Here is a 55,989-nt window from a genome sequence, read left to right on the forward strand (position 1 = left end):
TGCGCAGGCCGGGGATTATACCATTTCCTGCTCTGCAGTTTCTGCGGGAGAAACGTTGAAAACAGATCTTAAGGCGACGATTACGGGAAATTACTCCCTGGATGTTTCCACGCCCAGCGGCAGGCTGAGCACCGAGGCGTATCCCAACAAGCAAAAGGAAATTACGCTGAAGCTGACCAATAACGGCAATACGGATTTGAAAAATGTCAACCTTACAGCAACCACGCCGGACGGATGGAGCATGAGCTTCAGCCAGCCTGCGGTAGAGGTCATCGAAGCGGGCGCTTCCGTTGAAGTTACGGCCAGACTGACACCCGGAAAGGATGCGCTGTCCGGTGACTATGTGGTGACAGTAAAGGCGGCCGGCTCCGAAACCTCAGATACAGCGGAATTCCGTATTTCCGTCAAGACGGAAACGGTATGGGGGATCGTGGGAGTTCTCCTGATTGTCTGTGTATTCGCGGGCCTGGGCTGGGTATTCCATAAGTATGGGAGACGATGATTATGGAAGATACAATCATTAAAATAGAAGGGCTGACCAAGCGCTACGGCAGTATTACCGCGGTGGACAGTCTGTTTCTGGATATCCGGCGGGGCGAGGTATTCGGCCTGCTGGGGCCCAACGGCGCGGGGAAAACAACCACAACCCTGATGCTTCTGGGGCTGACGGAGCCTACGGCCGGAACTGCCTTCATCGGAGGCTTCGACTGTACCCGGAACTCCCTGCAGGTAAAAAAAATTACCGGTTATCTGCCGGACAATGTAGGCTTTTATCCGGATATGACGGGCCGCCAGAATCTTCGTTTCACCGGCCGCCTGAACGGCCTGGACGGGGAAGCGCTGGAAAAGCGGATTGAGGAGATGCTAAAAAAAGTGGGCATGTGGGAAGCCGCAGACCGGAAGGCGGGCACCTATTCCAGAGGAATGAAGCAGCGGCTGGGGATTGCGGATGTGCTGATGAAGGATCCACAGGTAATCATTATGGACGAACCCACATTGGGAATTGACCCGGAGGGTATGCGGGAGCTTCTGGGGCTGATTCACAGGCTGGCAAAAGAGGATAAGAGAACCATCCTGATTTCCTCCCATCAGCTGCACCAGATTCAGCAGATCTGTGACCGGGTGGGCATTTTTGTCAAAGGGAAACTGATTGCCTGCGGCTCCATAAACGATCTGGCGGTACAGCTGCGCAGCGCAGGCAATTATGTGCTGGAGCTTGAGGCATGGCCCAACGACAGGGCACTGGAACGCCTGCTGGCCGGTATGGAGGGCGTTAAACGGATTACCCGGGAAAACGGAATGCTTCTTGTGCATTCGGACAGGGACTGCCACACTGCAGTGATCACGGCGCTGCTTACCAATGGCTATGATATGCGCAGGCTGCGCCAGCGCGGCGGTGATCTGGATGAAATCTACAGTAAATACTTTGAAATGGCAGGTGAACAGTATGAAGGCTATACAGATAAAAGAAAGACTTTCAGGGACGGCATCAGGAGCGCTGTCAAAGCTAAAATCGGAAAGAGATAACAGCTCCATGCACGGCCTGCTGGTGCTGTTTCGCAAGGAACTGACGGATCATCTGAAAAGCGCCCGGTTTCTTTTGATGCTGGCTCTTCTGACGCTGACGAGCATGGCAAGCCTTTACGGCGCGCTGGGCAGTGTCCGTGATGCCGCGACGGAGAGCAGCGAATTTATTTTTTTAACGCTGTTTACCACAGGAGGAAAATCCATTCCCTCCATCTCCACCTTCCTGGCCTTTTTGGGGCCGCTGGCAGGTATCGTCTTGGGTTTTGACTGTGTGAACAGGGAACGTTCGCTGGGAACGCTGAACCGCCTGACGTCACAGCCCATTTACAGGGATGCAATCATTAATGGGAAATTTATGGCAGGCTTTGCGGCCGTTTTTATGATGGTGTTTTCCCTGGGGATACTGGTGAGCGCCATCGGACTGCTTGCCATCGGGCTTCCTCCGTCGGTTGAGGAAGTGCTTCGTATTACGGCGTTTTTGCTTTTTACGGTATTTTATATTTCCTTCTGGCTGGGGCTGTCCATTCTGTTTTCCGTTTTGTGGAGACATGCGGCGACAGCGGCCCTGGCGGGAATCTCCATCTGGATTTTCCTGTCCTTTTTCATGAGTATGGTGGCGGGAGCGGTTGCCGATCTGGTCTATCCTACGGAGGGCATAGAAGGCATGTTCCATATGATGGATAATTATAACCTTCAGCTGGGACTGAACAGGATTTCCCCTTATTATCTGTTCGGGGAGGCGGCGGCCACCATTTTAAATCCCAACATCAGGAGCATAGGCGTAATCACCAATTCCCAGCTTTCAGGCGCCATTGCGGGATATCTGCCCTTTGGGCAGAGCCTGCTTCTCGTCTGGCCCCATCTGGTGTGTATGGTGGCGCTGACGGCGGTATGTTTTGCACTGTCTTATATTGGGTTTATGAGGCAGGAGATCAGGGCATAGGACAGATGTATATAAAAATAAAGAGAGGCCTCCGCAGTCACGGGAGCCTCTTTTTTAACGCCCGGCTGAACATGGGGGATTATCCGGCCGCAGGGGGAGCCGCCATATTCATATTTCACGGGAAGAAGAGTTAAGCTGGGAATCATGGAATAATCCTGCGTCAGAACCCTTTCCATGCATTTTCCGCCAGCTGCTTAATGAGATGGCAGACAGGGGAAACGAACAGCCTGCCGTCCTCATTTCATTTCCGAATTTGCGGATACTGTCAAAGGAATCAGCCATTCTGGCCAAATAAACACAGTTTTTTGCACTTAAAGGCGGAAAATAATTGTGACCCTTGTGATTTGAAAGGGTCTATGTTATATTTACTGAGAGATAAACTTTGATAAAGTACAGTATTAACAGGGACCGGAGCCTGGATCAGACTGCAACGCTGTACCGGAGCAGACAGAAGGAACGGATTTTAATTGAGGGTATCCTACAAAGGAGTATAGCACCATGAACGTTTCCAAGAGAAAAAATTCCAAATTAATGCTGGCTGGGATTACGGGGATCTGCGCTTTGGCAGTCCTGCTTACCATAGCCGGCATTTTGTCTGTACGGCGGATGCAGAATACCGCAACCATGATTTATGAGCATCCCTACACAGTGTCCAATGAAGCACGGGCCATGCGGTCAAGGCTTTTGGACATGAAGGGTTTCATAGCCACCCTGCTGGCAGACACCAGGGAGGATCCCGAACAGCTCGCCAGCAAACTGGAAGAGCGCTATGAAATGCAGGAAGAATCCATAGGCATTATCACGCAGAAGTACCTGGGACCGGAGGAGGATACGGCTGCCTTAAAGGAGGCCATGCAGGCTCTGGAAGATGCGCAGGAGGAAGCCGCGGCCGATGTTTCCGGAATGACTGAAGAGGAAATCCTCCAATATGTGGATGAGAAGCTGCATCCTAAATATGATGCTGTAAATGACTGCCTGATTACTATTATTGCGTTTGCGGATAAAAAGGTGCAGGGACTGGAAAAGGTATCGGCGGATACCGCCAGTATGACTGTGGCATCCCTGGCACTGCTGACCATTGTGCTGCCTGCTTTTTTCCTGGGCCTGATGCTGCGGGAAAGAAGGGGGATACAGGAGATCAGGTACCGGGAGCGTCTGTTTGACATACTTTCCACCAATGTGGACGATATCTTTTTTATTTATAATAAGGAAAAGGATAACCTGGAATATATCAGCTCCAACCTCTGTCGGATCACCGGCATTGAAAAAGAAGCCTTTGATCTGGCCCCTGATTATATGGAGCAGCTGATCCTGGAAGAAGATAAGCCTGCCTACAAAGAATTCCAGCGCCAGGCAGGTTCCGGGACTTCCAGGGTAGTGGATCTGCGAATCAGCTTTGTCCCCGGGGAAATCAAATGGATGCGGCTGCAGCTGTATCCGGAAAGCGTAAAGGGCAAGGTAGTGCGCTATGTTATTTCCCTGTCGGATCAGACGGAAAGCATGAAAATCCAGCAGGCGCTGAAGGATGCCCTGCTCAATGCGCAGAATGCCAATGCGGCCAAGCAGAATTTCCTTTCCCGCATGAGCCACGAAATCCGTACACCCATGAATGCGATCATCGGCATGACCACCATTGCAGGCGCCTATATTGAAGACCGCGGCCGCGTGGAGGACTGTCTGGAAAAAATCGGTTATTCCTCCAAGCATCTGATGTCACTGATTAACGATGTGCTGGATATGTCCAAAATAGATGAAGGAAAAATGACCATTGCCCATGAGGTATTTAACCTGGAAAATGTAGCGGAGTCCATCACCTCCATCATCTATCCCCAGGCGGCGGCCAAAGGGCTGAAATTCACCATGCCCCTGGTGGATCTTACCGAAACAGTCCTGAAGGGAGATTCCCTGCGGCTGAACCAAATCCTGCTGAACCTGCTGTCCAATGCGCTTAAGTTCACGCCGGAGGGCGGAAAAATCAGCCTGGAAATCAGACAGCTTCGGAAAAAAGACGGAAAGGTGCGGCTGCGCTTTACGGTGAGTGACGACGGCGTGGGTATGAGCAGTGAGTTTATGGACCGGCTGTTCCTTCCTTTTGAGCAGGAAAGCGCTGTGACCGGGCAGAAATACGGCGGAACCGGCCTGGGAATGTCCATTACCAAAAACCTGGTGACCCTGATGGGCGGAACCATCACCGTGCACAGCCAACAGGGAGAAGGCAGCTCCTTCATGGTGGAACTGGATTTTGATATTGCTGAGAGCGAAGAAAAAAAGACGGCAATCGGCGAACAGGAGCTGGCTGCGCTGAAGGTGCTCATAGCGGATGATGACAAAGACAGCTGCATCCATACCTCGCTTCTTCTGAAGAATCTGGGGATCGTGTCAGACTGGGTGCTTAACGGAACGGATTGTGTGGAAAAGGTGCGTATTTCCCACAGGACCGGGGAGGACTATGACGTCTGCCTGATTGACTGGAAGATGCCGGATATCGACGGTGTGGAGACAACACGCCGGATTAGGGAGTTTGTAGGCCCGGATACGCTGATTATCATCATCACTGCCTATGACTGGTCCTCCATTGAGAAGGATGCCAGGGCGGCAGGGGCGAACGCCTTTTTATCCAAGCCAATCTTTGAGTCCATGCTTTATAATGTGCTGCTTTCAGCCACCGGGATTGACAAAACGGTGAGATTCCAGCTTTCCCAGATGGAAATAAAGCATCCGGAGCTGGAAGGACGCTGCATCCTGCTGGCGGAGGACAATCTGCTCAATCAGGAAATCGCTGTGGAATTGTTGAGAATGAGCGGAATTGAAGTGGAATGCGCCTGAAACGGCAAGGAAGCGGTGGACAAGTTCCTGATGGAACCGTTAAAATATGACGCCATCCTTATGGATGTGCAGATGCCGCTGATGAATGGCTATCAGGCCACGGAGCTGATCCGCCGGGCAGAATGTCCCAGGAGCGCTACGATCCCTATCATTGCAATGACGGCGGATGCGTTCCATGAGGATATGGTCAAGGCTGCCGCATCGGGAATGAATGCCCATATGGCCAAGCCGATAGACCCGGAGCAGCTTTACCATCTGCTTAAGGAAAAGATTTTGAAAGAGTAGGAACGGCCGTATATTTGATAAAAATAAGCCCCCCGGAGAGTTTCCGGAGGGCCTTTTTATGATTAGGGCAATGCCGTTCCCTATTCCTGGGGGCCGGCAGTATGGTGCATGGAAAGGGGTTTTACATTAAAGTTGGAACGATACTCCGTCTCCTGCCAGAAGATATCCTCCGCTACCAGACATTCCGGGTTTAATGTAACACCGTCAAGCATCAGCTCCTTGAACTTTTTGTAGCCGGCGCGGTCAATGAGGTGGCCGCCGTGGAGATATTCGGGCTTGTAGTTCATTACCCAGGCGGAGAACTTCTGCCAGTTTCCAAGAACGCTTAATACCACATCCTCAGTGGCCCAGTTGAGGAACATTTTTCCTGTACGGGGTGTCTGACGGCCGGTGCGTCCTCCCAGGATCACGCGGTAGAACTTGGTTTCCTGACGTGTCCAGGCGCTTGCAGGACAGGCTCGTACGCATTCTCCGCAGCCCACGCAGCAGCAGGTGTCCTTTTCTATTTTCCCGGTATCCTCGTTGAGCTTGAGAACCCGGGTGGCTCCCTTTTCACAGGCCCGGACGCAGGCGCCGCAGCCGATGCAGCGTTCCGGGTGATAGGTCATGCGGGCGGTGCCGATGATGCCGAAATCGCATATATGCGCCTTATTGCAGTCATTGGGACAGCCTGCGATATTGATTTTGATATGATAATGGCTGGGGAAAATGAGCGGTTCAATTTTCCTGGCCAGCTCAAAGGTGTTGCAGTTGCCGCATATACAGTGGTAATTGCCCACGCAGGCGGTGATGTTACGGGCGCCGATGGTGGGATAGCCTCCCTCCGGATCCCACTCCTGGGGCTGTCCGGCAACCGTGTCCATATCCACGTCACACAGAGAGGTATCCACCTCTTTTATGTAATCCTCCAGATAGGCGTTGACCGCAGGAATATTCTCGTACCGGATTCCCGTAATATCAAAGGTCTGGCGGGTGCCGAAATGGAAATTGCCGTCACCCCAGGTGTTGGCGATGTGTTCCACCGTGCTGAGGTACTTCGCATTGATCATCCCGCCGGGCACACGCATCTGCAGCATGAATTCCCCCGGAACCTTTGACTGGCGGAAACAGTTCAGCCGTACCTTTTTAATGTCTATATCTTGATTCATCGTTTTCCACTCCTTCCTCAGTCCACCAGATTGCGGGCAACCGTATAAGGGAACACCGGGCCGTCCAGGCACACATAAACCTCATCGATCCGGCAATGGCCGCATTTGCCTACCGCACAGGACATTTTACGCTCAAAACTCATCCAGATGTTTTCCGGCGCCACGTCGTTTTTCAAAAGCTCAAGCCCCGTAAATTTCATCATCGGAGGCGGCCCGACCACAATCACGGCGTAATTTCCGTCAAAGGAAGCAAAAGGTATTTCCTTTACGAATTCGGTTACAAGACCGGTGCGCCAGCCTTCCTTTTCGCCGGTATCCAGCGTATAAATTGTATGGAACGTTTTCCTCCACTCTTCCAGGTCATTGTGAAAAACAATGCCGGATTCATCCTTAAAGCCGCTGATCAGATGGATGTCCGGAACGAAGCCGGGCGTCTGCGCGCACATGCGCAGCAGGGAACGGACAGGGGCGATGCCGGTGCCGCCGGTAATGACAACGAGATGCTTCCCGGCAAATTCCTCCACAGGCCAGCCTTTTCCGTAAGGGCCGCGCAGGAAGAGCGTGTCTCCTGCTGTTTTATGAAAAATGGAATCGGTCACCTTGCCTACCGAACGTATTGTGAATTCCAGCCAGTCATCCCCCTGGGCGGAAACGGATATGGGAGCCTCGCCGATTTTAGGGATGGAAAGCTGCATAAACTGTCCGTGCGAGGGTTTGGCATCCGACTGTACCCGGAAGGTCCACTCATGCTCGCTTTCCCTTGTTACGCCCAGAATTGTGCAGGGCTTGGGCTGAACGGGATTTATCATCATAATGTCACACTCCTTTCCGGGCCATGTCGGCCTTGATTTCTTCCACGGCGGCATTCATCTTATTTACCGTTGCGGAGATGGAAATAAACTCCGGACAGCGGTTCGTGCAGCGGCCGCAGCCAACACACATATGGCTTTCTTTAAAACGGGCCTTATAATCATAAAATTTATGTAAAACCTTGAAACGCATCCGGTCGCCCGGGGTAGAACGCAGCTCCCGCTGTCCCGCCATCTGATCAAAGCCCTCTATCTGGCAGGAAGCGCTGACGCGGCGGCGTTCGCCGACCTCCGGATTATCTCCGTAAATTACGTCCCGCGTGGTAAAACAGGTGCAGGTGGAGCAGGCTACCGTGCAGCTGCCGCAGGAGATGCAGCGGGAATCGAATTCCTTCCACATAGGATGCTTTTTCAACGCCTTGCGCACCTCAATGTCGCTTAAATCAGGCGGCGTCACCTTTAATTCATTTTCCTCCACAAAGGCAGGCGTATAGTCTTCCTGGGGCATTCCGTCAAAATAAGGGGCAAAGCTTTCATCCTCCACACCCACGACAACGCCCTCCGGTGAGAAGCGCAGGGCAATGGCGTAATCATCCGTCCGGTTCGTGCCCATGGAAACACAGAAGCAGGTATCGTCACCGCCGCCGCATTCCATCAGGGCGAAGGTCACCAGCTCCCTCATCCGGGTATAGTAAAAATCATCATAGCCGCCGTTGCCCGCATATATCCTGGCCTGGATCTTCTGCGCATTGATATCGCAGGGCCTTGCCAGAAGAAGAATCGGTTTTGCGGCCACCTTGCTTGCCCGGTATTCATCCTCTGTAAAATAGAAGATAGTCTGTTGAATCGGAGTAAGAACCTCCTTGGCGGGGTAGTCTGATTTCACATCCCATACGATGTCGGAAAAACGTTCCACCTCGGCGTATCGAACAATATCGGTATCCGAATAACGTCCCTGCTTGGGAAAACGTCTGGGTGCGAAGACGCGGTAATCCTTCCGGAGCTTCTCCAGAACCGCGTCAGCCTGTGTGATATTGAGCGAGTAACCCATGCTGCTGACCTCCTTAATTCCCGCAGACAACGATCCGGATAGATGTGATAACATCTGGCCGGAACCTGCTGTGAGGGTCCATTGCCTCGCAGCTTGCTGCGTATCATGTTTGATGGACTTTTTTGTAGCGGTACTGATTTAATTTTAACACCCTTCTCTTATGATAGATAATGATTAATAATTATCGAATCATAAATTAAACTTATGAGTTGAACACGCCGGACATGCAGAAACTTTTTCCGTAACTGTCCGGACATCTGAATTGTTACACTTTTTCCCTTTTATACGTGCATAAGTGACAATTTTTCTTTCTTTTGTGATATAATCTTTAAATGTATATAAAAAGAAAGCTTGCGTTGAATTGCTGCGGCTAAGAACGGAAAAATACGGGACAGAGGAGGAAAGGCAGTATGGCAGAGAACGTTTTTCTGGAGAACAAAAGAAAGCTCAGCCTGACTGAATACATGAATTATAATACCAACGACAGGGGAAATCTGGGGGATCAGCTCCCGGTGGCCGTATACAGGCTTATGGAATATTCCATACGCGAACAGCTGGCGGAACAGCTGGGGGAAGAGGAGCAGGTGCGTATTTTCCGAAAGGCCGGTTTTAAGGCCGGCGCCTATTTCGCGGAGAACATACTGGATATATCCCTGCCGCTCAACGCATTCATAGCGTCGCTGCAGTCCAAGATGGAAGAGATGAAAATCGGCGTCCTGCGGATAGAAAAATTCGATGAAGAAACAGGAAGGATCATGCTTACCGTATCGGAGGACGCGGACTGCTCCGGCCTTCCGCTGCTGGGGGAAACGGTATGTAATTATGATGAAGGCTTTATCGCCGGTATTTTATCCTCTTATACGGGAAAAGAGTATTCTGCCGTGGAGGTTGATTGCTGGGCGACAGGGGATCGTGTATGCCGGTTCCGTGTGGAACCGGAAGAGAAGAGGTAGGAGATGGAAAAGGATAATTGTGAGCTGCTGTTTGAATACCTGAGAAGTATTCTGTATGATCAGCAGATCCATGCGCTTGATGTCAAGGAGCTGGACGAGCCTTATCAAAAGCTTGGGAAGGGGCTTGCATTCCTGCAGCAGGCGGTGGAGGAAATGCTCGCGTATACGGAAGACCTTTCCCGGGGCAATCTGTCCGGGGCTTATCCGTCCCGGGACAATTTCCTGTGCGTTAATCTGAAAAATCTCCATGCCAACCTGAATCATCTGACCTGGCAGGCAAAGCAGGTGGCGAGCGGGGATTACTCTCAGCATGTTTCCTATTTGGGAGAATTTTCGGAGGCCTTCAATACCATGACGGCCCAGCTGAAGGAGCGGGAGACACAGCTGAAGGAGGAAGCCCAGAAGGTCCAGAAGCGGGCGCAGGTCATTGAGGAATATAATGATCTGCTTGTGGAGATGACGCGCAGAAGGAAAGAATGGATTGTGGTGGTGGATGCACAAAACAGGGATATTGTTTACTGCAACAAGAGAAAGGATGAAAAGCGGATCGATCCTGAGTTCTGTGAAAAATGCCGGCACAGGCTTTCCTTCAGAAATGATATTTTGAACTGGCAGGACAGCGAACAGTATAAGGTATGGGAGGCGGGAGATGAGGAGCAGGGATATTACCGCATCACAACCTTCCATATAGAATGGCGGGGACAGAATGCCTATGCCCATATCGTGGTGGATATTACCGATGAAAAGCAGGCGGCCAACCGCCTGAACAGCAAAGCGTATATGGACCCGGGCACCGGCATCCATAACAGGCTGTTTTTTGATGAATATATGGAAAGCGTGCTGGAGGAGGGCAGGGAAGTGACTCTCTGCTATCTGGATCTGGACGGCCTGAAATATGTAAATGACCATTACGGACATAACCAGGGGGATAATTATATCCGCAGCTTTGTTTCCCTTATGAAAAGTTCGGTCCGCTCCACGGATATTTTCGCCAGGATCGGCGGGGATGAATTCTGTGTGGTGATACCGGAGGTGGAGAAGGAAACGGCGGAGAAGAAGTTTGCGGAGCTTCTGGAGCTTTTTGTGGCGGAAAACAAAGAGGAGTATCCGGTGAGCTTCAGCTACGGCGTAGTGGAAATCAGGAGAATTGGAAAACGGATGACGCTGGAGGAGATTATCAAAACGGCGGATGCGCAGATGTATGAATGCAAAAGGCGGAACAAGGAGCGGTATCCCAGGGGCTGAGAAGCCGCCCTTCCGGCAGTGGATATATTTTTTATTCCCAGGTTCTTTTTAATACGTAAGAATAATAATAAAAGAAAGTAAAAACAGAAAAAACTTATGAAACGGAAAGCAGACACTTCATTTTACAGAAAATTTTTAACTATCTATGTGGCTCTTGTACTGCAGAATGTGGTAACTCTGAGCGTTAACCTGGCAGACAATATGATGCTTGGCTCCTACAGCGAAACGGCGCTGTCCGGCGTGGCGGCGGTGAACCAGATCCAGTTTATTTACCAGCAGCTGCTTATGGCCCTGGGAGACGGGCTTGTTATTTTCTGCAGCCAGTACTGGGGAAAGCGGCAGACGGAACCAATGAAAAAGATTTCGGCAACGGCCATGCATGCGGGCCTGCTGATCGCGATACTGCTGTTTGCGCTTGTCAGTATTTTCCCGCGCCAGGCGGTGGGGATTTTTACGACAGAGGAGAGCATCATCCGTGAGGGCGTAAGCTATCTTTCCATTATCCGCTTTACCTATCTCTTTTTTGCTGTCACCCAGATTCTGCTGGCCACGCTGCGCAGCGTGGAGGTGGTGAAAATCGCCTTCTACCTTTCGGTGATGACGTTTTTTGTCAACTGCGGAATCAATTACGTGCTGATATACGGCCATTTCGGTGCGCCGGAAATGGGGGCCGCGGGTGCGGCGATAGGGACGCTGGCGGCGCGTATGACGGAGCTTGTAGTACTGATTATCTACATTATCAAAAAGGAAAAGCAGCTGCATCTGAGCATTCGCAGCTATCTGCAGCATGACCGTGTCCTTTCCGGGGATTACTTCAGAGTGACGGCGCCCATGCTGGTGGTGCAGGGGCTGTGGGGCGTGAATACCGCGCTGCAGACCGTCATCCTGGGCCATATGACTGCGGCGGCCATTGCAGCAAACAGCGTTGCCTCCACTATTTTTATGATGGTCAAGTCCATGGCTGTGGGTGCGGCCTCCACCGCTTCCATCATCATCGGGAATACGATAGGTACGGGGGATATCGCTCTGGTAAAAAAATATTCCGGAAGGCTGCAGCGTATTTTTGTGGTTATCGGCCTGGTGTCAGGGCTTCTTCTGTTCCTTATCCGGGTGCCCATTCTGCAGCTGTATGATCTGTCCGCCTCCACCAAGGAGATGGCCAATACCTTCCTTATCATACTGAGCGTTGTGGTCATCGGCATGTCCTACCAGATGCCGACCAACAACGGCATTATCCGCGGAGGCGGGAACGCCATGTTTGTTGTGAAGATGGATCTGATCAGCATATGGGGAATCGTGATACCGCTGTCATTTGTCATGGCCTTTGTGGTGAAGGCTTCGCCGGCGGTAGTGGTCTGCTGCCTGAATGCGGATCAGATCTTCAAATGCATTCCGGCGTTTCTGGAATCCCATTATGGGAACTGGATTCGGAAGCTGACAAGGGAATAGCGGGGATCCGGCAGGGCCGTGAAAACATTATAAACATTATTAATAAGGAAAAGAGAGGGATTATTTCATGAAAGAAACAGAATATGCAAGGGCAATGAAGGATCAGGCCTGGGTGAAAAACAGCGATATCGCCGCGCAGGCCTGTGCGCCGGGTGTGGAGCGTAAGGTGCTTGCGTTCACGGACGGGCTGATGTGCGTGGAGAATCATTTTATGGAAGGGGCCAGGGGCGCTGTGCATCACCATCCCCATACCCAGATAACCTACGTGGTATCCGGGCAGTTTGAGTTTCAGATAGCAGGTGAGAAAAGAATTGTGAATCCGGGTGACAGCATGCTGAAAAAGGATGGTGTGGAGCATGGGTGCGTCTGTCTGAAGGAGGGAATTCTGCTGGATATTTTCACTCCGATGCGGGAGGAGTTTTTGTAATAAAGTGTCGTTGACAACGGCTGAGCGGTGTGATATGCTGGTTGGCAATATATAAGAACCGGTTAACTGTCAGGAAGGGAGAGTTGATATGGCATTTTATTACGAGGAACCATCCAGAACGTTCAGTGAATACCTTTTAGTTCCGGGGTATTCATCCACCAGGTGCATTCCGTCTGAGGTCAGTCTGAAGACCCCGCTGGTCAGATTCGCCAGGGGCGAGGAACCTGCGTTGTCCATCCAGATACCCATGGTGTCCGCGATCATGCAGTCTGTTTCGGATGACAGGCTGGCGGTGGCGCTGGCGCAGGAGGGCGGCCTGTCCTTTATTTATGGTTCACAGTCCATTGAGGATCAGTCGGAGATGATCCGGAGGGTGAAGCGCTACCGTGCCGGCTTTGTGGTGAGCGACTCCAACGTATCACCGGATATGACGCTTCAGGATGTGCTTCGGATCACTGAACAGACCGGCCATTCCACCATTGCCGTTACGGAAGACGGCAAAGCGGGTGGCAGGCTGCTGGGCATTGTGACGAATAAGGATTATCGTGTCAGCCGCATGGAGCCGGATATGAAGGTAAGCGAATTTATGACGAAGTTCGAAGACCTGATTTATGCGGACGAGGATACAACGCTCAAGGAAGCCAACGATATCATCTGGGATCATAAGATCAACTGTCTCCCTCTGGTGAATAAGAAGCAGGAACTGGTTTATCTGGTATTCCGCAAGGACTATGACAGGCATAAGAAGAACGAGCATGAATCCATCGATGCCTCCAAGCGTTATCTGGTGGGCGCGGGCATCAATACCAGGGACTATGCGGAAAGGGTTCCGGCGCTTCTGGAAGCCGGCGCGGATGTGCTCTGTATCGACAGCTCGGAAGGCTTTACGGAATGGCAGAAGATCACCCTGGATTATATTAAGAAGAATTACGGGGACAAGGTGAAGGTGGGTGCAGGCAATGTGGTGGACGCCGAAGGCTTCCGCTTCCTGGCTGATGCCGGAGCCGACTTTGTAAAAATCGGAATCGGCGGCGGGGCCATCTGCATTACCCGTGAACAGAAGGGTATCGGCAGAGGCCAGGCGACAGCCGTAATTGAAGTGGCGAAGGCGAGGGACGAGTATTATAAGGAAACCGGTATTTACGTTCCCATCTGCTCCGACGGCGGCATTGTACATGATTATCACGTTACGCTGGCGCTGGCCATGGGCGCGGATTTCGTTATGTTGGGCAGATATTTTGCGAGATTTGATGAAAGCCCCACCAAGAAGGTGAATATCAACGGCAGCTACATGAAGGAATACTGGGGGGAAGGAAGCGCCCGGGCCAGGAACTGGCAGCGCTATGATATGGGCGGAGACAAGAAGCTTTCCTTTGAAGAAGGCGTGGACTCCTTCGTGCCCTATGCCGGGAGCCTGAAGGATAATGTAAATCTTACGCTGAGCAAGGTGCGTTCCACCATGTGCAACTGCGGTGCATTGACCATCCCTGAGCTTCAGGCAAAGGCCAAAATCACCCTTGTTTCCTCCACAAGCATTGTGGAAGGCGGAGCCCATGATGTTATGCTGAGGGATAAACGTTAATATTGGGTAACTGTGGGTGTAACGAATAGTTACCATATTTGATAAAAAAGGAGAGGAGCCGCCGGCGCCTCTTCTTTTTTATCAGTTGCGGTGTTTTGGACAGGACCGGCGGAAGGGAAAGGTTTTTTAATCGTTGTCATTCTTTTATGCTATGATATAATTAACTGAGCATAAGTGATAGCATTTATTTTGTTGGGAAAAACATGGCATAATTATTAAAGCGGTCAGAAAAGCGGCAGGGCAGGGAGCTTTCGGCACAGGCGCAGCTGCCCAGGGGACTGATTAAAAGATTTCGGATCAACGGGGAAGGATGAAAGCAGGAGAGCAGATATGAGCGGACAGAAGATAAGGATAGTGAAAAAGAACGATGAATTTTCCATGGAATATCAGGTGGGCGATATTTTTGAAATAGACAGTACCTGGTATGGCGGAGTGAATGTGACCAGCAGGACGGGCATTCCCCTTTCCCTGGACAAGGAGGAGTATGAGCCATGGGATGAGGAAGCCGCCGGGGAACGTGAGGTTGACCGGTATTCCTATGAGCTGGGCGTAATGGATGTTTTCTGTGAGATGACGGCGGCGGGAGTGAAGAAGCTGGCCATGAGCCATCCCTGTGACACCAGGCAGGAACGCAACAGCTATCTGCCGGAAGTAAAGAAGCTTTGTAAAAAATACGGGGTAAAATATTACCCGGAAGACGAGGCCTTTATCACGGAGTTATTCCCTGCGCAGGCCAACCGGGGCAAATATAATTTCCTTTTTTACTATACTGACGATGTGCTGGAGGAATATCTGCGGCTGAAGGAGGAACAGCGGAGGCTGCAGGAAACCGGCGGGTATACAAAGCAGAAAAGCTATGAGACAGCCTGTGCGTTCGGGCGGCTGCTTTCCTATTCTCAGGAGGGGATAGAGCGGCTGATTCAAAAGGCGGCGGAAGCGGACAGGAAGGAATAGGAGAGGCGGGTGAAAAGACTTGCTGTATGAAAAAATAAGAACCCGCCTGGCCCGGGGCGCATGTATCCTCCTGACAGTGTTTCTGTGCTGTCCGCTTTCCCTGCAGGCTGCGGGAACGGAAAAAGAAAATGAGGATCCGGCACAGCCGGCGCAGGAATACCAGGCGTACAGGCAGCGGTTTGACGCGATTGACAAGCTGGGGGATATTCCGGCGCAGGGGTTTAGGATCATTGATACCCAGGCGTTTCCGGTAACGCTGGAGCCTTATGGGGAAGTGATTTTCATTCCGGCGCTAGATACGGAATATAACCGGTTTGCCCTGTTCCTGACGGACGGGGAGGACCGGGTGGTATACAAAACCGACAGACTGGAAACCAACAACCGGAACCGGGGCATGCTGGAGCAGCCCAATAAAGGCATGGCTGCGGTTTCCTTCCAGGATTTGAACGGGGACGGCTACACGGATATTGTGCTGATTACCTCCTGCATCAATGAAAACAGCTCCCGCCCGGAGAAAACCTATAAGGTAGGGGATGTTTTGTTCGGAAGCAGGGACGGCTTCTACCAGGACTGGCGGATTTCCGATAAAATCAACCGCTTCAGCATGAATAAAAGCATCCGGTTCATCACCTCCTTTGTGCGGGACGGCAATTCCACGGAATTCCTGTATACGGCCATGACGCAAAAGGAGCTGCTGGATCATGGCTTCCGGATTATAGAAGAACAGTGCTACTGGCGGAATTTTGAAAAAATGGGCAGGCTTCAGGTGGTGCCGGGAACCTATACCATGGCGGATTATAATGTATTTATGATTTATCTGGTGAATGAGCAGGGTTACATCGTCTGGAGCTTCCAGCCCATGGGGGAATATGATAATCTGTATGCGCTCAAGGGCCTTGTCTGCAAGGATGTGGACGGGGACGGCCTGAAGGACATCATCGTGCTGGGCCGCTACAGCTATGAAAGCGAACAGGCGGAGGCGGTGATTGGAACGGAGTTTGAGATCTATTACCAGAGAACGGGAGGTTTTTCCGCCGATACGGAGTATAAGAAGCTGTACCGGATTGGGGAAAACGTCACGACGGAGGAGCTGGTGCTAAGGGCGCGCGCCTATTGGGGCTGGTCCGTGTAAACAGGGGCCGGAAGGGGCCGGAGCCTGCCGGGAAACAATTGTTTGGGAAAGGAGCATCATTGTACCGATGATAAAAATACTGATAGTGGATGACGAAAAGCCCATCTGCGATTTGATAGATCTGAATCTTTCCGCCTCAGGCTACCAGTGCCGGACTGTCCAGGACGGCCTGGAGGCGCTTAAGCTGATAGAGGAGGAGAACTTTGACCTGATTTTGCTTGATATCATGCTGCCGGGTGCTGATGGCTACGACATCATGGAATACATCCGGCCCATGGGCATTCCGGTCATTTTCATCACCGCAAAGCATGAGGTGCGCGACCGGGTGAAGGGGCTGAAGCTGGGGGCGGACGATTATCTGGTGAAGCCCTTCGACGTGGTGGAGCTTGTGGCCAGGGTGGAAGCGGTGCTGCGCCGCTATAACAAAACGGAGAGGCTGCTCAGCGCGGGCGATGTGGTGGTGGATGTGGAAGCGCGCCGGGTGACCAGGGCGGGAGTGCCCGTGGAGCTGACGAACAAGGAATTCGGCCTGCTGGTGCTTTTTATGAAAAATAAAAATGTAGCGCTGTTCCGGGAGACCCTGTATGAAAAGGTCTGGGAGGGCGAGTACTACGGGGACAGCCGGACGCTGGACCTGCATGTACAGCGCCTGAGAAGGAAGCTGGGATGGGAGCATAGTCTGGTAGCGGTATACAAGGTGGGATACCGCTTAGAGGTGCCGCAATGAAATTTTCAATCAAGCTGCTGCTGTGTACGATGATCGTCATGGCGATTGCCTTCGGATTCAGCGGATTTTATTTTGTCAATTATGTGTTTGAGACCGCGCTGGACCGGGAGGTGGGGCAGGCGCTGGATGAAAACAGCATCCTCCGGTTCGCCTTTGAGACGGCCGCGCTTAACGTGCCCGCAAAATACGATGTGCTTCAGGATCATACCATAGAGCAGATCGCCTCCAACATGGAGACCGGCGGCCATGACAGCAGCCGTCTGCTGCGCCTGTCCGACGAGGAAAAAAACGTGCTCTATATCAGCAGCGGCTTTGAAGCGGACAACGGCCTGCTGGGCCAGACGGATGAAAATACCAAAACCTACAGGGTGATCAGGCAGGAGGACAGCTATTATATCCAGACCGGGATAACGGTGAATGCGCTGGACAGGATCCTGTATCTGGAAACGCTGAAGGATGTGTCTGAGGTTTTCCGGGAAAGGCAGCTGGGCTTTTCCGTGTACCGCCGGGTGACGATACTGATGCTGGTATTCGGTACGGTGCTGATGCTGGTGATTTCCTCCTGGCTGACCAAGCCCATCCGCCTGCTTACCAGGGCGACGAAGCGGATGGCGGCGGGAGATTATGGTTATCGGGCAAGGCAGATCAGCAATGACGAGCTGGGACAGCTGACTACGGATTTTAACCATATGGCAAATGTGCTGGAGGAAAATATCAATAAGCTGGAGGAGGAAATCCAGGCCAGGGAGGATTTCGTGGCTGCCTTTGCCCATGAGCTGAAGACTCCGCTGACGGCTATCATAGGCTATGCGGACATGCTGCGTTCCCGTAAGCTGGATGAGGAAAAAAGCTTCCTGTCCGCCAATTATATATATACGGAAGGAAAGCGGCTGGAGGCCATGTCCCTGCGGCTTCTGGATATCATTGTCACCAAGAAGGAGGAAGTGCAGTTCCAGCTGGTGCCTGCCGCTTCCCTTTTCGATTATCTGAAGGATATGTTTGCATCCCATACGGAGATGGAATTTCATTTTCAATATGAGTCGGGTATGGTGAGGGCCGAGGCCAACCTGATCAAGTCGGTGCTGGTGAATCTGCTGGATAACGCCTGCAAGGCTTCGGAGCCGGGAAGCCCTATTGAGGTGAGGGGGAAGCTCACGGAGAGAGGCTACCGTTTTGAGGTAAAGGACATGGGCGTGGGGATCCCCAGGGAAGAACAGAAAAATATCACCAAAGCCTTTTACATGGTGGATAAGTCACGCTCCAGAAGCAAGAACGGGGCCGGCCTGGGCCTGGCCTTGTGTGCGGAAATCCTTCTCCTTCATGGGAGCAAGCTGGAAATAGAAAGTGAACCGGGGAAAGGCTCCTGTATCAGCTTTGTCCTCCCGGATAAAGGAGGAATGGAATGAAAAAAAACATGAGGAACATTGCCTTTCTTCTGTTTGTGTGCCTGGTCATGGCTTTTTCCATCTGGGGGCCGGAGGCCATTGCGGAATACCGTGACAGGGAGATTCTGGGCGTGACCCATGCCCAGACAGTGGAAACGGCAGGCGAAGGCTACCGCTATACCTTAAGCAGCAACGAGCGGCTTTATATTCTGGCGAAATGCCTGAACAGCCAGTCCTTCCCGGAAAGCGATCAGAACGCCATGACCCGGAAGGACGAGGACGGCCTGGAATATCAGGAGCCGGAAGGAAGCTATGCCTTTGTAGTCAATCACAGAGGGCCTTCCGGAAAGGAAATTACGGATGCGGAAATCATAGAATCCTGTAATGAAGGACTGCAGATATTGAAGGATTTGGGGATACTTCCGGATTCCGTCAGAAAGGTGGAAGCCTCTGCCTACGACGCGGTGCTGTATTCCGCCATTGACGTGCCGGAGCCGCAGAACAACGTGGCGGTCTGGAAGGTGAGCCTGTCAACCAGCCAGAAAAATGCCAGAAAAGAAAACCGCCTCATTGATGCCTATATTGACGCGGATGATGGCAGAATTTATGAATTTTACGCCAGATCCTCCATGCGCTGGGAGGAAATGGACCCCGATGAAATCATTGCCCGGTGGAGCGAGTACATGGGCCTTGAGGCGCCGGAGGTTTATGAGGATCAAAATCCCCTGCTGGAAACCACCCCCTACTTTAAAAAGTATGTGTTTGCAGGCATGGGAAACGAAAAAACGATAGTCACAATCGGCTTCTATGAGGGGATTAACGAATTTTTCCTGAAGGTATCCAAATGATGAGACTTTGATGCAGATATGAGGCGGAGCCGGTGCAGTTTCGGGGGAAGGGCTGAACCGGCTCCGGTAATGTCTGTACAATAAATTACTTTACCCGGAAGGCCTTCGGCGAACGAAAATATACAAGAACAAGCGCCGCCGCAATATATATCACCGTAAAGCCGAGTACGCCCAGCGTAAACAGGCTTCCGGTCACTTTGATTTCCAGGCAGAGGAAACAGAGAGCATACATAATGATATTGATGACGGAAAAAAACGGGTTTTTTATCTGCAGGCTCTCCGAATAAGGCTGGAAAATGTAGTACAGGCACAGGTGATGGGCGGTAAAAAGGACGGAAAGCAGCAGGATGGCCAGACAGAACAGCAGCATATCCGCCGTAAAAATGCTGACGCCGCACAGCAGGCGGAAAATAACGGCGCAAGGGCACAGGGCGCCGGCTATGACCGCGTCATAAAGGGATACATACATCAGCCGCACCCGGAAATTCTTCAGTATGGTATCCGGCCTGCGGTAAAAGGAATAATGGAGCATATCCTTGTCGCAGTTATAGAACATGGCCCGGCAGGCTTTGTCCGCTACCGTGAGAAAATACATGATATAGACGAAGGAGGGCAGCAGGGAGGTCATGTTTTGCCCAAGCTTCACTGCCGCGGGCCGGTTCAGAAGCAGGAAGACAACGGAGAGCGCAAAGATGGCAGCCACTGCGATCAGGCGGTAGTACACCGGGCGCAGGAGCTGTCGTCTGTGTCTGGCAAAAAACAGGCTGTTAAAATAGGCATAGCCCCGCAGCGCCGATGTATGCTGTTTTACGGACAGGGAAAGCTCCGCGTCCTTTTCCCGGACCTCCACCTCTTTGAAGGAAGAAGCGGAAGAGGATTTCATTATGGTTGTCAGCAGAAAATTAATATCAATGGAATGAATCAGTTTTTGCTCATAACCTTTATAGCCAGTAATAATGTAATACAGACTGAAGCCGCCGCAGGCCAGCCAGAATACCATACTGACCGGATGCAGCAAAAATGACGCCGGCAGGGAAATCCCTGACAAAGGAAGCAGGTAAGCCCCGGCCAGTCCGATACCGATAATGGCCCAGCTGCATGCCATATTCCGGTAGTACACCTTGCCGGTCCTGTCAAAAACAAACAACTGGAACGCTTCTCCCATACCGCGGGCAGCCGCCAGCAGAATCCACAGAAACAGCCCCTGTACCGCCGTCCCTCCACAAAGTAAGGAAAAGAGGATAAGAAAAGGCAGGTAATAGAGGAAAAAAGGGACATATTTCAGACAGAGGGCCGCATGCGTATAGCTGCGTACATCGCCCTTCATATATTTCAGCAAGGTGATTTTATCCCTGGTTACGGTGAAGATCTGGCTGTCTCCCAGAGAACCGATAATACAGTTTAAAAAGAAAAGGATATGCGCCATCAGGGAAAAGGTCTGTCCTTTCCATACGGGTACTTTTCCGGACAGCAGCTGCGCTGGCAGCAGGACAAAAAACAGAAGATACAGCGGCTTGCCTGTAATGTCAACAAGCTGGCGAACCAGGAAGGCGCCGGCAGCCAGTATTTTTTTCGCGGAATAATTGGCGTACACCGAATCAGGGACCAGTTTACCCGCCAGGGGAAGGCGTTTCAGATAATAGAGAAAGGCGTTAACCCAAAGGGCGGTCCTCATAAAAATGATTTGTTTCAGTGTATTAATCATGGGCATTTTCATCCTTTAATAATTCTATCAGCCTGGCTTCAAAGTCAGGGCTATCCAGCAGGGAATGGTCGAGCCGGCTGAGCCGCCCGTCACTGAGCACTACGATTTCGTCACACAAATCTGTGGCAAGCTGCAGGATATGGGTGGAAAAAATAAGAATATGATCCGGCCGGATTTCACGGAGAAGCTGTTTGATTTCCAGGGCCACCACCACGTCGAAGGAGGTAAGCGGCTCGTCCAGTAAAATCACAGGCGGGCGGGCTATGAGGAGCATGAGCATCTGCACCTTGTTTTTCATTCCGTGGGAATACCCCTTGATCAGCTTGTGCCTGTCGTGGGCATCGATTTTTACCATATCAAAATAGTCATCAATTGTCTTTCCCACAGGGACATTTCCTTCATGAAGATCCATAAAAAAACGTATGAATTCATAGCCGGTAAGAAAATCCGGCAGAATGGGCGTGGAATATACATACCCCACCTGATCCGGCGTAAGCGGCCGCGGCGCGCCGTCGCCGTCAAAAAGCAGCGCGCGTCCTCCGTCCGCGGGCACCTCATCTGTCAGGCAGTTAAAAAGAGTGGTTTTGCCAGCTCCGTTTCTGCCCAGGAGGCCGTATATTTTGCCTTTTTCAAAGGCAAAGGTGCAGTCCCTGAGCACCTGCTTGTCGCCATAGGCTTTTCTTATGTTTTCCAGTTGCAGATCCATGCTTTTTCTCCTTTTCATCTCGCAGGACACAAAAAAGCATGGCCCGTATTCCCGGAGGAACGCGGACTATGCCTGTGTGTTCCTGTTTTTAACAGGCTGCCGTTTAAAAAACAGGTATGTGTATATATGTTTGGGGCAGCGTCACTGTGGGCGTCGTCCATGGGGAAATTCCTTTCTTTGATAAAACACTGAGGATTAATGTTGTCCCTATTATAGGGGAGCGGGTGAGGGAGAGCAAGAGACAGGGCGGTTTCTTTACATAAATTTTACATGGGAGAACCGTTGTTATGGCTTTCATTGTCAGCCTGCAGGCGCAGGGAAATGCAGGCTGGCAACGAAAGCAGAAAGACGCCGGATTTTCTATACGTACCGGAAGCGATTACGGAAAAAGCATTGCTTTTGCCCCTTTATAATGAAGCAGCAGGTGTTCCAGGGGTGTGCGTCCGGCAGGAATGACGGCGCTGTCGCTTTCCAGGGTATAGGAGCCTTCATAGGAGGAGGCATCGATAATATCCCTGACGTTTGCCCAGTTTACCATTCCTTCTCCGGGAGCGAGGTGTTCATCGTTGATACCCATGTTATCGTGAAGGTGAACCGCAAACAATCGGGATTCTTGTGCCGTTCTTCAGAAGGGGTGAACAGTAACCAGAGGGGCGCGAAGGAAGGTGGTCTTTTTAGTAGTTTTAGTAGTTGTTGATAAAGGCGGAGCAGGCATGGTAGAATGAAGAAAACAATTATTTTACTGTACATATTTGGGCGTAACAAGGGAGGGCGGTGCATGAAAAGATTAAATTATGGGATATTGCTAGCAATCAGTATTTTGGTTGCAATATGGTTTTACTGGACGGGAATGGGGGAGGAATTACTGAATCGGATATCAGATAAATTTATGGAAGAAAGAGGCGATAAGTCTCTGCTTGACGCCGCAGTGAGAAAATTCAAAAGAGGCCGGGAACGTTGAATGAATTCGGAAAATCCCGGATAAAGATATAAAATATTCTGAACAGATATGAAATCGGGGAGAAAAATTTGTATAAGGACACTAAATGGGCGAAAGAAATTCTGGCGCAGCAGGATGAAAATGGTCTGTGGGGAAATTTCCATACATTAAGTAAGCCATCCAAAGCGCCAATCACAACGGAACAGGCGCTGCGCAGACTGTATGTTTTAGGCTTTGATATCAATGATGAGGTGATTGCCAGAACCGTTACATATATGAGCGATTGCCTGAAAGGCAGGAAACAAATGCCGGACAGGCGGGAAAAAATGCATAACTGGGATATTTTTACGGAGCTGATGCTCGCTGTCTGGATCAGGAAATTCACATTGGCAGATAGGAGCGCGAACCGTGTTGCCGGGAAATGGGCCGATATTATAACCCGGGCGTTCTCTTCCGGGAGCTTCAGCCATGAGGACTGTGCTTTGGCATATACGGAGATTTTCGGAGAACCGCCGCGAGGCGGACGGCTGGTGGATTTTGTGACTTTTTATCAGCTTTCCCTCCTTCCCGGCATGCTGAATGAAAGAACGGAGCGCCTGATGATGGATTATGTGCTTCATTATGACAAAGGAATTTATTATGTTTTTAGCAGACCCTCGGGAGATTCCCGGATCTGTAATGTACCGGAAACGTTTGCATCCAGAGAGGCGGGAAGATATCTGGCGGCGCTGGAACTGCTTGCGGAATACAGGAACAGCATCGACATGCTGCATTTTGCATCAAAATGGCTGTATGCAAATCAAAGGGAAGAAGGAAATTGGGATATGGGAAGCGAGGTAAAAGACGGGATATATTTTCCACTTTCCGACAATTGGAAAAAGAAAGAAAACAGGATTGCCGACTGTACCTGGCGTATAAGGAGGCTGCTTGATAAGCTTGAGGACAGAAATTAAGAATCAGAAATCAGAGGTTGGAACAGGGAGGACAGGCAATGAAGGAAATAAACGGCTTTCAGGATTTTGTAGACGATCTGAGGATAGCGGGCTTTACAATCGGCGGTGAAAACGGAGAAGGGGTTTTTACATTAAGCGATTACTTTAGTGATAAAATACACTGGCATACGGAGGACGATGATACGGATCCATGGGAATGGAGGATACGGGTCCTGGATGAGTATCGTGATATTGCCTATGGAAAGCTCTTTTTTAAGAAAAGCGGTTATATAACGAAAGAATGGTTTCCCTATTTCCTGGCAGCCAGGAGGGGAAAGGCGGACCTTTACGAGGAATATGAGGAAGGTAATGTTACCCTGATGGCGAAACGGATTTATGATGTGCTCAGTGAGGAAAAGGAGCTTCCGGTGCATCTTCTGAAGCAGTACGGCGGTTTTTCCAGAGAGGACAAAAGCGGATTTGATAATGCGCTGACTGAGCTGCAGATGAAATTTTACGTTTCACTCTGCGGCAGGACAAGAAAGAAATCCCGGAAGGGTGAGGAATACGGATGGTCTTCAACGGTTTTCTGCCTGACGGAGGATTTGTTCGGGGAAGAGGTATTTGACGCGGCCGCGGGGATTTCCGGTGAAGAAGCCTTCCGAAAGATTGAAAAACAGATTTATAAACTGAATCCCCAGGCGCCGGAGAGGAAAGTGAAGAAGTATATTCTCGGATAAAACGGCAGATATGGCGTCGTCTGCACGCAGAATGTATACAGAAAAATACGAAAATACATATAGAGATTATCTCCTTCCTGTGATAGTATTTATCTGTAATCAGAGACAGCAGGATAATGGCTCCGGAGGCCTGTAATGCACAAAGAAGCTGAAAGAAAAACACTTTCAAAAGCTGAAAGAAATATACTTTCAAAAGCTGAAAGAAAAACACTTTCAGCTGTAGGTTTGTTATGCGGATTAGAGCGCAGATAAGGAGTAAAATGGACGAGAAAGTACTGATAAACGTATTGTCAGGATTATTAGATGAAAAATTGCAGCCCGTACATAATCGGCTCGACAGGTTGGAGGGCCGGCTTGATGGTATGGATAGCCGCCTCGACAGAGTGGAAAGCGAAATCGGAGCCCTGAAGGAAGGCCAGCAGAAGCTGCGTCAGGAGTTAAAACGTGTATCCGATAAAGTATATGAAACATATGAGCTTGCCCTTGAAAACTGGGGCCAGGTACAGGAATCAAAAGCAAGGCTGACTGCTTTGGAGTCCTGAATTATATAAGAAGCCAAAAGGTGATGCCCTCACACAGAGGAAAGCATCACCTTTTTTCATGCCAGGCTTGAGGCCCGGACTACAGCCGTTGCGCCACCCGTCTGTTCCACCGGGCGAAAAGCATGGTAGCCGCAGCGGTCACAACAAACACGATCCACAGCATCCCGCGCAAATGCTCCAGCAGGAAGCCATACATGATCTGCCCCAGTGGCTGCGCACAGGTGGAAAGAGCGATAATCCATGAGATTACCTTGCCGATCAGCCCGGGTGGCGTCGTGATCTGGATATAAGACATTACCTGAATCGTATAAAGGGATGCCATCGCCATGATAAGAATCCCCGACACCGCCAGAATCAGATAAGCCAGATATACCGGAAGCCCCTTATAAAGAGCCGCGCCCATGGGAAGCAGCAGCATTCCGCAGCAAAACAGCAGCTTCCAGGTGCTTCTGACATTCAGCCGTTTGCTTAAAAGCCCTGCGCCAAGCCCGCCCAGCAGTCCCCCTCCCGCCATGAGGGCTTCCAGAAAACCATACATTTCCGAAGCATTGTTCCGGGGGAAAACGAGTACCTGTGTAACAATAACAGGCAGGCTGACAATCATAAGAGCCGATAGGAAAAGGTTTACCGCAGCGCAGCAAAATGTCAGCTTTCCGATTTCTTTTTTTTCACGTCCGATAAAAATAAGGCTGCTCTTCATATCTGCGATAGTTTCATGAAGCAGCGTATCCGTGCGCACCCTTTTAACGAACGGAATATGGATAAAAATTTCCATGACCGCAGACAGGAAAAAACAGCCCATGCAGACATAAAGTATGGGGGTGATGCCCCAGAGACCGTAAGCAATGCCGCCCAGGGCAGGCCCCAGCAGGCCGGAAAGGGAGGACACCATATTGATAATGGCATTGGCAGGCATGACGGCTTCCTCCGATACCAGCAAAGGAATGCTGGCCTGCACGGAAGGCTGATAAGCGCCGGAAATCCCATACAGGAGAAAAAGCATAATCAGGATGAGCGAAACCAGGCTGCCCCTCCCGCTTAACACCAGGAAAAGAAGAACCAGGCCTGCCGTAAAGAAATCCAGCACAACCATGATATTCCTTTTATTCATCCGATCCGCAATCAGGCCGCCGATGGGAGACATGACAACAAGCGGAAGGAACGCTACGCCGGATACCACACCCAGAAGCGCCGCCGATCCGGTAACGGAAAGCAGGTGCAGCGGAAGGGCAAACCGGATGACCGCATTTCCGAACAGGGAAATGATCTGACCGATTACAACGAGATAAAAATTCTTGGAAAATCCTTTTTTCATATAAACCTCCAGACGAAACTGTCGGCGCATAAAACCAGATGCGCCGGAAAATGTATTCATGCTGCCAAAACTCTGGCGGCGGCCGGCATTTACATCAGCCGCCCGGTTCCAAAAACAAGCTGTACATCAGCCGCTTTGCGTCAGGTTCACAGAACCTCCATGAGAGAAACCTTACGGGAAAGGCTCCGGTAAACAATAAAATACAGCGCTCCCATGACCGCGGCAAAGCCTGCCAGGCTCATCCAGCCGTACATGCCCGCGGATGCAAAATTAGTCATTGGCGCGGTGAGGATAAGCGCTGAAATGATGACAGTTGTCGCGCTTTTTTTCCGGAAACCGAACCATACGGCGATAAGAGAAGTACAGGCGGTCAACAGGATAGGAAAAAAGCAGCAATACTTTTTTCCCAAGATAACCGTCCAGAATGACTTTGGAGCCAAGAACCGCCCCAAAAATGGTAAAGGAAAACATGCTGACGCAGGAAACCAGCAGAATCAGGGAATTCCAGCTGCCGGAAAACTGCGCGTCATCCACGCCCCGTTCCGACTCGGGAAGAAAGCAGAAAAGCAGGGCGATGAACAGCCCGAAGGCCAGCAGACCGCAGGCCGCGCCCAGATAAGGCCTCCAGTTTATTTTTTTCAATTCCAGCTGCATCAGTTTCATAAAACGTCTCCTTTCATTTCAGCAAGTACTTCTTTTTCAAACAGTTCCTTTCCTGCCCCCTGATAGTCATTCATATGGAATTCCCTGTTTTCCCAGACAGGCATATCCTGAAAACATATTTCTCCATAATCAGGACAAAGAAAACCTGCCGCCAGCTTCAGCAAGGTGGATTTTCCCGCCCCGTTCTTTCCCACCAGCGCATAGACGCTCCCTTCCGGTACGCTGAGTGAACAATGCGCTAACACCGGCTCATCCGTTTGATAAGCTTTTGTTACATCTGAAAATTTTATCATAGAATCCTCCTTTAAACTTTGATACCGACCGTTGGTATGAAAAACTGCCAAAAATAAGCTGCCCATGAAGAGCAGTTATTTTTCTGAACATAAGACAAATTCTCAAAGAACGGCTGCCGCCGTATTATCTGCGACCCTGATGCTCCTGATAAAGCTGTGCGTACTTTTCCAAAGGAATGAACATTTCATCATCAATAATATCCAGTCCCAGGAGACGGAGCATATGCTGGAAAAATCTCATTCTGTTTATCAGTTGCAGCGTGTCACAATGATAAACAAGCGGATTCAGCCAGAGATTGCCCATCAGCATAAGCACCTCAGACAGCTCCTTCGGATAATCCGTACAAATTGAACCGTCCGCGATACCCTCCTCTAAAATAGGCTGTATCATGGCCGGAGCCTCCTGCTGCACGGAATTCCGGATAAACAGCGACAGAAGCTGCGGATTATCCAGCATATCCGGGGCCGCGGCAAACAGCTCCTCCTGCGCCGAGGAATAAATAGACGCCTGAAATACCATCCGGAGCTTCTCAAGCCCCGTCAGATCCTTACGCCGGACAATCTCATTCATTTTTTCCGTAGCCCCCGCATAAAGCTTATCGGCCACCGCATTCATTATCTCATCCTTAGATTTAAAATGATGATAAATAGCTCCCTTGCTCAGTCCGCCCAGATTATTAATAATGTCCTGGATGGAAGTACGTTCATACCCCTTCTCCACAAACAGCCTGGCCGCCGTATCCACAATCAGATTACGCGTTTCCTCCGGATACTTATTCCTCGCCATGAGAACCCTCCTTCACACTATGTACAATAAACATACCATCGGTATGTCTGATTATACATACCAGCAGTATGTATGTCAACTTATTTTTGAAAAAAATAAAAAACGCGGCAAAACTTTTCATGTTCTACCGCGCATCAATCTTTCTTAAAAGTTATTATATCTGGCACATCACAGTCCATCAACGTACACAACCTGTCAATGGTAACAGTACTGCAGGGCTTCCCCTTCCTCAATGACTCGTAAGTTCCCTTGGAAAGTCCGTGCATAATTAACCAATAGGAAGAAATATTTTTCTTTTTCATAGTATCAAAAAATGGTTCATAACTAATCATACGCCACTACCTCTGACGTAATTATATTTCCCGTTTTTTTTCTTGAAAATACCCATCGAAATGGGTATAATATAAAAAGGGTATAAAATCAACCAAAAAGCGGTCATCCTGTCTATATAAGGATGGCCGCTTTTTTGATGCCATATCATATCATTTTATGTAAATTCGCCAGGCCCGGGAGGAAGAAAGCGCCAAAGCACTGATTGCTGGCATTCTAAATCATAAATTTTCAATTATAATCTTTCAACACAATCCTGTGCGCCTGAAATTTATACACTTTTCCCCTTTAATATGGTAAGATAAAATATGCGTGGAAAACCGCTTGTAATGTAAGGAGGTTAGGCAACTGAAGCTGCCCTTTCTTTAAGGATGCATTGCCTTTGGCCGGTTCTGTATGCCCCATCCCTTTCCTCCCGGACACTGTAAGCGGTACACATTATACATTTTTATCTATCCCAAATGGAGTTAATAACATGGAAAATACAACGAATTTTCAGCCTTACCGCTGTGTTCTCACGGGAGGCACCGCTGAAATAACAGAAAAGAAGTCACGCTTCATAGCCACAGTGCGCAGAACCGAATCGGAAGAAGAAGCCGTCAGCTTTATAGAAGAGATGAAAAAGAAATACTGGGACGCTTCCCATAACTGTTCGGCGTTTGTCATCGGCCGGCGCGGGCAGCTGACCAGATGCTCGGATGACGGAGAACCTTCAGGAACAGCAGGCCGTCCCATGCTGGAGGTACTGCTGGGGGAAGGCATCTGCGATGCAGCGGTGGTGGTAACCCGGTATTTCGGAGGAACCCTGCTGGGCACCGGCGGGCTGGTGAGGGCATATGGTGCGGCGGTGAAGGCCGGGCTGGAGGCGAGCCAGACGGCGACGATGCGCTATGGAAGCCGGATACGCATTGGAACGGATTATTCGGATATCGGCCGGATACAGTACCTTCTGGGACAGAAGGGCTATCCCCAGGAAAATGCGGAATATACGGAACGGGTGGCGCTGGAAACAGTGGTGCCTGCCCCGGAGGAGGAACGGCTTATAAAGGAACTGACGGAGGCAACCGGCGCGCGGGCGGAGTTGGAAGTGGTTGACAGGTACTATTTTGTTGACAAAGATTAAGCGGGAAGTTATAGTGTAAAAGTATTAAATAAGTAAAAGAGGCACTAATTGCCTGACAGACCGGCGTTTTTACGCGCGGACACAAAAATAATTTTCCGGAAGGTGGTGGTTTTAATGAAGAGCAAAAAGGCAAGCAGCGGTGATGTTCCTGTCCCCGGGCGAAGTTGGAAGCAAAACAAAATAACGTGTAAGGCGGATGTGATGCTTTCCGGGGATGCTGCCGGATGCACCCCGCCGGGGATGAAGCCATGCCTGAAAGCTGTCATGACACCGCCGGAAGGAGATTGTCATGGAAGAAAGCAAGGAAGTAAGGGAGCTGCTTGACAGCAAGCAGTATACAAGGCTCCGCCAGATGCTGGCAGAGCTGAACGACGCTGATATCGCAGTCCTGCTGGAGGAGCTGGAAGAGCAGGATATGCTGAAGGTTTTCCGTATTCTGCCCAAGGATCTGGCGGCTGACGTCTTTTCCTATATGGATGTGGACAATCAGCAGTTTATCATCACCTCCCTGTCAGAAAGGGATGCCGCGGGAATCGTGGATAACCTGATGGCGGATGATGCGGCCGATCTTATGGAAGAGATGCCGGCCAATGTAGTAAAGAAAATCCTGGCAAACGCCAGCCCGGAGACACGGAGGGATATCAATCACCTTCTCCGATATCCTGAGGATTCCGCCGGAAGCATAATGACGGTGGAATATGTGGATCTCAAGGAAAATCTGACTGTGGACGAAGCCATAGCCAGGATCCGGAAAATCGGCGTGGACAGTGAGACTATAAATATCTGCTATGTGCTGGACAGCAGAAGAAAGCTGGTGGGAACGGTGGCCCTGCGCTACCTGCTGCTGAGCCAGCCGGATGAAATCATTGCGGATATCATGCATGAAAACGTAATCTCCATCAATACCCTGATGGACCAGGAGGAGGTTGCCAGACAGTTCCAGAAATACGATTTTACGGCCATGCCTGTCGTGGATAATGAAAACAGGCTGGTGGGCATTATTACGGTAGACGATATCGTGGATATCCTCCAGGAAGAAGCGACAGAGGATATTGAGAAGATGGCGGCTATCGTGCCCAGTGACAAACCATATATGAAGACAGGCGTGCTGGAAACCTGGAAAAAAAGGATTCCCTGGCTGCTTCTGCTGATGGTGTCCGCCACCTTTACCGGGCGGATCATCGCCAGCTATGAAACGGCGCTCAGCGCCTGTATGGTGCTTTCCACCTTTATCCCCATGCTGATGGATACGGGCGGAAATGCAGGAAGCCAGGCAAGCGTATCCATCATCCGTGGTATTTCCCTGGATGAAATACAGTTTGCGGATCTGCCCGGGGTTATCTGGAAGGAAGCCAGGGTGTCCCTGCTGTGCGGCGCGACTCTGTCGGCGGCCAATTTTGTAAAGCTGATGCTTTTTGACAGGGTGGGAGTCATGGTCGCCCTTGTTATCTGCCTGACCCTCATCGTAGCTGTATTTGTAGCAAAGATTGTGGGCTGTACGCTTCCCATGTTTGCCAAAAAGGTGGGCTTTGACCCGGCCGTTATGGCAAGCCCTTTTATTACAACAATTGTGGATGCGCTGTCATTGATCATTTATTTCCAGATTGCGACCAGGCTGCTGCATTTTTAGTGCGCCTGCCGGAAACGGAATCAGGAAGCCGAGGAGAATAATATGAAGCTGATATCATGGAATGTAAATGGCCTGAGAGCCTGTATGGGCAAGGGCTTTATGGAATTTTTTGAGGAAGCGGACGCGGATATTTTCTGTATCCAGGAGAGCAAGCTGCAGGAAGGACAGATCTCCCTGGAGCTGCCGGGCTATCATCAGTACTGGAATTATGCGGTAAAGAAGGGCTATTCCGGGACAGCTGTTTTCACAAAAAAAGAGCCGCTTTCCGTTTCCTATGGAATCGGGATAGAGGAGCATGATCAGGAGGGCAGGGTGATTACCCTGGAATTCCCTGATTTTTATATGGTTACCGTGTATACGCCCAATTCCCAGGAAGAGCTGGCAAGGCTGCCCTACCGTATGACCTGGGAAGAAGAATTCCTGAAATATCTGAAGAAGCTGGAAGAAACCAAACCGGTGATATTCTGCGGGGATTTGAATGTGGCCCATAAGGAAATCGATCTGAAGAACCCGAAGACCAACAGGAAAAACGCGGGCTTTTCGGACGAGGAGAGGGAGAAGTTTTCCGTGCTGCTGGAAAACGGCTTTATTGATACCTTCCGGTATTTTTACCCGGAGGCTGAAGGTGCCTATTCCTGGTGGTCCTACCGTTTCCATGCGAGAGAGAAGAACGCCGGATGGCGCATTGACTATTTCCTGGTATCCTCTCAGTTAAAGGAAAGGCTGGAGGATGCGGTGATCTATAAGGACGTAATGGGTTCCGACCATTGCCCGGTGGGGCTGTTCCTGAAAGAGGAATGAGCGGTCCCGGTAACTGTAAGGGAACGGAATAAGGGACAGCTGCCGGCCTCTGTTTTAAAAGCACGCATGACGTGCGGATGGGAGTATATATGAAAAAAATAAGTTTGGCAAAGAGAAAGGCGGCAGGTGCATTTCTGCTTGCGGCGCTCATGATATCCGGCCTTGTTTTTACGGCCTGCGGGAAAAAGACGGAGACTGTGACGCAGCCTGCGGAGGAAGTGGCGGAAACGGCGGGCGCCCAAGCGACGCAGACAGGATCCGCGCAGGAAGGCACTGAGGAAACAGGAAGTACACAAGAGACAGGAAGCACAGAGGAAAGCGGGACCTTTGACATGGCATCGGAGGAAATCCCCATGGCAGTATCCGGAACCTATGACGGAATTGTTGTGGATGCGGCCATGAACAGCCTGGTTATTGATACGGCGGAAGGGATGATGTATGCAGTAAGCCTTCCTGAAACTGAAGATGTGGTGGAAACCAGTGACGGCATCCTTCTTGGGCAGGCGGTGACGGTCACCTGCGAGGACGGCGTTGCTTCCAGTATAACGGACTGTGCCGTGAAGCCTGCGGCGGATCGGGAAGCGCTGGCTTTTGCAGCGGATATCCTGTTTGCCTGTAAATACAGGGATATCAATTCCCTTTCCTCTCTGGCCGGATATCCTCTTTATGTGAATCTGGGAGATGAGGATCAGACGATTGAAAACGGAGGAGATCTTCTGAAGCTTCCTGTATCGGAGGTATTGTCGGACGAACGGGTGAAGGCCGTGCTTTCCACCAATCTTTTCGAAGTAAAGGAGCTTTCCGGCGGAAAATATGTGCTGGGAGCTGAGGAAGGCCGCCCTAACATTATTTTCCAGAAGGATGAAGGACGGGACAGCGGATTTGCCATTACCGGAATTAATTAAAGGATAAAGGTAGCTGGTTAACACAGTTACGCATATAAAATAAGCCCCGCCCCAGGATACCCTGGGGCGGGGCTGTTTTCAGCCGCTGTTCAGGCATATTCTCCGCAGATGGGCTGTCCGGAGATTTTCCTGAGAAGGCCTGCAAGCGTCATATCCGGATCCAGTGCGGAAAGAAAACTTCCGTCCGGCAGGGAAACCTTTCCGTTTGCCTCCACCTCAAGCAAGCAGGTCCGGCCGGAGATGATCTGATCCACCCGTATGAAATCCGAGTGCAGCTCCACGGGAAAAACAGGGAATTCGGGATGATAGCGTATGTCGTAAACCGCATCCGCCACCCGTCTGCGATCCTCCGGCATGCAATCGTCTCTGGCGATAAATAGGAGAAGCGGCGAATCACAGTCCTTCACCTGCCGGGTAATTTCCTCCGGATCGCTGCTGTAATAATAGTAATGGTTGGCTACGATACAGCCGCGCTGCTTTAACAGGCGGATATTTTCACGGTAACAGGAGGCGATTTCCGCGGAAACCAGCAGATTGCGGCATCCTGAAAGCAAATCTGCATCCCCGTCCTCCAGTTCCCTGTCGGGCAGAAACAGCAGGAAGGCGCTGTTGTCAAAGCTATGGAACAGTTCCGTCAGTTCCGTCCAGTCTTCCGGCATTTCCTCCAGATAAATAAAATAGGTATAGATGCCGATAGAACGCCCCTCCTCTATCAGTCCCCCGATCTGTTTCAGACCGAGTGGGCCGTCCGGGAGATAATGCATGAAAACCGTCCATGGAACGTCATAGCCGTGCTCCTTTTCATAGGAACGGATCAGGCTGGCGCCGTAGGTCCAGCTGGTATAACCGATATTTACCCCAAATTTTTTTAAAGTTTCATGGTTGGTCTCCCGGGTGAGACGGGAGAGGATGGTATAGTAGGGGCTGTTGTCATCCTGAAGCAGGGTCTGGGACAGGTCAAAAAAATTCTTCTGGAACCGTCCTCTGGAGAACTGCCTTCCCAGATCGGCAAGCTTGCGTACGCTGCGCTTGGGATCCTCCTGCATTTCCCGGATTCCCCGGTCTACGGCAGCCTCTATCATAAATCGCGTAATTTTTTCCGGTTTCAGTGGTATCACTTCCTAATCGTTTTTTCGGCAGAATAGCTTCTCCCGACTAATTGTATCATACTTGTACGTCTTTGTCATGAAAAGGGACGTTTTTGGCAGGTTGTCCAAAAATTGGACAATTTTTTTATTTGTCCCAAATAAGGACACAGGGAATTAAGTGTCCAATGACAGGCAAAAGACCTGCGGATAAAATAAAATTAATTAGTCGGCAGCCTGCGAAAGATACGTTGGACTAAGCCGCAGAATGGAGGATTTTATTATGGAATTAGCACATGCAGCAGAACGGAAGGCATTCAGTATCGCCATTGACGGCGCTTTAAAACATGTTAAAAAGGACAGGGAAAAGAGCTTTTTACAGCTGATTGATTTGGCCGAGAATTTCATGGGCGGAGATAAATTCGAAAAAGAGGACTATGACAGGGCGCGGGAGCTGGTCAGGGATCCGGAAGGAAAGTGGATGCAGTATGCGGACCGCATCCTGAACGAGATTGATCCCCATGTTGTTAAAATGACGGCATTGAACCTTGGCTTTGAAGCCTTTTTCTATGGAACCAAGAGAATTAACCAGATGAGAAAAATACATAACTGCAACATCCCCTGGCTGCTTCTTGTGGATCCCACCAGCGCCTGTAACCTGCATTGCACCGGCTGCTGGGCGGCGGAATACGGGAACAGGCTGAATTTAAGCTATGATGAGCTGGACAGCATCATTACCCAGGGCAAGGAGCTGGGCGTCTATCTGTATATGTACACCGGCGGCGAGCCTTTGGTGCGCAAGGATGATATCATAAAACTGTGCGAGAAGCATAATGACTGTGAATTTCATGCATTTACCAACGGTACGCTGGTGGATGACGCCTTCTGCGAGGAGATGAGGAGAGTGGGGAATCTGTCCCTTTCCATCAGCCTGGAGGGCTTTGAAAACGCCAACGACGGCAGAAGAGGGGACGGCTGCTTTGACAGGGTTATGGAAGCCATGGACCGTCTGAAAGCGCACGGCCTGATTTTCGGCACCTCCATCTGCTATACCAGAAATAATGTGGAGGCGGTGACAAGCGACGAATTCCTGGATATGATTATTGAAAAGGGCTGCCGTTATGCCTGGTATTTCCATTATATGCCCGTCGGCAACGATGCGGCGCCGGAGCTGATGCCTACGATGGAACAGCGTACTTATATGTTCCACAGGGTTCGTGAGATCCGTGCCATGGAGGGTGGAAAGCAGCTGTTTGCCTTTGACTTCCAGAATGACGGGCAGTTTGTGGGCGGCTGTATTGCCGGCGGCAGGAATTACTGCCATATCAATCCCAACGGCGATGTGGAGCCTTGCGTTTTCATCCATTATTCAGGCGCGAATATCAGGGAGGTATCCCTGCTGGATGCCTTAAAGCAGCCGTTGTTTATGGCTTACAGAGAGGGACAGCCCTTTAACGATAACCTGCTTCGTCCCTGCCCGATGCTGGAAAATCCGGAAAAGCTACAGGAAATGATAGCAAGGACCGGCGCGAAATCCACAGATTTGCAATGCCCGGAAAGCGCTGCCCATCTGTGCGGAAAATGCGAGGCCTATGCAAAGGAATGGCAGCCGGTGGCGGAGGAGCTTTGGTCAGCGGAAATGGAAAAGAAGCAGGAAAAAGAAGAGAAAAAGGCGGAAAGAAAAGCGGAAAAGCAACGGACGGAGAGCGCCCATACAGGGATGCACCATCAGGCGAAAGGATGACAGGCTTTGGAAACCCTGAAAAAATACTGGAAATGGCTGCTTGTGCTGACACTCGTCATACTGGTTTGTCTGGCGAACAGGCAGTCACTGCCTGAAATACTGCGGGAGGTAGGAAAAACGCCGCCGATGGTTATCGGCGCGGCATGCCTGCTTTCCGCAGGCTATTTTCTGGCGGAGGGCGCGGTTATCCATTATATGACAAAACGGTACCGGCCGGAATTTACCTGCAGGGAAGGGATTTCCTGCGCCCTTTACTGCGCTTTTTACCGGGTGGCCACATTGGGGAGCGGTTCCGGCGTGGCGGAAATCTACTATCTGAATACCAGAGGAATTGAAGCGGGCACAGCCACCGGGATGAGCCTTGTGCAGTATATTCTGCACAAGGTCGCAGTGGCGCTCTATGGAATCACCGGCTTTATTATCCTATGCATCCAGGGGGACGCCGTGGTACGAAGCTACCGGCTGCAGATGGTTCTGGGATGCATCCTGACGGCCCTGATAACCGCGGTTCTCATTACGGCGGTCGCAGGAAAGAAAATCACCGCCCGTATTTTCCGGTTGCTGGATAAAAAACTGAAGCCGGGAAGCAAAGCGGAGCAGAAGGCGCATACCTTTCGAAAGCAGGCGGAGCTTTGCCAGCAGGAGGGAGGCGTTTTGCTGCATGATAAAAAAGCTCTTTTAATTATCTGCCTGCTGGATGCGGTGAAGCTCAGCTGCTGGTATATGGTTCCCTGGCTCCTGTTTGCCGGGACAACCTCCTTAAGCCTTCCGGATACCATGCTGCTTACCGCCCTGATACAGACGCTGGCGGCTGTGATACCGTGCCCTTCCGGAATCGGCGCTGTAGAGTATGTGTTTTCTCTGTTTTTTGGCACCTATGTAAGCGGCGTGAGCGCGGTTTCCGCCTCTCTTGTGTACCGCTTCGCCACCTTCCTGTTTCCCTGCATCCCCGGCGCCGCGCTGGCATGGCGGCATTACCGGTGGAATAAAAAAAGAAGGATGGACCGCATCCGTAATAACAATGAAAGGGCCGGCAGTCAGAAGTGACAGCCAGCCCTTTTATTGTTAATTTTCGGTATCTATGGCGGAGGCATCGTCCCCCAGCTCCTGAAAAACTTCCCGGGCGAAGATGAGCAGAATTTTTTTCAGATGTCCAACAAATTCCTCAGCGGTGGTTTCATTTTCTACGGAAAGCCAGCGGACGAGGGCAGATACAAAACCGTCGCAGAGAAAATCAAGGAAGAACTTCTGATCCTCGCCGTTTACGATACTGTCTGAAAGAAACAGCGGAATCAGGGGCTTTATCACTTCAAAAAAATAATCCTGGAAGGAGTTCTGGCCCTTAATGGCAAAGGCGCAGCGGTAAAACTCCTTTTCACTGTAAAAATAGCGGCAGATATCCTCCAGCAGCAGCCAGCCGTTGTCATATTGCTCCAAATGGATGCTGGAAACAAATTCTGTATAAAAGATCCAGTTCACCAGATCGTATTTATCCTTAAAATGATAGTAAAAGCTTTTGCGGTTCATGCCGCAGCCTTCACATATGTCATTTACATTGATTTTGCTGAAGGGCTTCTGCGTCATCAGCAATTTCAGGGATGATGCAAGCGCATTTTTTGTGATATTGGAATCAGCCATTCTTCTCTCCTGACGCGGGACATTTTATTACCATAACTGTTCAGTACCCCTCACAGTTACTGCTAAAATCCATCCTAAATCGCCTTTGGCGATGGATTTTAGCACTCCTGAATCACTTTCTTACGGTCAGCACAGTAAATGCACTGACCTGCTGAACAGTTACACCGTACCTATTCATTATAAGCAAAATTTCTCCATGGGGCAAGCAAAGCCGGGAAATTTTGGGGGCCTTCGTGTTCCGTGCCGGCATTGTCCTGATGTGTGTGGATAAATTTAAAGTAATAGAAAACTGCCCGGCAGGTAGGGATATCTGCCGGGCAGTTGCGTTAAACTGGCTTCTTGGATATTTATGGGTGCTCAGGATTCTTACTGTTATGAATTCCTGTTCATGTTTGCTCTTTTTCTTTTGGTGGGGTCCAGGATTTTCTTGCGGATGCGCAGGTTCTTGGGGGTTACCTCAAGCAGCTCGTCCGTCTCGATGAAGTCCAGGGCCTGTTCCAGGCTGAGGATTTTGGGCGGGGTGAGGCGCAGCGCTTCGTCCGCGCTGGAGGAACGGGTGTTGGTGAGCTGTTTTTTCTTGCACACATTGACCTCGATGTCCTCGCCTCTGCCGTTCTGGCCGATGACCATGCCTGCGTATACCTTTTCGCCGGGTCCGATGAAAAGCGTTCCGCGTTCCTGGGCATTGAAAAGGCCATAGGTGATGGATTCGCCTGTTTCAAAGGCGATCAGGGAGCCCTGTTTTCTGTACTGGATTTCTCCCTTATAGGGGCCGTAGCCTGCGAAAGCGGTATTCATGATGCCGTTGCCCTTGGTATCCGTCATGAACTCACCGCGGTAGCCGATCAGCCCTCTGGAGGGGATGTTGAATTCCAGACGGGTATAGCCGCCGTTGGCCGCGCCCATGTTGATAAGCTCGCCCTTTCTCTGGCTCAGCTTTTCGATAACGCTTCCGGAGAAAGCTTCGGGAACGTCGATGTAAGCGATTTCCATAGGCTCCAGCTTCTTGCCGTGTTCGTCTGTCTTGTAGAGTACTTCCGCCTTGCTCACTGCAAATTCATAGCCTTCGCGGCGCATATTCTCGATCAGGACGGAAAGATGCAACTCGCCGCGGCCGGAAACCTTGAAGCTTTCCGTAGTGTCGGTTTCCTCCACATGCAGGGAAACGTCCGTGTTCAATTCGCGGAACAGCCTGTCCCTTATGTGGCGGCTGGTAACGAATTTCCCTTCCTGGCCGGCGAAGGGAGAGTCATTTACAATAAAATGCATGGCAATGGTAGGTTCGGAAATTTTCTGGAAAGGGATCGGCTGCGGGTTCTCGGGAGAGCACAGGGTATCCCCGATATGGATATCCGTGATACCGGAAATCGCCACAATGGATCCGATGGAAGCAGTTTTTACAGGGATCTTGCTCAGTCCGTCGAATTCATAGAGCTTGCTCACCTTCACACGCTTCTGCTTTTCAGGTTCGTGATGGTTGACAATAACCACCTCCTGGCCTTCGGAAATGGTGCCGTTGTCCACCTTGCCCACGCCGATGCGGCCCACATATTCGTTATAATCAATGGTGCTGATAAGCAGCTGCGTTCCTGCTTCGGGATCGCCCTCCGGCGCGGGAATATAATCCACAATGGTGTCAAACAGCGGCTTCATGTCTTTGTTTTTTACGGTCAGGTTCAGCGTGGCGCTTCCTGTCTTGGCGGAAGCGAATACAAAAGGACAGTCCAGCTGTTCGTCATTGGCATCCAGATCCATGAAAAGCTCAAGGACCTCATCTACAACAGCTATCGGCCTGGCTTCCGGACGGTCGATCTTATTTACGCATACAATAACAGGCAGCTGCAGCTCCAGCGCCTTGCGGAGAACGAACTTTGTCTGGGGCATCGGCCCCTCGAAGGCATCAACCACCAGGATAACACCGTTTACCATCTTCAGCACACGCTCCACCTCGCCGCCGAAATCGGCATGCCCGGGAGTATCTATGATATTAATCTTGGTTCCCTTATACATAACAGCGGTATTTTTGGAAAGAATCGTGATACCTCTTTCGCGCTCAATATCATTGGAATCCATGACCCTGTCGGCCACGTCCTGATTTTCCCTGAATACGCCGCTCTGCTTGAGCAGCTCGTCTACAAGTGTCGTTTTACCATGATCAACGTGGGCGATGATCGCAACATTCCTCACGTCTTCTCTTTTCTGATTCATACAAAATTCCTTCCTTGGACATAACATGATTACAGTTCATTATCTGCATAAAAGGCAGTACGCATACCTGAATTTTTCCCCGGATTCTGACGCGTCGGCGTTATGGAAGCCGAAGAGCTGCGCCCAAAGACCGGCACAATGCCGTTCCGTCAGAATCCGGGGAAGAATTCCGACATGAGGAACTACCTTATTATTATGCAAAATGCTTCAAACTAAAATAGTATAGCACCGATAAAATCAACTTGCAACACCAAACCTGCAAAAACCCCCGATATCTGTCGATTTTACGGAAATCGGGGCGACCCATGGCGGTTCTAGGATGGGCTTTCGTGCCATAAAATAGTAATACATGACAGGAAAAAATTCTTACATGCGGTTCCGGTCAAACCGGGGCCCAAGAAGGGAGAACAAAAAATGACAGATAAGGTAATTGAAAACAACCAGGTAATCATTATGGGGAAAATCGTGAGCGACTTTGAATTCAGCCACGAGATTTTCGGAGAGGGCTTCTATATGGTGGACGTTGAGGTTGCAAGACTCAGCGATTCTTATGACATCATCCCCCTGATGGTTTCCGAAAGGCTTCTCGATGTGGAAGAGGATTATAAAGGGGCCTATGTGTGTGTGTCCGGGCAGTTCCGTTCCTATAACCGCCACGAAGAGAGAAAGAACCGACTGATTTTGTCCGTATTCGCAAGAGAGATTGAATTTGTGGAGGAACTGGAGGAAAGCTCCAAAACCAATCAGATTTATCTGGACGGCTATATCTGCAAGGAACCGGTTTACAGAAAGACTCCTCTGGGACGGGAAATTGCCGACGTGCTCCTGGCCGTAAACCGGCCGTACGGAAAATCCGATTATATCCCCTGTATCTGCTGGGGACGCAACGCCCGTTTCGCCGGCGGCTTCAACGTGGGAGAGCGCTGCGAAATCTGGGGCAGAATCCAGAGCCGTGAATATATGAAAAAAATCGGCGAGGACCAGCTGGAAAAAAGGATTGCCTATGAGGTGTCCGTCAGCAAGCTGGAGCTGGTTGAAGAATAATGGAAAATTATGAATAAACTGTACGGCTGCAATAAAAGTTGCATCGGCCTGATGCATATGGTATGATAAAAAATGGAAAAATGAGACAGTCCGCCGGGCAGGCCTGTTTGGCTGTCGCTGCCGGAGGGCGGGCGAACGGAAGAAGACGGCGGCTGCGGCCGCGTAAATACCGTAGAGGGGCGTACATATGGCAGAAGGAAAAGTATATATTTATGGGGGAACAGGACACGGCAAGTCGCCGGCAGCCATAGGCTGTGGGTTGATAGCGGCGGCCAAGGGCGCGCAGGTAGTGATTATCCAGTTCCTGAAGGGCAAGGGCCTGACGGAGAATGATTATCAGCGCAGGCTGGAGCCGGAGATCAAGCTGTTCCGTTTCGAAAAATCCGATGAAGATTTTGTAACTCTTCCCAAGGAAAAGCAGGAGGAAGAGGCCAGGAATATCAGAAACGGCCTGAATTATGCCAAAAAGGTGCTCAATACCGGAGAATGCGATATGCTGATCCTGGATGAGGTGCTGGGCCTGATTGATAATAAAATCATTACCGTGGAGGATTTGAAAAATGTCCTTGAATCCAGGGATGGTGAGACGGATATTATCATGACCGGGATTTCCCTGGATAAGGATGTATCCGCCCTGGCAGACTATGTTTCCGAGATACGCACAATCAAGTGACGGATCGGCAGCGGCTGTATGCCTCTGCGGAAGACCGCGTTGCAGGGATGCCTGCGTTATAACAAGGAAGCGGCGGCAGCGGGGCCGGATAAAAAAATCAAAGATTGGTTCCGCGGGGACTTTCCCTGCGGCGGCCGGAGAAGCGTGCGGGGCATGCTTCTCCGTTTTTTTTGGAGAAAGGAACACACATAATCATCACATCTGCGCGTTGACAGGAACCTGTGCGCGTGCTATGATTATTTCCAGATAGAGGTTGCGTGATTCAAGAGTAGCTTTTCCGATGTGACAGGCACAGTTGAGGAAGAGGGAAAGGGGAGAACGCCGAAAGAGAAAGGCTCCTGCGGCCGGAATCTTGGGCATAGGGTGAACAACCATATGACTGTCATCTATAACAGATGGGGCGCTATCATAAAAAGGAAATTTATCTCCGGCCGCCTCTGGATTTTTACATAAGCAGGATGGCCGGAGAATTTTTGTTGCTGCCGGCTGCACAAATCTGCAGCTGTGTGTCAGTTACCGTTTCTGCCGTATCCGGCAGCATTATATTCATGGTAACTTTCATCAGGCGGGCCGGAAGGCGCCGCCACATAAGAAACGCAGTACAGTGCGTAAACAAGGAGGAGCATATGGCAATTTTTACAGGAGCAGGCGTAGCGATTATCACCCCTTTTCATGAGGACGGAAGTGTCAATTACGAGAAGTTCGCTGAGCATATCGAGGCCCAGATTGCGGGCGGCACGGATGCCATCATTGTATGCGGGACTACAGGCGAGGCTTCCACGCTGACCCATGAGGAGCATCTGGAGGTAATCCGTTTCTGTGTGGAGCAGACGGCCGGAAGAATCCCGGTTATTGCAGGAACAGGATCCAACTGTACACAGACAGCGGTCTATCTTTCCCAGGAAGCGGAAAAAGCCGGAGTTGACGGTGTTCTGGTGGTAACTCCCTATTATAACAAGGCTACCCAGAAGGGGCTTTATGAGCATTTTAAAATCGTGGCGGAGGCCATCCATGTTCCCATGATTCTTTATAATATCCCGGGAAGAACCGGCGGCGTCAATATCCTTCCGGAAACGGTGGTAAGGCTGTGCAGGGAGGTTCCCAATATTGTCGGCGTAAAGGACGCAACCGGCAATATCAGCCAGGTGGCCCAGCTGATGAGCATGACGGGGGAGGATGTGGATCTTTACTCCGGCAATGACGATCAGGTAGTGCCGCTGCTTTCCCTTGGCGGAAAAGGCGTGATTTCCGTTCTTTCCAACGTGGCGCCCAGACAGACCCATGATATGTGCGCCAGATTTTTTGCAGGAGACGTGGCGGGCAGCCGGGAAATCCAGCTGAAGGCAATTCCGCTCTGCAAGGCATTATTCTGCGAGGTGAACCCGATCCCTGTTAAGAAGGCCATGAACCTGATGGGACTGGAGGCAGGTCCCTTAAGAAGGCCGCTGACGGAAATGGAAGAGGAAAATGCGGTGAAGCTGGAGAAGGCCATGAAGGATTTCGGCATCCTGTAATCCGTATTTCGTTTGGAAGAAAGGCGCGCGCCCCGGCGCGGATGGTAATGATATGGTAAAAATACTGATGCACGGCTGCAACGGCCACATGGGACAGGTGATTACCCGTCTGGTGGAAGCGGAAGCCGATATGGAAATAATAGCGGGAGTGGACGTATCCGACCACATTTCCAACGCTTATCCGGTTTATAAAAGCCTGGAGGATTACAGGCAGGCCTGCGGGCAGGACGGTTCCCTGCTGGCGGATGTGGCCATTGATTTTTCTTCGGCAGCCGCTGTGGATAAGCTGCTGGATTACTGTGAAGCACAGCTGATGCCCAGTGTGCTGTGCACTACGGGACTTTCCCCGGAGCAGCTGGAGCGGGTGAAGGCCCTTTCCCGTAAGACGGCGGTTTTGAAATCTGCCAATATGTCTCTGGGAATCAACCTGCTGCTGAAGCTTTTGAAGGAAGCGGCTGGCGTGCTGGCCCCGGCTGGCTTTGACATCGAAATTGTGGAAAAGCACCACAACCAGAAGGTGGATGCCCCCAGCGGCACCGCGCTGGCGCTGGCGGATTCCATCAATGAAGAATTTAATAATGAATACACCTATGTTTATGACAGAAGCACCAGAAGGCAGAAAAGAGACAAAAAAGAAATTGGACTTTCTGCGGTGCGCGGTGGTACAATAGTAGGAGATCATGACGTGATTTTCGCAGGGGAGGATGAGGTCATCACCTTTTCCCATACGGCATACTCCAAGAATGTATTTGCCAAGGGCGCCGTACAGGCGGCCAAATTCCTGAAGGGCAAGCCTGCGGGACTGTATGATATGAGTGATGTAATCGAAGGCGTGTAATGCGGACTTTGACTCCCGCGGCAGTCGCCAAATAGCCATGCAGGCATGGCTGCTTGGCTCGTTGCCCGCGGAAATAAAGGGAATCTGAGGATTCCCTTTTTTGTTAAGTCCAGAAGCGCCTGAGATCGGAAAGGGGTAAACAGCAAGTATGCAGGATTTGGAATTAACTTACCTGAAAAGTCTGTCCAAGCAGTTTCCCACCATTGCGGATGCTGCCACGGAAATAATTAACCTGCAGGCCATATTGAGCCTGCCGAAGGGAACGGAGCATTTTCTGACGGATATCCACGGGGAATATGAGCAGTTCAACCATGTGCTCAAGAACGGCTCCGGAAGCGTAAAGCGTAAAATCGACGAAGAATTCGGGAACACCTTAAGCAGCAGGGATAAGCGCAGCCTGGCGACACTGATTTATTATCCAAAGGAGAAGCTGGAGCTGATCATGCAGGAGGAGGACAGCCAGGAAAACCTGGAGGACTGGTTTAAAATCACCCTTCACAGGCTGGTGCAGATGACCAAGCGCGTAGCCTCCAAATATACCCGTTCCAAGGTTAGGAAAGCCCTTCCCAAGGATTTTTCCTATGTTATTGAGGAACTGATCACGGAAAAGGAAGAGGTGCAGGATAAGGAAGCGTATTATAACGAAATCATCCATACGATTATCCGCATCGGCAGGGCGCCGGAATTCATTATTGCCCTGTGTAATCTCGTACAGCGGCTTGTGATAGACCATCTGCATATTGTGGGGGATATTTTTGACAGGGGCAAGGGGCCTCACATTATTATGGATACCTTAAGCCAGTACCATTCGGTGGATATCCAGTGGGGTAACCATGACGTGGTATGGATGGGCGCGGCCAGCGGCCAGACCAGCTGCATCGCCAATATTATCCGGGTTTCCGCCCGGTATGGCAACCTGGATATCCTGGAGGAGGGCTATGGAATCAACCTGATCCCTCTTGCCACCTTTGCCATGAATACCTATGCGGACTCAGACTGCAGCGTTTTTTCCATCAAATACGGTGAAGATTACGACATGAAGGATATGGAGCTGGATATGAAGATGCACAAAGCCATTGCCATCATCCAGTTCAAGCTGGAGGGCCAGCTGATTCAGAAACGGCCGGAATTCGACATGGCCGACAGACTCCTTCTGGACAAAATAAATTATGAAAAAAATACGGTAACCATTAACGGTACGGAATATGCCATGAAGGACATGGATTTCCCCACCATTGACCCGGCCGACCCTTACCGGCTGACGGAGGAAGAAGAGCAGGTGGTGGAGAGGCTGCGCCATGCGTTTGTGCACTGCGAGAAGCTGCAGCGGCATGTACGTTTCCTTTTTTCCAAGGGAAGCCTGTACAAGGTATACAATTCCAACCTTCTTTACCACGGCTGCGTGCCCATGGATGAAGAGGGAAATTTCCTGAAGGTGAACGTCTACGGGAAGGAATACAGCGGAAAGGAGCTGTATGATATTCTGGATCACTATGCCAGAAAGGGCTATTACTCCCAGGATAAGGAGGAACGGGAAAAAGGGAAGGATATTATCTGGTATATCTGGACCGGCCCCAATTCCCCGGTCTTCGGAAAAGATAAAATGGCCACCTTCGAACGCTATTTCGTTGAGGATAAGAGCACCCATGTGGAGATAAAGAACAGCTATTACCGCCTGATGGACAACGAGGAGGTGCTTAACCGGATTCTGCGGGAATTCGGCCTGGACGAAAAATGCCACATCATCAACGGCCATGTCCCTGTAGAGCTGAAAAAGGGGGAAACGCCCATTAAATGCGGCGGAAAGCTTCTGATTATCGACGGCGGCTTTTCCAAGGCCTATCAGGGGAAAACAGGAATCGCAGGCTATACGCTGGTGGCAAATTCCCACGGCATGACGCTGGTGGCCCATGAACCTTTTGAATCGGCGGAGGCGGCCATTCGGAAGGAATCGGATATTTTTTCCGACTCCATTATTGTGGAAACGGCGCCCAGGCGGATCCGGGTTGCGGATACGGACATCGGCGCGGAGCTCAAGGAAAGCATCTGTTATCTGGAGGAGCTGCTTGCGGCCTACAGGGACGGTACGCTTATAGAAAAAGGCGTGTGATAAAAATAAAACTGTGCGGTATTTTCACAGTTACAGATATTTCATGTTACAGACGGCCTGATATGTACAGGGCAGGCGGGGCCTGCCCTGTTTGTGGTTAAAGGTTTGCGGTCAAAGACAGGAGGAAGCGGCAGGATTATTTATTGTTGGTAATATCCTTGACGCCGTTTGCCACTCCGTCAGCTGCATCCTTTACTGCATTTCCGGCATCATCGACAACATTGCCCACGGCATCGCCTGCGTCATCAATGGCATTTCCGGCGCCGTCAACGATATTGGAACCTTCGTTTGCAGTGCTGTTGCCGCCGGTGGTGCCGTTGTTGGTGCCGTTTATACCGGTAGTATCATTCAGGCCCGCGGTTTCGGTAGTGCCTTCCATGGTGCCTGTTTCATTCATACCTGTCGTATTTGTTTCATTTGCCGTTTCGTTGCCAGCAGTGCCGTTTCCAGCAGCGCCGTTTCCTGTGGTGTTGTTCATACCTGCTGTTTCTTCCGTAGCAGAAGCAGACTCTGTTGTATTTCCTGCCATGTCATCCGCGTTGTTTTTCTTACTGCCGCAGGCTGTAACACTGGCAAGCATCAGCAGAATCAGAGCTGCAGGTATTATTCTGTTCAGCTTTTTCATTTTGCTCACTCCTTTTTTCTTTGTGATTGGGTGTGTCTGTAAAACAGAAGCGCACTTTCGAACAAAATATCTGTCCGTTTTTTATTATGTTCGGAAAAATTCTTTTTATTCGGAAAAGGGAATTGTCAAATGGGATAAATTCGTGTAAAATATACCTAATTTTGTAAAAAAAAGTGTAACTGTTCAGTACCCCTCACAGTTACTGCTAAAATCCATCCTAAATCGCCTTTGGCGATGGATTTTAGCACTCCTGAATCATTTTCTTACGGTCAGCGAAGTAAATACGCTGACCTGCTGAACAGTTACAAAAAAGTTTACTAATTCAGAGGCAGGGAGATAAAAAAATGGAATTCAGACCATGTATAGATGTGCACAACGGAAAAGTGAAGCAGCTGGTTGGCGGGAGTGTGGCGGATATCAGTGACAGCGCGCAGGAAAATTTCGTGTCTGAGAAGGATGCGGCCTGGTATGCCAGGCTTTTTGAGGAAAAAAACCTGAAAAACGGGCATGTAATTCTTCTCAACAAGAAGGGAAGCCCCTATTATGAAAGCTCCAGGGAACAGGTCCTTTCAGCGCTCCGGGCATTCCCGGGAGGGCTGCAGGCCGGTGGCGGCATAACTGCGGAGAACGCCCATGAGTATCTGGACGCGGGCGCTTCCCATGTCATTGTCACTTCTTATGTATTCCGTGACGGGACGATTTCCTATGAGAATCTGAACCGCCTGCTGGAGAACGTGGGAAAGAAGAAACTGGTCCTGGATTTAAGCTGTCGGAAAAAGGACGGTTCCTATTATATCGTTACCGACCGGTGGCAGAAATATACGAAGGTGATCCTGAATGAGGATGTGCTTGACATGTTTGCCTCCTTCTGTGATGAATTCCTGATTCATGCGGTGGATGTGGAGGGCAAGGTATGCGGCATTGAAAAGGATCTGGTGGCGCTTCTGGGAAGATGGAACAGGATACCCATTACCTATGCCGGCGGAATCCGCTCCCTGGAGGATATCCGCAGCATTAAGGAGCTGGGCCGGAATAAGATACACATTACGGTGGGAAGCGCACTGAACCTTTACGGCGGCAGCCTGGATTTTGACAGGGTACAGGCATATGCGGAAGAGGAGCTGTGAGATACTCCGGCGGCTGTTAACTGTTTCTGGCACGTAAATGTGGCGGGCTGGCCGGAAGTGAAAAAATATGATGTTTCGTACAGAGATATAAAAGGAGCGTTCCGATTCGGCAGATGCCGGTTTCAGAACGCTCCTTTTTAAATTCAATGGTCGTTTCGGTACATGGGGAAGCGGAGCCATTGGTGGAATCCATTACAACTGTACAGCTTATTCTACAAATATATATTTGATCAAAAAAGGCACATTGTGATGGTTCGTGATAAGACAGGTCAACAGGATGCCTGATCTTATAATTTGGTTACGTTAACAGCCTGGGGTCCTTTTTCACCTTCGACAACATCGTATTCCACAGCTGCTCCCTCGTCCAGAGACTTAAAGCCGTCCATGTTCAGTCCGGAGTAGTGTACGAAAACATCATGTCCTGCTTCATCAGAGATGAAACCGTAACCCTTTTGGTTGTTAAACCACTTTACTGTACCTTTGTTCATTCTAGGATACCTCCGCAAAAAAATAAGAATTAGTATGTTGCCTTGCAACATAGTCAGAATATCACAAGAATATTCGAATGTAAAGTGCTTTTTTACGTTATACCACTTATTTTCTGAAAATATTTACCAGCAATTTTCCCGGCTTACGCTTCCTTATTCAGCCTTGAAAATACCAGTTCGTAGCCATCGTTTCCATAGTTCAGGGAACGGTTCACGCGGCTGATGGTGGCTGTGGATGCGCCGGTTTTCTCTGCGATATCCAGATAGGTTTTGTGATCACGCAGCATGGCGGCAACCTCAAAACGCTGGGAAAGGGAAAGGAGTTCATTTACGGTGCACAGATCTTCAAAAAAGCTGTAGCATTCCTCCTTATTCTCCAGTCTCAGAACAGCTTCGAACAGATGGTCCACTGCGTCTGTTTTTATTTTCTTGTTCATTTCTTTACCTCCGTACGATTCCTGTGTCTATCCAGGGAAGACAAAATATAGTTTACTTCTGTCCCTCATATACTGCGATTTTAACATACTAAAGTTTTAAAGTAAAGAAAAATGTCTGCGCCAGGAAGATTATGCTTGTCATGTAGTTTTCGATACTATATAATAAAGAACAGATATATATTATCATATATCCGGTTCCATATTTACAGTTTGGGAATTCCGGGCCGCGGTGTCCGTGCATGAAAGGGCGGAAGACAGGAGCAGAGAATGACGATTTCGACAGAAGATTTACTGAACAGCATTTTGAAAAGCCTTGACAGAATTGATTATGTAAAGCCGGAGGATATTCCCAATATTGATTTATATATGGATCAGGTAACCACGCTGATGGACAGCAAGCTGAAAAACAGCACCAGGAATCCGGACGGCGACAAGATCCTTACGAAGACGATGATCAATAACTATGCAAAGAACAATCTGCTTCCGCCCCCTGTGAAGAAGAAATATTCCAAGGAGCATGTTCTGATCCTGATTTTTATTTACTATTATAAAGGTGTGATGTCCATAAATGATATCCAGACCATTCTCCAGCCGATTACGGAACGGTATTTTAAGGGACAGTCCGATCTTACGCTGGAGGATATTTACAATGAGGTGTTCAGTCTGGAAAGGGAAGAGGTCGAGGTATTGAAGAAGGATCTGGTGGAGAAATTCACCAAAGCCGGCCAGACCTTCAAGGAGACGGAGGAAGAAGAGCGGAAGTTCCTGCAGCTGTTCTCTTTTGTCTGCATGCTCAGTTTTGATGTATATGTGAAAAAGCTGCTGATTGAAAAGCTTCTTGACGCATACAGCGCCGAACTGGCTCCTAAAGGGAAAAAAGGACAGCCTAAAAATGCCAGGGAAACTGCGGAAAATGGGCCTTCAGGTAATAATGCCTGAAAATTTACAGGATTTTTGTCAAACATTCTCTTGCCAATTTCGAAAAATGTGGTAAAATAATACCCATGGAGACATAGCTCAGCCGGGAGAGCGTTCGCCTCACACGCGAAAGGTCACGAGTTCGAGCCTCGTTGCCTCCATTTTTTTCGGAAAATTAATTTGGGCTCGTAGCTTAGCTGGGAAAGCGCTGTGTTCGCAACGCAGAGACCGAGGGTTCGAATCCCTTCGGGTCCACTCAAAAAGTTTAAATCCGAACTCTCTTACGGGGGTTCGGATTTTTTTATCGTTATACGGCGCTTACATACCCATGCTTTCATAGTGCAAAATCCCTCTGTAGAAAACAAATCTGGCGCCGAGAAGGCTGAAAAGACTTATCAGGACCAGTGCCGCGCACAGGGACAGCATATGCTGCCCGGTAAGGATCATTACCGGGACCATGCCGATAAAAGCGTAGGGCACAACAAAGAGCAGGATAAATTGCAGGATTTTGGGATAGATCATGATCGGATACCGGGCATAGGAGCCGATTTCGGTTATCATATAAGGAATGCTGGTCCTGCCGCCCGCATCGTACCAGAAGACCAGGCTGTTTGTAAGCAGGTAGCTGGACATACAGATTATGGTGCCGCAGAGGACAAAGAAAAGGCACATCAGCATGGACGCAGGACGGAAAATCCCCAGCCGGATCAGGCTGTAATTCAGGCTGATGAATCCGAACAGGACCACGCCGATCCCATGAAGCCCCATGCCGCCGCACAGCACCTGGTAAAAAGGCGAAACAGGGCGGGACAGGATGGTGTCGAAATTTCCGTTGAAAACCATGGAAGGCAACTGCCAGATCCCTTCAAACAGAACGCTGCACAGCCCTTCAGACAGGTAAAGAAAGGACATGATCAGATAGATCTCTTCCTGCTTCCAGCCGGCAATCGTTTTGATATTGCTGCAGATAATAAATGGAACCAGCATCCCGAAGAACCTTGTCACAACGCCGGAAAGCAGCATGAGCCAGAAGTTCAGCGGATATTCCATTTCTGTTTTTATGTACTGTTCCTTCATTTTCAAAAATATCTGTATCATTTCAGCCTCCTGCAATTATCAGGTTTTTGCGGATGTTTTTGTAGAACAATCCATGCAGCGCCAGAAAAATGCCGATCCAGAAGAATTGGACGGCGTATACCTGGAACAAGGGAACGTTCAGCTCCTGGCCCAGCAAGATGCTGATCGGGATCTGTATCATGTAGGGGAAGGGAGTCATATAGGCCATGCTTTTCAGCCAGCCCGGGAACATGACGATAGGGATCAGGGCGCCGGAAAAAAATTCAAATATGGCGTTGCGGGTCCAGCTGATGCCCAGATATCCTGTGGTATAAAAGCACAGCAGGCTGCACAGCTCGATGAGGAGGATGCGCAGCAGGAGGGCGCCCGCCATGCAGGGCAGGAATAAAACGATATTCTGCAAAGAGGGCACGAGCAGAAAACGGCCGAATAAAAGGAATCCCGCGGATGCTATGATCAGATTGAGCGCAAGCTGGGGCAGCAGGGTACCGGTCATTTCCGCAACGGACTGAGAGAGAAAGGAAACCGGACGGATGCATCTTTTCACAACGGTTCCATTTTTTATTTCCTTGGATAGCGCGTTCTCAGAGGACCAGCCCATGATATGGTTCAGGGTAAAGGCAATGAGCAGGTAGGAGTACATCTGGGCGGCGTCCATACCGCTGATGATGTGATCCGGCTGCTGCTGGTACAGGGCATGCCACAGAAGATACTGCCCTGCAAGCAGGACCATGGGAGACAGAAGATTAAGGAAGAAACTGGTCCGGTAGTACATCTGGCTCTGCAGGGACATTGCGGTCAGCTTCAGAAAGTTTCTCATAAGGCGGACGCCTCCTTTTCCCGGGAAAATATGTGGGAAACCACCGTATCGATATCCGGGGCCTGGATGGAAATATCTTCAATGTCAAAGGCCTGGGATACGGCATTCAGGACGGTTTCCGCCCCGTAGGCCTGCATGGGGTAATCGATGCGGGTGACGCGGCCTTCCCTGGAAATCCTGGCATCCGGAAGATATTTACGGATATCGGACTTCTGGACGCCGGTAACCCTGATGGAACGCTCATGGACATACTGCTGCTTCAAGGCATCCAGAGAACCGTTGTAAAAAAGCTTTCCGCCGGAAAGGACTATTGCGTCGTCACAGATTTCATCAATATCATCCAAATCGTGACTGGTGAGGAATATGCTGACGCCCTTTTCCTGATTCATCTGCCTCAGAAAACTGCGGATGGTATGCTTGATATTAATATCCAGGCCGATAGTCGGCTCGTCCAGGTATAAAAGCCTGGGAGAATGCAGGAAAGCCATGCCGATATCGGCCTTCATACGCTGGCCCAGGGAGAGCTTTCTTGCGGGAGAGGATAAAATCGGGGCAAGCTCCAGCAGCTGCACAATCATGTCATAGTTCTTCTTGTATTCTCCGGGATCCAGCCGGTACAGGGTTTTTACGGCCTGATAGCTTTCCTCGACGGGCAGGTCTGTCCAAAGATTGGATTTCTGGCCGAAGACAACGCCGATTTTCCGAAGATATTCCTTACCGCTTTCCCGGGGATGCCCGCCGTAAACTGTTACATCGCCGGCAGTGGGGGTGAGAATGCCGATCATGATTTTAATCAGGGTGGATTTTCCGGCGCCGTTTTCCCCGATGCAGGCCAGGGCCTGTCCCTCCTTCATTTGAAAGGAGATATCGTCCAGCGCTGTTTTTTCCGTCCATCTGGCATGTGCCAGGTTCCGGAAGGCGCCTTTAATTCCGGGCTCCTTTATATTCAGACGGTATATTTTTTTAACATGATTTACTTCCGCCATAATATCGGCCATGATAGTTCCCTCCGTTATTCTTCCATGCATAATGCGGCGAATATTTTTTGCAGCGTTAATGGCTTTATGGTAAATTCCGGGTCCTCCGGCAGGCTTTCTCCGGGCCGCAGGAGCACGGCGATGCTTTTGCTTCTTCCGAAATTCCCCATGTCATAGGATTCGTATTTTGAGGCAAGGGCTTCTGTTTTTTCTTTCAGGCCGCTGATGAGGAAACTGCGTCCCAGCAGCTGTTGGGTATTTTCCATGAGGCGTATTCTGCCGCAGTCCAGCGTGGATTTCAGGTAAAAATCCAGGAAAATCACTTCTTCCGTAAGATCGGAGACTTCATCAATGAGATGGGTGGCGATCACAAAAGCGCGGCCGCTGCCGGAAAATTCATCCAAAAGCATTTGGTAAAATTTTTCCCTGCTGAGGGTATCCATGCCGGCTTCCGGTTCATCCAGAAATGTAAAATCAGCTTTGCTCGCCAGGGCGGCAATAATGGATGTCATGGACATCATGCCTTTTGACAGCTCGCCCAGTTTTTTGTCCGGGGAAAGCTGATAGCGGCCGGCCAGCGTTTCCGCCAGACTGCTGTCCCAGCCGGGGCAGATGTGTGACAGCTCCTGGAAATAGCCGGAAAGGCTCTGGGCGCCGCGTCCTTTTTCCTGTATGGTCAGAGAAAGATCCTCCGGAAAAAAGACGCGCCCGAGAGTCAGCTCCAATTCCCGGCCGTTGTCATCATATAGATGGACGGTTCCGGCGTCCGGGAGGAGCTGTTTGGATAAAATGGAGAACAGGGTGGTTTTGCCTACGCCGATTCTTCCTGTGAGGCCGTAGATTTTGCCCTTTTCCAGGGTGAGTTGAAGCTGATCCAGTACTTTTTTTCCGTTACATAGTTTGGTGATGTTTTCTGCTTGCAGTTTCATGAAGAATTAGACTCCTTTTTTATGGTTAGGGCCGCGTCCGGCGGCAGGATATTCAAATTGGGGCCGCCTCTCCGGAAGGAGAAAGGTAAGCCGCGAAAGGCAGCTGCGTAGGGGGAGAGGAGGAAAATTACGCAAAGTCTCCGCCGGTTTCAATTGTGCGTATCACTTCTTCTTTGGAAAGGCCGATGCTGGCGGCTTCCTGAAGCAGCTTCGGGATATACTGCTCTTTGAATAATTTTCTGCGCTTTTCAAGAATCTGCTCCCTGGCGCCGGGGGAAACGAACATCCCGATGCCCCTTTTTTTGTAAAGGATTCCTTCCGCAACTAAAAGGCTGATTCCCTTGGCAGCGGTTGCCGGGTTGATGGTATACTGCTTTGTCAGCTCATTGGTGCTGGGGACTTTTTCATCTTCCAGCAGAATTCCGCGCAGGATGTCCGTCTCTATGATTTCGCTGATTTGGAGATAGATGGATTTGTCGGAGTTAAGGAATGTATTCATCAATATGGCTCCTTGTGATGTGGTTAACTACTTATGTAGATAACCATATCACAAGGAGAGGGGGACTGTCAATGATGGGGGAGGAAGTTTTTATGGCAAATCGGAAAAATTATTTATCATGGAGTCCAGAAAATCGGCTGTTATTTTCCAAACTGGAATTTAGTGCAGCTCCGAATTGCGCCGACCCGGTAATTATGGTAAAATAAAAACAAAATTTGGGGAAAGAAGGTATTAGGTTATGGACAGAGAAGTATTGGATTTTGTAGTGAAAAAAACACATGAATTAATGGACGCTGCATCCTGCAGCAGCGAGGCGAAGGCGGCGGCCCAGGTTTGGCTGGATGCGGTCGGGACTGACAGGGAGGCGGCGGAGACGGCGAAGTATATTGCTGAGCTGGAAGCGGATATCGTGACGGTTGACGGATTAATCAGTTTTGCGCAGTCCGAAGCAGGAGCCAGTGTTTTCGGGGCTGACAATGCAAAAAATATTGCGGCCCATGCCAGGGAAATTAAGGCGGCCGGGGCTAAATATTGTGACTGTCCGGCCTGTGCGGCCGTGGAGGCGATTCTTGAAAAGAAAGAGCTGATGCAGTAGACAGATGTGAAAAACCACAACAGTCTGTGATTTGAAAAAAGAAATGTATTTTTGCAGGGCATCAATCAGAAATGAGGGGTGCCCATTCTGATGCATGTGAGGAAAGAGGAGCGTATGATTAACAGAGAAGACATGCTGGAGCTTACGAGGCGGATGACGCTTTCGCGGACTTCCATAACGAGGATTGCAGGGTGTTATGTGGACAGGGACGGGGAATTTGAGGGAAGTTTTAATACGAATTTTTTGAAATTATCTTCACCGGAAAGAGCGAAAAAGCTGGAACTGGCCAAAACCATTCCCTTTTCGGCAACCAATGTAAATCTGAAGGATTATGAATTCCCGGATAGCGTGCAGAAACCGGGGAGTATGTGGCAGATGCTTATGGCAATGAAGGCGTGCGGGTTGAAGAATGACGCTCTGATGGATACTTTTTATGATATGGTTATGGAACATTATCATGCGGCTTCGGAGTATGCAATCCTTGTTTTCCATGACTGCTATGATATCCCGGCAAAGGCTTCCGACAAGGAGCGGCTTTGGGAATCGGAAGAGGTATTTGAATATCTGATATGCGCGATTTGCCCGCTGGTGGGGGAATATGAACCGGGAAAGCCGGAGTGCGGTTTTTTATTCCCTGCTTATATTGACAGGTGCGGGGATTCGGGGCGGATTCATGTATTTCAGGAGGATGCGCGGCGGCCCCACGGGGAGATACTGGATATTTTGGGAATTGGGGACGGGCGAAGCCATACATCTTTGCATGAAAAATCCGGAAGAGGACTGCATGGATGAATATGGAAGAAGGAAATCTGAACATAGATAACAAATGATGAAGTGAAAAAAACTCCGGCGCACGTACATTTCTGCTGAAATGGCAATGCGCCGGAGGGTCAGAAGCTGATATTAGTAAATTGAATTATTTTTGTCTTCTTGCTGCCCGGATTCCGTTTGGGTATTATTGCTGCTTTCCGCCGCCCCGAGCGTAACGGATAAGGTTTTTTCCGTATAAGTTCCGCCGGTGGCAGGGATTTTAACTGTGATTTCCACGGTTTCTCCAGCGGGATAATACTGCAGAAGTTCGGTCAGCTCCTGAATCTGTGTGATAGTTTTGCCGTCAAAGCCGGTAATCACATAGCCTTTTTTGATCCCGGCTTTATCTGCGCCGCTTCCTGGCGTTACGCTGGCTACATAGACGCCGGAAGGAATGCCATAAATGCTGTTAACAGATTCATTTACGGTAAGGCCGGAAATGCCGATGCTGGATTTCTGATCCGCGCTTACCTTAGTGCGGGTGGTTTCGTTCATGAGGTTTTCAATAATATCGGAAACTCTTGACATGGGGATGGCATAACCCATGCCTTCTACCTCGGTGCTGGCCATTTTGGCGGAGTTTATGCCGATGACTTCACCCTTCATGTTAACAAGCGCGCCTCCGCTGTTGCCGGGATTGATGGCGGCATCTGTCTGGATATAGGTAGGCAGGGCGGAAACGTCAGCAGAGGTATTTACCACCTGGGTATTGGAGCCCATGGTACGGTTCGTAGCGCTTACGATACCTGTGGTGACTGATTGGCCGTAGCCCAGTGCGTTGCCGATGGCTACCACTTGTTCGCCCACTTTCAGGGAATCGGAATCACCGATGGATGCAACGGCAATTTGCGACATGGTATCCGCTGAAATGCTTTCAAGAGGAACCGCAATTACGGCCAGATCGTTTGCGGGATCCGTACCCTTAACATTTGCTTCGTAAACCTGGTTGTCGATGAAGCCTGCGGAAAGCGTATCCGCGTTTTCAATGACATGGTTGTTGGTTACGATTAAAAGCTCGGTATCATTTTTACCGATGATAATGCCGGAACCCCGGCTTTCTGTTTCCTGAGGAATGGTCTGTCCTCCGTAACCGAACATGCTGAAGTAATTTTGTATCTCCTGAACGGATT

Annotated in this window: 56 protein-coding genes, 2 tRNA genes, 2 pseudogenes and 1 riboswitch (2 of these 61 only partly in view); of the genes and pseudogenes, 36 read left to right on the forward strand and 24 right to left on the reverse strand. The window is 50.2% G+C overall.

All coding sequences use genetic code 11. The features are described 5' to 3' along the window. The 5 genes and pseudogenes from DXC51_RS13340 to DXC51_RS30620 form a co-directional block, all read left to right on the forward strand. Positions 1-502, forward strand: partial view of a COG1470 family protein gene (locus tag DXC51_RS13340; RefSeq protein ID WP_021635052.1) — the 3' portion only. Its footprint begins 692 nt before the window's first position; 502 of the gene's 1,194 nt are visible here — the last part of the coding sequence; its start codon lies beyond the left edge, outside the window; its stop codon occupies positions 500-502. 2 nt (positions 503-504) lie between these two features. Continuing rightward, the gene (locus tag DXC51_RS13345; RefSeq protein ID WP_083492929.1) at positions 505-1,527 is read left to right on the forward strand and encodes an ABC transporter ATP-binding protein; all 1,023 of its coding nucleotides are present in this window, start codon (positions 505-507) and stop codon (positions 1,525-1,527) included. Positions 1,528-1,534: 7 nt separating this feature from the next. After that, a complete protein-coding gene (locus tag DXC51_RS13350) occupies positions 1,535-2,470 on the forward strand; it encodes an ABC transporter permease (RefSeq protein WP_021635050.1) in 936 nt (311 codons plus the stop codon). Between the two features lie 531 nt (positions 2,471-3,001). Beyond that, positions 3,002-3,466, forward strand: a pseudogene (locus DXC51_RS30615) (MCP four helix bundle domain-containing protein); the annotation flags it as partial. A 474-nt stretch (positions 3,467-3,940) separates the two neighbouring features. After that, positions 3,941-5,581: pseudogene (locus tag DXC51_RS30620) on the forward strand (response regulator); the annotation flags it as partial. 80 nt (positions 5,582-5,661) lie between these two features. Here the strand turns inward: DXC51_RS30620 and asrC are convergent. Genes asrC through asrA form a run of 3 tightly spaced genes read right to left on the reverse strand, consistent with a single transcriptional unit; the run spans position 5,662 to position 8,589 of the window. Then, positions 5,662-6,729 carry a sulfite reductase subunit C gene (asrC, locus tag DXC51_RS13365; RefSeq protein ID WP_021635045.1) on the reverse strand — a complete coding sequence of 356 codons (1,068 nt, stop codon included), beginning with the start codon at positions 6,727-6,729 and terminating at the stop codon, positions 5,662-5,664. A gap of 17 nt (positions 6,730-6,746) precedes the next feature. Then, the gene (gene asrB, locus DXC51_RS13370; protein ID WP_035321338.1) at positions 6,747-7,538 is read right to left on the reverse strand and encodes an anaerobic sulfite reductase subunit AsrB; all 792 of its coding nucleotides are present in this window, start codon (positions 7,536-7,538) and stop codon (positions 6,747-6,749) included. Between the two features lie 7 nt (positions 7,539-7,545). After that, complete coding sequence (gene asrA, locus DXC51_RS13375) at positions 7,546-8,589, reverse strand: anaerobic sulfite reductase subunit AsrA (RefSeq protein WP_021635043.1); 1,044 nt, start codon at positions 8,587-8,589, stop codon at positions 7,546-7,548. A 410-nt stretch (positions 8,590-8,999) separates the two neighbouring features. Here asrA and DXC51_RS13380 point away from each other — a divergent pair, with 410 nt between their 5' ends. The 10 genes from DXC51_RS13380 (at position 9,000) to DXC51_RS13425 (ending at position 19,291) form a co-directional block, all read left to right on the forward strand. After that, entirely contained in the window at positions 9,000-9,542 is a 543-nt protein-coding gene (locus tag DXC51_RS13380; protein ID WP_021635042.1) for a V4R domain-containing protein, read from the forward strand. 3 nt (positions 9,543-9,545) lie between these two features. After that, positions 9,546-10,787, forward strand: coding sequence for a sensor domain-containing diguanylate cyclase (locus DXC51_RS13385; protein ID WP_021635041.1), 1,242 nt, complete (start codon positions 9,546-9,548; stop codon positions 10,785-10,787). 96 nt (positions 10,788-10,883) lie between these two features. After that, complete coding sequence (locus DXC51_RS13390; RefSeq protein WP_021635040.1) at positions 10,884-12,236, forward strand: MATE family efflux transporter; 1,353 nt, start codon at positions 10,884-10,886, stop codon at positions 12,234-12,236. Positions 12,237-12,330: 94 nt separating this feature from the next. Next, positions 12,331-12,663, forward strand: a complete 333-nt coding sequence (locus tag DXC51_RS13395) for a cupin domain-containing protein (protein ID WP_025491636.1) — start codon at positions 12,331-12,333, stop codon at positions 12,661-12,663. Between the two features lie 88 nt (positions 12,664-12,751). Further along, positions 12,752-14,245 carry an IMP dehydrogenase gene (locus DXC51_RS13400; protein WP_021635038.1) on the forward strand — a complete coding sequence of 498 codons (1,494 nt, stop codon included), beginning with the start codon at positions 12,752-12,754 and terminating at the stop codon, positions 14,243-14,245. 330 nt (positions 14,246-14,575) lie between these two features. Continuing rightward, positions 14,576-15,199, forward strand: coding sequence for a hypothetical protein (locus DXC51_RS13405; protein ID WP_021635037.1), 624 nt, complete (start codon positions 14,576-14,578; stop codon positions 15,197-15,199). Positions 15,200-15,218: 19 nt separating this feature from the next. Next, on the forward strand, positions 15,219-16,331 hold the full coding sequence (locus DXC51_RS13410) for a hypothetical protein (protein WP_021635036.1): 1,113 nt from the start codon (positions 15,219-15,221) through the stop codon (positions 16,329-16,331). Positions 16,332-16,398: 67 nt separating this feature from the next. Next, positions 16,399-17,058 (forward strand): response regulator transcription factor, encoded by a 660-nt coding sequence (locus DXC51_RS13415; protein ID WP_021635035.1) that lies wholly within the window; start codon positions 16,399-16,401, stop codon positions 17,056-17,058. Continuing rightward, positions 17,055-18,464 carry a sensor histidine kinase gene (locus DXC51_RS13420; protein WP_021635034.1) on the forward strand — a complete coding sequence of 470 codons (1,410 nt, stop codon included), beginning with the start codon at positions 17,055-17,057 and terminating at the stop codon, positions 18,462-18,464. Before DXC51_RS13415 ends, DXC51_RS13420 begins: the two co-directional genes overlap by 4 nt. Next, positions 18,461-19,291: a hypothetical protein gene (locus tag DXC51_RS13425; protein ID WP_021635033.1), complete on the forward strand. Its 831-nt coding sequence runs from the start codon at positions 18,461-18,463 to the stop codon at positions 19,289-19,291. The genes DXC51_RS13420 and DXC51_RS13425 overlap by 4 nt, the downstream gene beginning before the upstream one ends. Before the next feature lie 85 nt (positions 19,292-19,376). On the opposite strand, the gene DXC51_RS13430 is transcribed toward DXC51_RS13425, so the two are convergent. The 3 genes from DXC51_RS13430 to DXC51_RS29525 form a co-directional block, all read right to left on the reverse strand. Further along, positions 19,377-20,996: a hypothetical protein gene (locus DXC51_RS13430; protein ID WP_025491638.1), complete on the reverse strand. Its 1,620-nt coding sequence runs from the start codon at positions 20,994-20,996 to the stop codon at positions 19,377-19,379. After that, positions 20,989-21,702, reverse strand: a complete 714-nt coding sequence (locus DXC51_RS13435) for an ABC transporter ATP-binding protein (protein WP_025491639.1) — start codon at positions 21,700-21,702, stop codon at positions 20,989-20,991. The genes DXC51_RS13430 and DXC51_RS13435 overlap by 8 nt, the downstream gene beginning before the upstream one ends. A 379-nt stretch (positions 21,703-22,081) precedes the next feature. Beyond that, positions 22,082-22,306, reverse strand: a complete 225-nt coding sequence (locus tag DXC51_RS29525; protein WP_270493274.1) for a TIM barrel protein — start codon at positions 22,304-22,306, stop codon at positions 22,082-22,084. Between the two features lie 174 nt (positions 22,307-22,480). Here DXC51_RS29525 and DXC51_RS13445 point away from each other — a divergent pair, with 174 nt between their 5' ends. The 4 genes from DXC51_RS13445 (at position 22,481) to DXC51_RS13460 (ending at position 24,856) form a co-directional block, all read left to right on the forward strand. Beyond that, a complete protein-coding gene (locus DXC51_RS13445) occupies positions 22,481-22,663 on the forward strand; it encodes a hypothetical protein (protein ID WP_147332367.1) in 183 nt (60 codons plus the stop codon). Between the two features lie 68 nt (positions 22,664-22,731). Continuing rightward, the gene (locus tag DXC51_RS13450) at positions 22,732-23,595 is read left to right on the forward strand and encodes a hypothetical protein (RefSeq protein ID WP_021635026.1); all 864 of its coding nucleotides are present in this window, start codon (positions 22,732-22,734) and stop codon (positions 23,593-23,595) included. A 38-nt stretch (positions 23,596-23,633) separates the two neighbouring features. Beyond that, positions 23,634-24,314: an AlkZ-related protein gene (locus DXC51_RS13455; RefSeq protein ID WP_021635025.1), complete on the forward strand. Its 681-nt coding sequence runs from the start codon at positions 23,634-23,636 to the stop codon at positions 24,312-24,314. A 260-nt stretch (positions 24,315-24,574) separates the two neighbouring features. Beyond that, the gene (locus DXC51_RS13460; RefSeq protein ID WP_051358328.1) at positions 24,575-24,856 is read left to right on the forward strand and encodes a hypothetical protein; all 282 of its coding nucleotides are present in this window, start codon (positions 24,575-24,577) and stop codon (positions 24,854-24,856) included. A 79-nt stretch (positions 24,857-24,935) separates the two neighbouring features. Here the strand turns inward: DXC51_RS13460 and DXC51_RS13465 are convergent, their stop codons facing one another. The 6 genes from DXC51_RS13465 to DXC51_RS30625 form a co-directional block, all read right to left on the reverse strand. Next, a complete protein-coding gene (locus tag DXC51_RS13465) occupies positions 24,936-26,171 on the reverse strand; it encodes an MFS transporter (RefSeq protein WP_035321269.1) in 1,236 nt (411 codons plus the stop codon). A gap of 146 nt (positions 26,172-26,317) precedes the next feature. Beyond that, a complete protein-coding gene (locus DXC51_RS30280; protein WP_021635022.1) occupies positions 26,318-26,449 on the reverse strand; it encodes a hypothetical protein in 132 nt (43 codons plus the stop codon). Next, a complete protein-coding gene (locus DXC51_RS13470) occupies positions 26,442-26,834 on the reverse strand; it encodes a hypothetical protein (RefSeq protein WP_021635021.1) in 393 nt (130 codons plus the stop codon). The genes DXC51_RS30280 and DXC51_RS13470 overlap by 8 nt, the downstream gene beginning before the upstream one ends. Further along, positions 26,831-27,127 carry an ATP-binding cassette domain-containing protein gene (locus DXC51_RS13475; protein ID WP_025491647.1) on the reverse strand — a complete coding sequence of 99 codons (297 nt, stop codon included), beginning with the start codon at positions 27,125-27,127 and terminating at the stop codon, positions 26,831-26,833. Before DXC51_RS13475 ends, DXC51_RS13470 begins: the two co-directional genes overlap by 4 nt. A gap of 124 nt (positions 27,128-27,251) precedes the next feature. Continuing rightward, positions 27,252-27,914, reverse strand: a complete 663-nt coding sequence (locus DXC51_RS13480; protein WP_021635019.1) for a TetR/AcrR family transcriptional regulator — start codon at positions 27,912-27,914, stop codon at positions 27,252-27,254. 134 nt (positions 27,915-28,048) lie between these two features. Continuing rightward, the gene (locus DXC51_RS30625; protein ID WP_021635017.1) at positions 28,049-28,246 is read right to left on the reverse strand and encodes a helix-turn-helix domain-containing protein; all 198 of its coding nucleotides are present in this window, start codon (positions 28,244-28,246) and stop codon (positions 28,049-28,051) included. Positions 28,247-28,719: 473 nt separating this feature from the next. Here DXC51_RS30625 and DXC51_RS13490 point away from each other — a divergent pair, with 473 nt between their 5' ends. The 4 genes from DXC51_RS13490 (at position 28,720) to DXC51_RS13510 (ending at position 32,703) form a co-directional block, all read left to right on the forward strand. Further along, the gene (locus DXC51_RS13490) at positions 28,720-29,367 is read left to right on the forward strand and encodes a YigZ family protein (protein WP_021635015.1); all 648 of its coding nucleotides are present in this window, start codon (positions 28,720-28,722) and stop codon (positions 29,365-29,367) included. A gap of 289 nt (positions 29,368-29,656) precedes the next feature. Then, the gene (gene mgtE / locus DXC51_RS13500; protein WP_021635013.1) at positions 29,657-30,997 is read left to right on the forward strand and encodes a magnesium transporter; all 1,341 of its coding nucleotides are present in this window, start codon (positions 29,657-29,659) and stop codon (positions 30,995-30,997) included. A 42-nt stretch (positions 30,998-31,039) separates the two neighbouring features. Further along, positions 31,040-31,798 carry an exodeoxyribonuclease III gene (gene xth / locus DXC51_RS13505; RefSeq protein ID WP_021635012.1) on the forward strand — a complete coding sequence of 253 codons (759 nt, stop codon included), beginning with the start codon at positions 31,040-31,042 and terminating at the stop codon, positions 31,796-31,798. 89 nt (positions 31,799-31,887) lie between these two features. After that, on the forward strand, positions 31,888-32,703 hold the full coding sequence (locus tag DXC51_RS13510; protein WP_035321265.1) for a hypothetical protein: 816 nt from the start codon (positions 31,888-31,890) through the stop codon (positions 32,701-32,703). An 89-nt stretch (positions 32,704-32,792) separates the two neighbouring features. On the opposite strand, the gene DXC51_RS13515 is transcribed toward DXC51_RS13510, so the two are convergent. Continuing rightward, positions 32,793-33,785 (reverse strand): hypothetical protein, encoded by a 993-nt coding sequence (locus tag DXC51_RS13515; protein ID WP_021635010.1) that lies wholly within the window; start codon positions 33,783-33,785, stop codon positions 32,793-32,795. Between the two features lie 286 nt (positions 33,786-34,071). On the opposite strand from DXC51_RS13515, the gene DXC51_RS13520 reads away from it, so the two are divergent. Then, on the forward strand, positions 34,072-35,532 hold the full coding sequence (locus DXC51_RS13520) for a radical SAM/SPASM domain-containing protein (RefSeq protein WP_081745579.1): 1,461 nt from the start codon (positions 34,072-34,074) through the stop codon (positions 35,530-35,532). A 6-nt stretch (positions 35,533-35,538) separates the two neighbouring features. Further along, positions 35,539-36,579 (forward strand): lysylphosphatidylglycerol synthase transmembrane domain-containing protein, encoded by a 1,041-nt coding sequence (locus DXC51_RS13525; protein ID WP_021635008.1) that lies wholly within the window; start codon positions 35,539-35,541, stop codon positions 36,577-36,579. Positions 36,580-36,597: 18 nt separating this feature from the next. Here DXC51_RS13525 and DXC51_RS13530 read toward each other — a convergent pair whose 3' ends face one another. After that, complete coding sequence (locus DXC51_RS13530) at positions 36,598-37,170, reverse strand: TetR/AcrR family transcriptional regulator C-terminal domain-containing protein (protein ID WP_021635007.1); 573 nt, start codon at positions 37,168-37,170, stop codon at positions 36,598-36,600. A 372-nt stretch (positions 37,171-37,542) separates the two neighbouring features. Beyond that, positions 37,543-39,378, reverse strand: a complete 1,836-nt coding sequence (gene typA, locus DXC51_RS13535) for a translational GTPase TypA (protein ID WP_021635005.1) — start codon at positions 39,376-39,378, stop codon at positions 37,543-37,545. A gap of 414 nt (positions 39,379-39,792) precedes the next feature. Here typA and DXC51_RS13540 point away from each other — a divergent pair, with 414 nt between their 5' ends. From DXC51_RS13540 to DXC51_RS13560, 5 genes are all read left to right on the forward strand, one after another. Further along, entirely contained in the window at positions 39,793-40,422 is a 630-nt protein-coding gene (locus tag DXC51_RS13540; RefSeq protein WP_021635004.1) for a single-stranded DNA-binding protein, read from the forward strand. A gap of 187 nt (positions 40,423-40,609) precedes the next feature. After that, positions 40,610-41,095: a cob(I)yrinic acid a,c-diamide adenosyltransferase gene (locus DXC51_RS13545; RefSeq protein ID WP_021635002.1), complete on the forward strand. Its 486-nt coding sequence runs from the start codon at positions 40,610-40,612 to the stop codon at positions 41,093-41,095. Positions 41,096-41,334: 239 nt separating this feature from the next. Continuing rightward, positions 41,335-41,509, forward strand: a riboswitch (Lysine riboswitch). A 212-nt stretch (positions 41,510-41,721) separates the two neighbouring features. Further along, positions 41,722-42,609 carry a 4-hydroxy-tetrahydrodipicolinate synthase gene (gene dapA / locus DXC51_RS13550; protein ID WP_025491653.1) on the forward strand — a complete coding sequence of 296 codons (888 nt, stop codon included), beginning with the start codon at positions 41,722-41,724 and terminating at the stop codon, positions 42,607-42,609. A 52-nt stretch (positions 42,610-42,661) separates the two neighbouring features. Continuing rightward, positions 42,662-43,447 carry a 4-hydroxy-tetrahydrodipicolinate reductase gene (gene dapB, locus DXC51_RS13555; RefSeq protein WP_021634999.1) on the forward strand — a complete coding sequence of 262 codons (786 nt, stop codon included), beginning with the start codon at positions 42,662-42,664 and terminating at the stop codon, positions 43,445-43,447. A gap of 148 nt (positions 43,448-43,595) precedes the next feature. Next, the gene (locus DXC51_RS13560) at positions 43,596-45,557 is read left to right on the forward strand and encodes a fructose-bisphosphatase class III (protein WP_021634998.1); all 1,962 of its coding nucleotides are present in this window, start codon (positions 43,596-43,598) and stop codon (positions 45,555-45,557) included. Between the two features lie 136 nt (positions 45,558-45,693). Here the strand turns inward: DXC51_RS13560 and DXC51_RS13565 are convergent, their stop codons facing one another. Next, positions 45,694-46,182 (reverse strand): hypothetical protein, encoded by a 489-nt coding sequence (locus tag DXC51_RS13565; protein WP_021634997.1) that lies wholly within the window; start codon positions 46,180-46,182, stop codon positions 45,694-45,696. A gap of 344 nt (positions 46,183-46,526) precedes the next feature. Between DXC51_RS13565 and hisA the strand changes: the two genes are divergently transcribed. Then, the gene (hisA, locus tag DXC51_RS13570; RefSeq protein ID WP_021634995.1) at positions 46,527-47,309 is read left to right on the forward strand and encodes a phosphoribosylformimino-5-aminoimidazole carboxamide ribotide isomerase; all 783 of its coding nucleotides are present in this window, start codon (positions 46,527-46,529) and stop codon (positions 47,307-47,309) included. Between the two features lie 287 nt (positions 47,310-47,596). Here the strand turns inward: hisA and DXC51_RS13575 are convergent, their stop codons facing one another. Next, a complete protein-coding gene (locus DXC51_RS13575) occupies positions 47,597-47,797 on the reverse strand; it encodes a cold-shock protein (protein WP_025491654.1) in 201 nt (66 codons plus the stop codon). 143 nt (positions 47,798-47,940) lie between these two features. After that, entirely contained in the window at positions 47,941-48,234 is a 294-nt protein-coding gene (locus DXC51_RS13580; RefSeq protein WP_021634992.1) for a YerC/YecD family TrpR-related protein, read from the reverse strand. A gap of 267 nt (positions 48,235-48,501) precedes the next feature. Here DXC51_RS13580 and DXC51_RS13585 point away from each other — a divergent pair, with 267 nt between their 5' ends. From DXC51_RS13585 to DXC51_RS13595, 3 genes are all read left to right on the forward strand, one after another. Beyond that, entirely contained in the window at positions 48,502-49,173 is a 672-nt protein-coding gene (locus DXC51_RS13585) for a DUF1836 domain-containing protein (RefSeq protein ID WP_021634990.1), read from the forward strand. 67 nt (positions 49,174-49,240) lie between these two features. After that, positions 49,241-49,313 (forward strand) — tRNA-Val (locus DXC51_RS13590). 21 nt (positions 49,314-49,334) lie between these two features. Continuing rightward, positions 49,335-49,407: transfer RNA gene (locus DXC51_RS13595), tRNA-Ala, on the forward strand. Between the two features lie 63 nt (positions 49,408-49,470). Here the strand turns inward: DXC51_RS13595 and DXC51_RS13600 are convergent. The 5 genes from DXC51_RS13600 to DXC51_RS13620 all read right to left on the reverse strand — a co-directional run bounded on the left by DXC51_RS13600 (position 49,471) and on the right by DXC51_RS13620 (position 53,454). Beyond that, positions 49,471-50,250, reverse strand: a complete 780-nt coding sequence (locus tag DXC51_RS13600; protein ID WP_025491655.1) for an ABC transporter permease — start codon at positions 50,248-50,250, stop codon at positions 49,471-49,473. A 1-nt stretch (position 50,251) separates the two neighbouring features. Beyond that, the gene (locus tag DXC51_RS13605; RefSeq protein ID WP_021634988.1) at positions 50,252-51,049 is read right to left on the reverse strand and encodes an ABC transporter permease; all 798 of its coding nucleotides are present in this window, start codon (positions 51,047-51,049) and stop codon (positions 50,252-50,254) included. Next, the gene (locus DXC51_RS13610) at positions 51,046-52,047 is read right to left on the reverse strand and encodes an ABC transporter ATP-binding protein (protein ID WP_049942500.1); all 1,002 of its coding nucleotides are present in this window, start codon (positions 52,045-52,047) and stop codon (positions 51,046-51,048) included. The genes DXC51_RS13605 and DXC51_RS13610 overlap by 4 nt, the downstream gene beginning before the upstream one ends. 14 nt (positions 52,048-52,061) lie before the next feature. After that, positions 52,062-52,955: an ATP-binding cassette domain-containing protein gene (locus DXC51_RS13615; protein ID WP_021634986.1), complete on the reverse strand. Its 894-nt coding sequence runs from the start codon at positions 52,953-52,955 to the stop codon at positions 52,062-52,064. A gap of 127 nt (positions 52,956-53,082) precedes the next feature. Next, complete coding sequence (locus DXC51_RS13620; protein ID WP_021634985.1) at positions 53,083-53,454, reverse strand: GntR family transcriptional regulator; 372 nt, start codon at positions 53,452-53,454, stop codon at positions 53,083-53,085. Positions 53,455-53,692: 238 nt separating this feature from the next. On the opposite strand from DXC51_RS13620, the gene DXC51_RS13625 reads away from it, so the two are divergent. Both DXC51_RS13625 and DXC51_RS13630 read left to right on the forward strand, forming a co-directional pair. After that, positions 53,693-54,049: a hypothetical protein gene (locus tag DXC51_RS13625; RefSeq protein WP_021634983.1), complete on the forward strand. Its 357-nt coding sequence runs from the start codon at positions 53,693-53,695 to the stop codon at positions 54,047-54,049. A gap of 114 nt (positions 54,050-54,163) precedes the next feature. Next, entirely contained in the window at positions 54,164-54,841 is a 678-nt protein-coding gene (locus DXC51_RS13630; RefSeq protein WP_025491657.1) for a DUF4317 family protein, read from the forward strand. 111 nt (positions 54,842-54,952) lie between these two features. On the opposite strand, the gene DXC51_RS13635 is transcribed toward DXC51_RS13630, so the two are convergent. After that, positions 54,953-55,989 carry the 3' portion of a S1C family serine protease gene (locus DXC51_RS13635; protein ID WP_021634981.1) on the reverse strand. Its footprint extends 379 nt past the window's final position, so 1,037 of the gene's 1,416 nt are visible here — the last part of the coding sequence; its start codon lies off the right edge, out of view; its stop codon occupies positions 54,953-54,955.

The organism is Eisenbergiella massiliensis, from assembly GCF_003435485.1.

Bases quoted from the DNA above. Each gene is read 5' to 3' on its own strand.
- DXC51_RS13345 (WP_083492929.1), top strand. From the start codon at position 505: ATGGAAGATACAATCATTAAAATAGAAGGGCTGACCAAGCGCTACGGC.
- DXC51_RS13350 (WP_021635050.1), top strand. From the start codon at position 1,535: ATGCACGGCCTGCTGGTGCTGTTTCGCAAGGAACTGACGGATCATCTG.
- asrC (WP_021635045.1), bottom strand. From the start codon at position 6,729: ATGAATCAAGATATAGACATTAAAAAGGTACGGCTGAACTGTTTCCGC.
- asrB (WP_035321338.1), bottom strand. From the start codon at position 7,538: ATGATAAATCCCGTTCAGCCCAAGCCCTGCACAATTCTGGGCGTAACA.
- asrA (WP_021635043.1), bottom strand. From the start codon at position 8,589: ATGGGTTACTCGCTCAATATCACACAGGCTGACGCGGTTCTGGAGAAG.
- DXC51_RS13380 (WP_021635042.1), top strand. From the start codon at position 9,000: ATGGCAGAGAACGTTTTTCTGGAGAACAAAAGAAAGCTCAGCCTGACT.
- DXC51_RS13385 (WP_021635041.1), top strand. From the start codon at position 9,546: ATGGAAAAGGATAATTGTGAGCTGCTGTTTGAATACCTGAGAAGTATT.
- DXC51_RS13390 (WP_021635040.1), top strand. From the start codon at position 10,884: ATGAAACGGAAAGCAGACACTTCATTTTACAGAAAATTTTTAACTATC.
- DXC51_RS13395 (WP_025491636.1), top strand. From the start codon at position 12,331: ATGAAGGATCAGGCCTGGGTGAAAAACAGCGATATCGCCGCGCAGGCC.
- DXC51_RS13400 (WP_021635038.1), top strand. From the start codon at position 12,752: ATGGCATTTTATTACGAGGAACCATCCAGAACGTTCAGTGAATACCTT.
- DXC51_RS13405 (WP_021635037.1), top strand. From the start codon at position 14,576: ATGAGCGGACAGAAGATAAGGATAGTGAAAAAGAACGATGAATTTTCC.
- DXC51_RS13415 (WP_021635035.1), top strand. From the start codon at position 16,399: ATGATAAAAATACTGATAGTGGATGACGAAAAGCCCATCTGCGATTTG.
- DXC51_RS13420 (WP_021635034.1), top strand. From the start codon at position 17,055: ATGAAATTTTCAATCAAGCTGCTGCTGTGTACGATGATCGTCATGGCG.
- DXC51_RS13425 (WP_021635033.1), top strand. From the start codon at position 18,461: ATGAAAAAAAACATGAGGAACATTGCCTTTCTTCTGTTTGTGTGCCTG.
- DXC51_RS13430 (WP_025491638.1), bottom strand. From the start codon at position 20,996: ATGATTAATACACTGAAACAAATCATTTTTATGAGGACCGCCCTTTGG.
- DXC51_RS13435 (WP_025491639.1), bottom strand. From the start codon at position 21,702: ATGGATCTGCAACTGGAAAACATAAGAAAAGCCTATGGCGACAAGCAG.
- DXC51_RS13445 (WP_147332367.1), top strand. From the start codon at position 22,481: ATGAAAAGATTAAATTATGGGATATTGCTAGCAATCAGTATTTTGGTT.
- DXC51_RS13455 (WP_021635025.1), top strand. From the start codon at position 23,634: ATGAAGGAAATAAACGGCTTTCAGGATTTTGTAGACGATCTGAGGATA.
- DXC51_RS13460 (WP_051358328.1), top strand. From the start codon at position 24,575: ATGGACGAGAAAGTACTGATAAACGTATTGTCAGGATTATTAGATGAA.
- DXC51_RS13465 (WP_035321269.1), bottom strand. From the start codon at position 26,171: ATGAAAAAAGGATTTTCCAAGAATTTTTATCTCGTTGTAATCGGTCAG.
- DXC51_RS30280 (WP_021635022.1), bottom strand. From the start codon at position 26,449: ATGACTAATTTTGCATCCGCGGGCATGTACGGCTGGATGAGCCTGGCA.
- DXC51_RS13470 (WP_021635021.1), bottom strand. From the start codon at position 26,834: ATGAAACTGATGCAGCTGGAATTGAAAAAAATAAACTGGAGGCCTTAT.
- DXC51_RS13475 (WP_025491647.1), bottom strand. From the start codon at position 27,127: ATGATAAAATTTTCAGATGTAACAAAAGCTTATCAAACGGATGAGCCG.
- DXC51_RS13480 (WP_021635019.1), bottom strand. From the start codon at position 27,914: ATGGCGAGGAATAAGTATCCGGAGGAAACGCGTAATCTGATTGTGGAT.
- DXC51_RS30625 (WP_021635017.1), bottom strand. From the start codon at position 28,246: ATGATTAGTTATGAACCATTTTTTGATACTATGAAAAAGAAAAATATT.
- DXC51_RS13490 (WP_021635015.1), top strand. From the start codon at position 28,720: ATGGAAAATACAACGAATTTTCAGCCTTACCGCTGTGTTCTCACGGGA.
- mgtE (WP_021635013.1), top strand. From the start codon at position 29,657: ATGGAAGAAAGCAAGGAAGTAAGGGAGCTGCTTGACAGCAAGCAGTAT.
- xth (WP_021635012.1), top strand. From the start codon at position 31,040: ATGAAGCTGATATCATGGAATGTAAATGGCCTGAGAGCCTGTATGGGC.
- DXC51_RS13510 (WP_035321265.1), top strand. From the start codon at position 31,888: ATGAAAAAAATAAGTTTGGCAAAGAGAAAGGCGGCAGGTGCATTTCTG.
- DXC51_RS13515 (WP_021635010.1), bottom strand. From the start codon at position 33,785: ATGATAGAGGCTGCCGTAGACCGGGGAATCCGGGAAATGCAGGAGGAT.
- DXC51_RS13520 (WP_081745579.1), top strand. From the start codon at position 34,072: ATGGAATTAGCACATGCAGCAGAACGGAAGGCATTCAGTATCGCCATT.
- DXC51_RS13530 (WP_021635007.1), bottom strand. From the start codon at position 37,170: ATGGCTGATTCCAATATCACAAAAAATGCGCTTGCATCATCCCTGAAA.
- typA (WP_021635005.1), bottom strand. From the start codon at position 39,378: ATGAATCAGAAAAGAGAAGACGTGAGGAATGTTGCGATCATCGCCCAC.
- DXC51_RS13540 (WP_021635004.1), top strand. From the start codon at position 39,793: ATGACAGATAAGGTAATTGAAAACAACCAGGTAATCATTATGGGGAAA.
- DXC51_RS13545 (WP_021635002.1), top strand. From the start codon at position 40,610: ATGGCAGAAGGAAAAGTATATATTTATGGGGGAACAGGACACGGCAAG.
- dapA (WP_025491653.1), top strand. From the start codon at position 41,722: ATGGCAATTTTTACAGGAGCAGGCGTAGCGATTATCACCCCTTTTCAT.
- dapB (WP_021634999.1), top strand. From the start codon at position 42,662: ATGGTAAAAATACTGATGCACGGCTGCAACGGCCACATGGGACAGGTG.
- DXC51_RS13560 (WP_021634998.1), top strand. From the start codon at position 43,596: ATGCAGGATTTGGAATTAACTTACCTGAAAAGTCTGTCCAAGCAGTTT.
- DXC51_RS13565 (WP_021634997.1), bottom strand. From the start codon at position 46,182: ATGAAAAAGCTGAACAGAATAATACCTGCAGCTCTGATTCTGCTGATG.
- hisA (WP_021634995.1), top strand. From the start codon at position 46,527: ATGGAATTCAGACCATGTATAGATGTGCACAACGGAAAAGTGAAGCAG.
- DXC51_RS13575 (WP_025491654.1), bottom strand. From the start codon at position 47,797: ATGAACAAAGGTACAGTAAAGTGGTTTAACAACCAAAAGGGTTACGGT.
- DXC51_RS13580 (WP_021634992.1), bottom strand. From the start codon at position 48,234: ATGAACAAGAAAATAAAAACAGACGCAGTGGACCATCTGTTCGAAGCT.
- DXC51_RS13585 (WP_021634990.1), top strand. From the start codon at position 48,502: ATGACGATTTCGACAGAAGATTTACTGAACAGCATTTTGAAAAGCCTT.
- DXC51_RS13600 (WP_025491655.1), bottom strand. From the start codon at position 50,250: ATGATACAGATATTTTTGAAAATGAAGGAACAGTACATAAAAACAGAA.
- DXC51_RS13605 (WP_021634988.1), bottom strand. From the start codon at position 51,049: ATGAGAAACTTTCTGAAGCTGACCGCAATGTCCCTGCAGAGCCAGATG.
- DXC51_RS13610 (WP_049942500.1), bottom strand. From the start codon at position 52,047: ATGGCCGATATTATGGCGGAAGTAAATCATGTTAAAAAAATATACCGT.
- DXC51_RS13615 (WP_021634986.1), bottom strand. From the start codon at position 52,955: ATGAAACTGCAAGCAGAAAACATCACCAAACTATGTAACGGAAAAAAA.
- DXC51_RS13620 (WP_021634985.1), bottom strand. From the start codon at position 53,454: ATGAATACATTCCTTAACTCCGACAAATCCATCTATCTCCAAATCAGC.
- DXC51_RS13625 (WP_021634983.1), top strand. From the start codon at position 53,693: ATGGACAGAGAAGTATTGGATTTTGTAGTGAAAAAAACACATGAATTA.
- DXC51_RS13630 (WP_025491657.1), top strand. From the start codon at position 54,164: ATGATTAACAGAGAAGACATGCTGGAGCTTACGAGGCGGATGACGCTT.